Source organism: Janthinobacterium silvisoli, assembly GCF_014200725.1.
GTDB lineage: Bacteria > Pseudomonadota > Gammaproteobacteria > Burkholderiales > Burkholderiaceae_D > Janthinobacterium.
The window spans coordinates 56,682-102,955 of the sequence record NZ_JACHCL010000011.1 but is presented as its reverse complement, the minus strand read 5'-3'; the positions used below and the strand labels follow the sequence as shown (position 1 = coordinate 102,955).

Annotated in this window: 43 protein-coding genes and 3 pseudogenes (1 of these 46 only partly in view); 22 read left to right on the top strand and 24 right to left on the bottom strand. The window is 56.1% G+C overall.

From position 1 onward, the window contains the following. Positions 1-87: 87 nt before the first annotated feature. Positions 88-393 carry a hypothetical protein gene (locus HDE75_RS26225; RefSeq protein WP_183682957.1) on the bottom strand — a complete coding sequence of 102 codons (306 nt, stop codon included), beginning with the start codon at positions 391-393 and terminating at the stop codon, positions 88-90. A 501-nt stretch (positions 394-894) separates the two neighbouring features. Continuing rightward, entirely contained in the window at positions 895-1,410 is a 516-nt protein-coding gene (locus HDE75_RS26220; protein ID WP_183682954.1) for a hypothetical protein, read from the bottom strand. Between the two features lie 78 nt (positions 1,411-1,488). On the opposite strand from HDE75_RS26220, the gene HDE75_RS26215 reads away from it, so the two are divergent. From HDE75_RS26215 to HDE75_RS26900, 5 genes and pseudogenes are all read left to right on the top strand, one after another. Continuing rightward, positions 1,489-1,686, top strand: coding sequence for a hypothetical protein (locus HDE75_RS26215; protein WP_183682951.1), 198 nt, complete (start codon positions 1,489-1,491; stop codon positions 1,684-1,686). A gap of 67 nt (positions 1,687-1,753) precedes the next feature. After that, positions 1,754-3,703 (top strand): lysophospholipid acyltransferase family protein, encoded by a 1,950-nt coding sequence (locus HDE75_RS26210; protein ID WP_183682948.1) that lies wholly within the window; start codon positions 1,754-1,756, stop codon positions 3,701-3,703. A gap of 17 nt (positions 3,704-3,720) precedes the next feature. Next, entirely contained in the window at positions 3,721-4,455 is a 735-nt protein-coding gene (locus HDE75_RS26205) for a hypothetical protein (protein ID WP_183682945.1), read from the top strand. Next, positions 4,452-5,063, top strand: a complete 612-nt coding sequence (locus tag HDE75_RS26200) for a thioredoxin domain-containing protein (protein WP_183682942.1) — start codon at positions 4,452-4,454, stop codon at positions 5,061-5,063. Before HDE75_RS26205 ends, HDE75_RS26200 begins: the two co-directional genes overlap by 4 nt. Positions 5,064-5,223: 160 nt before the next feature. Next, positions 5,224-5,367, top strand: a pseudogene (locus tag HDE75_RS26900) (IS3 family transposase); the annotation flags it as partial. Here HDE75_RS26900 and HDE75_RS26190 read toward each other — a convergent pair. Both HDE75_RS26190 and tnpC read right to left on the bottom strand, forming a co-directional pair. Beyond that, positions 5,362-5,622, bottom strand: a complete 261-nt coding sequence (locus tag HDE75_RS26190; RefSeq protein ID WP_183682936.1) for a HigA family addiction module antitoxin — start codon at positions 5,620-5,622, stop codon at positions 5,362-5,364. The pseudogene HDE75_RS26900 and the gene HDE75_RS26190 sit on opposite strands and share 6 nt — an antisense overlap. A gap of 482 nt (positions 5,623-6,104) precedes the next feature. After that, positions 6,105-7,554: pseudogene (gene tnpC / locus HDE75_RS26185) on the bottom strand (IS66 family transposase). On the opposite strand from tnpC, the gene HDE75_RS27000 reads away from it, so the two are divergent. The 6 genes from HDE75_RS27000 to HDE75_RS26160 all read left to right on the top strand — a co-directional run bounded on the left by HDE75_RS27000 (position 7,459) and on the right by HDE75_RS26160 (position 11,594). Further along, complete coding sequence (locus HDE75_RS27000; protein WP_311735168.1) at positions 7,459-7,659, top strand: hypothetical protein; 201 nt, start codon at positions 7,459-7,461, stop codon at positions 7,657-7,659. The pseudogene tnpC and the gene HDE75_RS27000 sit on opposite strands and share 96 nt — an antisense overlap. A 23-nt stretch (positions 7,660-7,682) precedes the next feature. Beyond that, on the top strand, positions 7,683-9,527 hold the full coding sequence (locus HDE75_RS26180; RefSeq protein ID WP_183682933.1) for an RHS repeat domain-containing protein: 1,845 nt from the start codon (positions 7,683-7,685) through the stop codon (positions 9,525-9,527). Then, positions 9,517-10,254 (top strand): DUF6883 domain-containing protein, encoded by a 738-nt coding sequence (locus HDE75_RS26175; RefSeq protein ID WP_183682930.1) that lies wholly within the window; start codon positions 9,517-9,519, stop codon positions 10,252-10,254. Before HDE75_RS26180 ends, HDE75_RS26175 begins: the two co-directional genes overlap by 11 nt. An 8-nt stretch (positions 10,255-10,262) precedes the next feature. Beyond that, positions 10,263-10,454 carry a DUF4926 domain-containing protein gene (locus HDE75_RS26170; RefSeq protein WP_183682927.1) on the top strand — a complete coding sequence of 64 codons (192 nt, stop codon included), beginning with the start codon at positions 10,263-10,265 and terminating at the stop codon, positions 10,452-10,454. A gap of 373 nt (positions 10,455-10,827) precedes the next feature. Next, positions 10,828-11,247 (top strand): hypothetical protein, encoded by a 420-nt coding sequence (locus tag HDE75_RS26165; RefSeq protein ID WP_183682924.1) that lies wholly within the window; start codon positions 10,828-10,830, stop codon positions 11,245-11,247. After that, the gene (locus tag HDE75_RS26160; RefSeq protein WP_183682921.1) at positions 11,244-11,594 is read left to right on the top strand and encodes a hypothetical protein; all 351 of its coding nucleotides are present in this window, start codon (positions 11,244-11,246) and stop codon (positions 11,592-11,594) included. The genes HDE75_RS26165 and HDE75_RS26160 overlap by 4 nt, the downstream gene beginning before the upstream one ends. Positions 11,595-11,929: 335 nt before the next feature. On the opposite strand, the gene HDE75_RS26155 is transcribed toward HDE75_RS26160, so the two are convergent. Together HDE75_RS26155 and HDE75_RS26150 are read right to left on the bottom strand one after the other, a co-directional pair. Next, entirely contained in the window at positions 11,930-12,151 is a 222-nt protein-coding gene (locus tag HDE75_RS26155; protein ID WP_183682919.1) for a DNA-binding protein, read from the bottom strand. A 268-nt stretch (positions 12,152-12,419) separates the two neighbouring features. Beyond that, entirely contained in the window at positions 12,420-12,695 is a 276-nt protein-coding gene (locus HDE75_RS26150; protein ID WP_183682916.1) for a hypothetical protein, read from the bottom strand. 89 nt (positions 12,696-12,784) lie between these two features. Between HDE75_RS26150 and HDE75_RS27060 the strand changes: the two genes are divergently transcribed. Next, the gene (locus HDE75_RS27060) at positions 12,785-13,357 is read left to right on the top strand and encodes a hypothetical protein (protein ID WP_409254940.1); all 573 of its coding nucleotides are present in this window, start codon (positions 12,785-12,787) and stop codon (positions 13,355-13,357) included. 164 nt (positions 13,358-13,521) lie between these two features. Here HDE75_RS27060 and HDE75_RS27055 read toward each other — a convergent pair. Continuing rightward, a pseudogene (locus HDE75_RS27055) lies at positions 13,522-13,626 on the bottom strand (hypothetical protein); the annotation flags it as partial. A 191-nt stretch (positions 13,627-13,817) separates the two neighbouring features. Between HDE75_RS27055 and HDE75_RS26140 the strand changes: the two are divergent. Next, complete coding sequence (locus tag HDE75_RS26140) at positions 13,818-15,827, top strand: hypothetical protein (protein WP_183682914.1); 2,010 nt, start codon at positions 13,818-13,820, stop codon at positions 15,825-15,827. 225 nt (positions 15,828-16,052) lie between these two features. Here the strand turns inward: HDE75_RS26140 and HDE75_RS26135 are convergent, their stop codons facing one another. Beyond that, the gene (locus tag HDE75_RS26135) at positions 16,053-16,460 is read right to left on the bottom strand and encodes a hypothetical protein (protein ID WP_183682911.1); all 408 of its coding nucleotides are present in this window, start codon (positions 16,458-16,460) and stop codon (positions 16,053-16,055) included. Positions 16,461-16,642: 182 nt separating this feature from the next. Here HDE75_RS26135 and HDE75_RS26130 point away from each other — a divergent pair, with 182 nt between their 5' ends. Continuing rightward, positions 16,643-17,128, top strand: coding sequence for a hypothetical protein (locus tag HDE75_RS26130; RefSeq protein WP_183682908.1), 486 nt, complete (start codon positions 16,643-16,645; stop codon positions 17,126-17,128). A gap of 18 nt (positions 17,129-17,146) precedes the next feature. On the opposite strand, the gene HDE75_RS26125 is transcribed toward HDE75_RS26130, so the two are convergent. Genes HDE75_RS26125 through HDE75_RS26115 form a run of 3 tightly spaced genes read right to left on the bottom strand, consistent with a single transcriptional unit; the run spans position 17,147 to position 19,302 of the window. Continuing rightward, on the bottom strand, positions 17,147-18,388 hold the full coding sequence (locus HDE75_RS26125; RefSeq protein WP_183682904.1) for an MFS transporter: 1,242 nt from the start codon (positions 18,386-18,388) through the stop codon (positions 17,147-17,149). 8 nt (positions 18,389-18,396) lie between these two features. Next, positions 18,397-18,720 carry a hypothetical protein gene (locus HDE75_RS26120; RefSeq protein WP_260174456.1) on the bottom strand — a complete coding sequence of 108 codons (324 nt, stop codon included), beginning with the start codon at positions 18,718-18,720 and terminating at the stop codon, positions 18,397-18,399. Positions 18,721-18,735: 15 nt separating this feature from the next. Next, positions 18,736-19,302: an RNA polymerase sigma factor gene (locus tag HDE75_RS26115; protein ID WP_183682901.1), complete on the bottom strand. Its 567-nt coding sequence runs from the start codon at positions 19,300-19,302 to the stop codon at positions 18,736-18,738. Between the two features lie 241 nt (positions 19,303-19,543). On the opposite strand from HDE75_RS26115, the gene HDE75_RS26110 reads away from it, so the two are divergent. Then, positions 19,544-20,326, top strand: coding sequence for an acetoin reductase (locus tag HDE75_RS26110; RefSeq protein WP_260174455.1), 783 nt, complete (start codon positions 19,544-19,546; stop codon positions 20,324-20,326). 63 nt (positions 20,327-20,389) lie between these two features. Here the strand turns inward: HDE75_RS26110 and HDE75_RS26105 are convergent, their stop codons facing one another. The 3 genes from HDE75_RS26105 to HDE75_RS26095 all read right to left on the bottom strand — a co-directional run bounded on the left by HDE75_RS26105 (position 20,390) and on the right by HDE75_RS26095 (position 26,016). Beyond that, positions 20,390-23,971 (bottom strand): ABC transporter permease/M1 family aminopeptidase, encoded by a 3,582-nt coding sequence (locus tag HDE75_RS26105; protein WP_183682895.1) that lies wholly within the window; start codon positions 23,969-23,971, stop codon positions 20,390-20,392. A gap of 9 nt (positions 23,972-23,980) precedes the next feature. After that, positions 23,981-24,883, bottom strand: a complete 903-nt coding sequence (locus HDE75_RS26100) for an ABC transporter ATP-binding protein (RefSeq protein WP_183682892.1) — start codon at positions 24,881-24,883, stop codon at positions 23,981-23,983. A gap of 278 nt (positions 24,884-25,161) precedes the next feature. Beyond that, a complete protein-coding gene (locus HDE75_RS26095) occupies positions 25,162-26,016 on the bottom strand; it encodes a hypothetical protein (RefSeq protein ID WP_183682889.1) in 855 nt (284 codons plus the stop codon). 158 nt (positions 26,017-26,174) lie between these two features. Between HDE75_RS26095 and HDE75_RS26090 the strand changes: the two genes are divergently transcribed. Next, the gene (locus HDE75_RS26090; RefSeq protein WP_183682886.1) at positions 26,175-26,921 is read left to right on the top strand and encodes a metallophosphoesterase family protein; all 747 of its coding nucleotides are present in this window, start codon (positions 26,175-26,177) and stop codon (positions 26,919-26,921) included. Positions 26,922-26,933: 12 nt separating this feature from the next. Here the strand turns inward: HDE75_RS26090 and HDE75_RS26085 are convergent, their stop codons facing one another. From HDE75_RS26085 to HDE75_RS26065, 5 genes are all read right to left on the bottom strand, one after another. Next, positions 26,934-28,277, bottom strand: coding sequence for a sigma-54-dependent transcriptional regulator (locus tag HDE75_RS26085; protein WP_183682883.1), 1,344 nt, complete (start codon positions 28,275-28,277; stop codon positions 26,934-26,936). Then, positions 28,270-30,174: a sensor histidine kinase gene (locus HDE75_RS26080; RefSeq protein WP_260174453.1), complete on the bottom strand. Its 1,905-nt coding sequence runs from the start codon at positions 30,172-30,174 to the stop codon at positions 28,270-28,272. Before HDE75_RS26080 ends, HDE75_RS26085 begins: the two co-directional genes overlap by 8 nt. Positions 30,175-30,264: 90 nt before the next feature. Next, positions 30,265-31,254: a porin gene (locus HDE75_RS26075; RefSeq protein WP_183682880.1), complete on the bottom strand. Its 990-nt coding sequence runs from the start codon at positions 31,252-31,254 to the stop codon at positions 30,265-30,267. Positions 31,255-31,329: 75 nt separating this feature from the next. Then, the gene (locus HDE75_RS26070) at positions 31,330-32,643 is read right to left on the bottom strand and encodes a dicarboxylate/amino acid:cation symporter (RefSeq protein WP_183682879.1); all 1,314 of its coding nucleotides are present in this window, start codon (positions 32,641-32,643) and stop codon (positions 31,330-31,332) included. A gap of 392 nt (positions 32,644-33,035) precedes the next feature. Further along, a complete protein-coding gene (locus HDE75_RS26065; RefSeq protein ID WP_183682876.1) occupies positions 33,036-35,387 on the bottom strand; it encodes a catecholate siderophore receptor Fiu in 2,352 nt (783 codons plus the stop codon). A gap of 289 nt (positions 35,388-35,676) precedes the next feature. On the opposite strand from HDE75_RS26065, the gene nudC reads away from it, so the two are divergent. Together nudC and folE are read left to right on the top strand one after the other, a co-directional pair. After that, complete coding sequence (nudC, locus tag HDE75_RS26060; RefSeq protein WP_183682973.1) at positions 35,677-36,504, top strand: NAD(+) diphosphatase; 828 nt, start codon at positions 35,677-35,679, stop codon at positions 36,502-36,504. A 78-nt stretch (positions 36,505-36,582) separates the two neighbouring features. Then, a complete protein-coding gene (folE, locus tag HDE75_RS26055) occupies positions 36,583-37,149 on the top strand; it encodes a GTP cyclohydrolase I FolE (RefSeq protein ID WP_183682873.1) in 567 nt (188 codons plus the stop codon). Between the two features lie 55 nt (positions 37,150-37,204). On the opposite strand, the gene HDE75_RS26050 is transcribed toward folE, so the two are convergent. Continuing rightward, positions 37,205-38,050, bottom strand: coding sequence for an AraC family transcriptional regulator (locus HDE75_RS26050; protein WP_260174452.1), 846 nt, complete (start codon positions 38,048-38,050; stop codon positions 37,205-37,207). Positions 38,051-38,230: 180 nt separating this feature from the next. Between HDE75_RS26050 and HDE75_RS26045 the strand changes: the two genes are divergently transcribed. Then, positions 38,231-38,659, top strand: coding sequence for a hypothetical protein (locus tag HDE75_RS26045; RefSeq protein WP_183682870.1), 429 nt, complete (start codon positions 38,231-38,233; stop codon positions 38,657-38,659). 9 nt (positions 38,660-38,668) lie between these two features. Here HDE75_RS26045 and HDE75_RS26040 read toward each other — a convergent pair whose 3' ends face one another. Continuing rightward, positions 38,669-39,034 carry a hypothetical protein gene (locus tag HDE75_RS26040; protein WP_183682867.1) on the bottom strand — a complete coding sequence of 122 codons (366 nt, stop codon included), beginning with the start codon at positions 39,032-39,034 and terminating at the stop codon, positions 38,669-38,671. A 269-nt stretch (positions 39,035-39,303) separates the two neighbouring features. Between HDE75_RS26040 and HDE75_RS26035 the strand changes: the two genes are divergently transcribed. After that, the gene (locus HDE75_RS26035) at positions 39,304-40,944 is read left to right on the top strand and encodes a methyl-accepting chemotaxis protein (RefSeq protein WP_183682865.1); all 1,641 of its coding nucleotides are present in this window, start codon (positions 39,304-39,306) and stop codon (positions 40,942-40,944) included. Positions 40,945-40,947: 3 nt separating this feature from the next. Here the strand turns inward: HDE75_RS26035 and HDE75_RS26030 are convergent, their stop codons facing one another. Beyond that, complete coding sequence (locus HDE75_RS26030; protein WP_183682862.1) at positions 40,948-41,373, bottom strand: hypothetical protein; 426 nt, start codon at positions 41,371-41,373, stop codon at positions 40,948-40,950. A gap of 199 nt (positions 41,374-41,572) precedes the next feature. Here HDE75_RS26030 and HDE75_RS26025 point away from each other — a divergent pair, with 199 nt between their 5' ends. Next, complete coding sequence (locus HDE75_RS26025; RefSeq protein ID WP_183682859.1) at positions 41,573-42,271, top strand: glutathione S-transferase N-terminal domain-containing protein; 699 nt, start codon at positions 41,573-41,575, stop codon at positions 42,269-42,271. Between the two features lie 7 nt (positions 42,272-42,278). Here HDE75_RS26025 and HDE75_RS26020 read toward each other — a convergent pair whose 3' ends face one another. Beyond that, positions 42,279-45,500, bottom strand: coding sequence for a DEAD/DEAH box helicase (locus HDE75_RS26020; RefSeq protein ID WP_311735166.1), 3,222 nt, complete (start codon positions 45,498-45,500; stop codon positions 42,279-42,281). Here HDE75_RS26020 and HDE75_RS26895 point away from each other — a divergent pair. Then, a complete protein-coding gene (locus tag HDE75_RS26895) occupies positions 45,486-45,770 on the top strand; it encodes a hypothetical protein (RefSeq protein ID WP_260174449.1) in 285 nt (94 codons plus the stop codon). The genes HDE75_RS26020 and HDE75_RS26895 overlap by 15 nt on opposite strands. An 18-nt stretch (positions 45,771-45,788) precedes the next feature. Here HDE75_RS26895 and HDE75_RS26015 read toward each other — a convergent pair whose 3' ends face one another. Further along, positions 45,789-46,274, bottom strand: the end of a protein-coding gene (locus tag HDE75_RS26015; protein WP_183682853.1) for a methyl-accepting chemotaxis protein. Its footprint extends 1,194 nt past the window's final position; only the last 486 of its 1,680 coding nucleotides appear in the window; its start codon lies beyond the right edge, outside the window; the stop codon is at positions 45,789-45,791.

The window sequence follows — 46,274 nt, the reverse complement described above, 5'->3', positions numbered from 1 at the left end:
TGGATACGGCCACATCAGTTCAATCACGGATTGGCACCGGCCGTCACCGAAGAAAAACTTAACGTAGTGTCCGGGATGGGTTGACCACTACACTTTCCATACAGCGATTTTTTCCAGCGCCCATGCAAAACTCTGCCGAGACTTCTTCAGCTCGGTCAATTCGTCGTCCGTCCAAGAAAGTATGGTCGCGCGAAGCAGCGCCAATGTCGCTGCTGGGTCAGCCTCAGCCAACACATTGACGAACGCGGAGCCATTCTCCGAAATCAGAAATTCCCGATTGCTGAAAAGGCCGCTGCTCGGATGAAGGACGGATTTCACAACATCGCGCGCCGATTCGGATCCCTGTGCGTATATGAACGAACGCATGAACCACGCGTAGAGGCTTTCTGGCATGCCCTCCATCATCGCGGAGACGCTGGCGCTCGCGCCGTAATTGCTCCACCAATCCGTCCACAAATAGATTCGGAGGGCCGGCGGAACAATTCGAAGTGTTCGATCGCCTTGGAGAATTTTGCGTTGTCGATAGTAGCTGCCACGTTTTGAGGGCCTTGCGACTGGTTGAATTATTGTGTCCATAATCGAGTTTGTGGACACAATCGATTTGTGTCTCAACCTCAAATCATGCCGGCATCGACATGGGCCGTACAGACGGCGCTGGCTTTACGCTTACCACTGAAGATGCCTTCGACCAATACATATCCACTATTGCGGCGAAATGCAGCATGGGCGAGAGGACCGTTCAACTGCTATTTCGCTTCACGCTTAAGTGTGTTTTGGTCTCGGTGCCACTTCACAAAATCCACTTCGGCATGCCGTAGGCCCATTTCTTGAATTTCTGCCTGCGCCGTTTCGATCTTGGCAAAGGCGCGGAGGGGGTAGAAGACTCGTGGCGATTCACTTGCACTTGCCACGTGCCTTTGCCAGAGCCACAAAGGGTAAAGCGTAAACGCCACGAACTTCAACAAATAGTATGGAGGTAGACTGTCTCTTAAGGCCATCGGAGTGAAGGCAGTCGGGAACCTCAGCATCCTTTACGGCTTTCTCGAAGCGGCGGAATGCCTCACTCTGAGGCGATAACGTATACCGCGACGCTAATTCAGGAGGCATAGAGGGGGCAGCTACATCACTCGGATTTTCTTTCAAAACGGACAAATCAAATTCCAATGACAGTGCTGAGTTCTTTATTGCATTGCTAATTATATCACTATTGTTGATGTATTTACCTTGCACCATTGAGTTGTTGCCACAGTTAGTGGGCTCTAGTAAGCATGCAGTCTCCTCAGTGCTCGGGCTAGCTCTTGCCGATCCCCAATACACTAAAAAAAAATAAAAAGCGAATGGAAATATTTTTTTCATAAGTAAACGAAACGTTGTAAAAATAAATTCTTTTTTTGGCAAAAAAATGGACAAAAAATATTGTCTACAGTATATTTATGACGTCAACGTGCACGGCGACACTCTTATTCAATTTTATAAAGGAAAACTACAATGAAAAATAAATTTTCTATTCATGCCGTTGAACTCAGTAGCCGTCTCGAAGAACAAAGCGCACTGGTAGCTGTGGTCGGTGTAGTCGCCACTATTGCTGCTTCGAGTGCATTTGCGGTCGATGGTAGCTGTAGAGAAACTGGCACCGACGGCGGTGCCGACTGCCCCTCTGGCTCATGCAGTATCATAAATTGGTAATTTGTTTTAAGCTAGGAAAATACGGCGCTTCTGCGCCGTTTTCTATTATCAGAGAAAAGTAAGCTCAATGATTAATGACGTTTGCGTATTTAACAACAACCAAAATGGCTACGTTTTAGCACATAAGGGCAAGCACTTTAGCATATCTGAAGAAACAGCAATTTTACTAAATATTCTGAAAATTTATCCAGAACATCCAACAAACTTCATATCTCAAAAATTGACTGAGCAACTCGGATATACCGTCACGCCTGAAGAAATTACGGCAGCAATCGATGAGCTACAAGAAATATTAGTAGCTAAAAAAGAAGTCGATGCCAGGTTTCGGTATTCGCTGGAAATTTTTTCGTCAGCGCTTCTTGAAAAAGTAACTCCTTTTCTTTCTTTTACATTTAAAAAATATTTTTTCATATTTTTCATACTTCTTATTTCAATATCTTTTGCAATAACCTGGACGTTGCCAGTAATTTCAGATATTTCTTTATTAACACCGATCATACTTATGGTCAGTGTCATTTTTCATGAGCTAGGACATGCAACGGCCTGCGCTTCAGCAAAAATACAGCCTGGTCCAATCGGCGTCGGCCTAAAAAATGGAATACCATTTTTTTTCACCGACGTTTCTAAAATTTGGTGTTCCACACGTAATGATAGAGTCAAAGTTGATGTAGGCGGTGTGTACTTCCAAGCAATATTCGGGGCACTAGTCGGTATCGCGGCAATTAAAATTCCTTCACTTACCCTTGCATCACGTCTAGTTTTTATGCTGTCATTAACATCGCTTCTTCCATATTTTAAGTTTGATGGATACTGGTTGCTAAGTGACTACTTAGGAGTTGACGATTTAAAATTATGGATTCGTCAGAACATAAATAGAAATTATGCTGGCTCAGTAAATACTAAAAATTTTATTTTGGCTCGAGCCTACAGTATCGGAGAATTAGTCGTGTTCATATGGCTAGCATTTTCTATGTACACTTTAATTTCCACAATTCTACAACCTATTTTTCAATCCGAAACAACAGCCAAATTTTTCTTTACGCCAAATACTAATTATTTATATATGGCATTGTCGATATTCTTGGTTTTTGTTTTTTTGCCAATAATATATGGCTTCTTACGTGCGATTACAATTGAAATTCTATTAATTTTTTCAAAAAATTTCTTTTTGTTGCTCTCATTTTATACCGCATCCATATTTCTCCGGATGACTATTGGCATACCTCTAAAAACAAAACATTCAAAATATATTAATGATATTTCGATGGCAATGTCACAAGTTACTCCGCGAATTACTGATCTGAATTTAACTGCAAAAATGGCGCTTACCGCTAAGTATAAAGAATTATTATGGCTATGGATTTTAAGTAGGATTGATGTAAAGGCTGGATGGCGTTTAATCAACCGAACTCATTCAAATTTAGATGCAGCGGTTCTTCAGCAGATTGCCCGCCTAGATTCCGGAGCTATATTAGCGGCTCCACATTTTGGATCTTTCTTGACAGGAGCATTTTTTGTTGTCGATTTTCTCCATAAAAATGGAAAAAAAGTTAATTTATTATATCGCGATCCTTTACTAAACCCTGATAACAAGCAATTTGAAGATTTTTATCGCCGGTATCTGCCAGATGTTTCAATAATATTTGATAATAAACGCGGCATATTAAACGCAGCGCGATGCTTAAAGAATGGTGAAATTCTTATAATAATGCCTGACGTTTTTTTAGGCAACAACTTTACTCCAGTAAATTTTCTGGGAAATAAAATCGGCGTAATGCCTGGAATCGAGTTTTTTAGCGCTCGGTATAGAGTACCTGTGTATCCAGCCTTTAGTCATTTTAGCGGTATTTTAAATATAAAAATTCATATAGAGTCAGCACTCCATCATAGCGATAATTTGAGTGAAGGAAGTGATAGATTAATGCAAAGATTTTTTTTCATACTAGAATGTTGGATACGAAACAAACCGTTCGAATGGCATGCTTGGCGGGAGTTTCTTCATGCAAAAAAATATTAAAAAAGGTTTATGAAATTATGACTAAACGTAAAATAATTTTAGCTCTATGCGCAACTCATTTTTTATTTAACAACGCAGGAGCCCAGAACTCCGCCGTTGAAAATTTAATCGAAGATACATCGCAGGTTGTGCAGATTAAAAATTATCGTGATCCAGAATTGAAATCTTATCAAAAAATACTGAAAGCGATTGATGAGTTCGAGAAGTATAAAAACCTAGCACCATCTTCATCGTTAAAATTTAGGTTAATTTTTCCACGAAATGGAAAAATTAGCAAACCAACTTTACGCCTTGTGGATAATGATAAGTCAATAGATATTCCAGTGTCTTCAGATGGCATCTTTGAAGTAAAGCGTATTGACGAATTTAACCACAAGGAAGCGGAACTAATCGTTAACACAAAGAAGGGAGAAGTGCGTTGGCGACCAGAAGTGCGTAGCTCAAATGTAGATGTGGAGAACCGTAGGCTCGGTGATCTGCGTGTCGAATGCCAGATACGTTGGGTGTTAGAAAAAGACGAACTCTCTTTTATCCAGCGCAGCTTTTTTAGTGTGCTCGGCGGACCGTGCGAATCGTCAAAAATAAATACATACTACTTGGTCACTCAACCCATTTCTTCAGTTGTGATAAAAGAAGGTGAAGAAACAAGCGAAGTAAAAGTTTGGCACGGTGGTTACTCTTACCTTCCACCAATTAGTGAAAAAAATTGGTCAAATGATGCTGTTTTGATTTTTGAGAGGAATAAATTTTGAAATCACCGTGTGCTATTTTATCATTACTAATAATTTTATCTATTACGGCGTGTGGTAACGAAAAACCAGGAACCACCCTCATCGCAGGTAAAGTCGTGGATGGTGAGTATAGAATTTTGAAAGAGTCGTTCAATAAAGACAAATCCATTAATGTTTTGCAAATCATCAATTTCTCGTGTGTACATTGTTATAATGCTTGGCAAGAACTAAAAGAAATTAATAAAACTAGAACATCTAAATTTTCGATTGAGACGATACCTATTGCGTTTGCTAAAGATCGGGACGATGTGGTGCGTATTTTTTATTTAGCTATAGCAAAAAATAACGAAAAATTAGTAATTGACGAGATTTTTTCCGCTAAATTTAAAGAAAAATTAGATTTTCAGAAAACTAATGATCTGAAAATATTGGCAAAAAAACTCGGTGTTTTAAATGAATATATTCTAGAATCATCCGAGCATTCAGTTAATTTGATAATGAAGCGTGAAAAAGATTTTGCTCATTCTATTGGGGCAGAAAGTACACCAATCTGGATTGTAAATCAAAAAATTAGCATTAAACCTTCAAAAGAAAATTTAAATAAAATTCTGGCGGATATTAGTTCCTAGTTTTTTATTTTCAACGTTATCGGCTTTGTTGCACAAATCGTACCGTTCAGCCATCGAGCGTGGACGCGGGGTAAACTGACGGCATGACTGCTCCAGCAAAACCAAAGTACCGAACGACCAATTGGAAAGACTACAACACGGCGTTGAAGGCACGCGACTCGCACGCAAGCATGGCGTCGGTGCAAGCCAGTTGTTAAACTGGCGTAAGCTCGAACGGGAAGACGCGCTAACGGCGGTCACTGCTGGCAAATCGGTGGTGCCGGCGAGCGAACTGGCTGCTGCGCGCGCAGATATACGTTCAATTTTTTGGATGCTTAATTTTGCCTACCTGATACAAGTCAAATTGCAGCTGCATTTCGCTCCAAATTTCTGAACTGGTACCAAAAACATCGCCAAGGCGAAGCGCCATATCATGAGAAATTCTTACTGCCCCAGTGATCACCTGTTGAAGCGTAACATGGTCAACACCTAGGCGCGTAGCTGCATCGGGAATTGTCATTTCACCGAGAAACTCTCTAATCACTTCGCCGGGATACGGCGGGTTGTGCTGGCGACTCATAGTAAAAATCCGTAAAAAAAATTTAATAATAGTCGAAATAGCCAAAAATGGGGCTTGCAGCTCAATTCCATTGGATTTAACACAAGCATGCGTATCCTGCCCTCACTCTAAAATCTCGTCCTTTTAGAAAATTTAAGTACATCTCAATGATTTTCTAAAACGCGTCCTAAGCACCCTCAGAACAAGGCCAGAGCACTCGCACAGCAGGCCCAGAGCAAGCTCAAAGTACACTTACAGCAAGTCCGGAGCAAGCCCAGACCAATCTCAAAGCAAGCCCAAGGCAACGTTAGACTTATTCAATTTAGCACGGTAGTGCGAAATTGCAGGAGTGAATGTAGCTACATTCACATATCCTGCCCATTACCTCACCGTTCCTTTTTCGGTTCCACCCGTTGTTGCGTAAGCGTAAAGCCAGCGCCGTCTTGAACCCGGCAATGAATTAGAAGATGATGGCATCACACCGCTGGGAAGCGGCGTGTTGTTTAAGCCGAAGGGAGCTGCGCGGCGCAGTTCCAGGGTAGGAAGTCGTCGACCCGATTGACCGGATGATCGGCGATGTGGGTCAGCACATGGCGCAGCCAGGCCTCGGGGTCAACACCGTTGAACTTGGCCGTGCCGATCAGTGAGTAGACGGCGGCGGCAGGCTCGCCACCGCTGTCGGCGCCAGCGAACAGGTAGTTGCGCCGGCCGATGGCAACGCCACGCAGCGCCCGTTCAGCGGCCGAGTTGTCGATCTCGATGACGCCGTTGTCGCAGTAGCGCAGCAACGCCGGCCACAGATTGAGCGCGTACTGGATCGCGGACGCCGTGTCCGACTTGCGCGACAGCTTTTCAAGCGTAGCGCGTAGCCAGCTGCCGAAGTCGTCGAGCAATGGCCGTGATCGTTGCTGGCGCACCTGCTGTCGTTCATGCGGCGGTTTGCCGCGTATCTCGGACTCGATCACATACAGCTCGGCGATCCGGCGCAGGGCCTCGGTCGTGATGGCCGATGGTCTGGCTGCATGCAGATCGTGGAACTTGCGGCGCGCATGCGCCCAGCACGCCGCTTCCTGTATCGTGCCGTCGACATACAGTGTATTGAAACCGGCATACGCATCGGCCTGCAGCACGCCCTTGAAGTTGGCCAAATGAGTTTGCGGATGGATGCCTTTGCGGTCCGGCGTGTAGGCGAACCAGACCGCTGCCGGCGTGCTGTCGCCGGACGCGCTGTCGTCGCGCACGTAAGTCCACAACCGCGCCGTCTTGGTCTTGCCGTTGCCCGGGGCCAGCACGGGAATCGGGGTATCGTCGGCATGCAGCTTGGCGCCGGCCAGCACGTGACGGCGGATCACATCCACCAGCGGGCGCAGCAGCGCGCTGGCCGCGCCGACCCAGTTCGCCAGCAGCGCGCGTTCCAGTTCGACGCCTTCGCGGGCATAGATCACCGATTGGCGGTACAGGCAGATGGTCGGCGAACTTGGCCACCAGGATGTGTGCCAGCAGGCCCGGTCCGGCAATGCCGCGCGCAATTGGTCGGCTCGGTGCGTGCGCCTGCACGATGGCGTCGCAGCACTTGCACGCCAGTTTCGGACGCACATGACGGATCACGCGGAAGCTGGCGGGCACGAATTCGAGTTGCTCGGCAACGTCCTCGCCCAACTGGCGCAGCCCGCCACCGCAGGCCGGGCAAGCTTCGGCCTCTGGTCGATACACGCGTTCTTCGCGCGCCAGGTGCTCCGGCAGCGGTTTGCGCGCCGACCTGGTGCGCGGCGCCTTGTCTGCCGGCGGGCGCTCGCGCTCGGCCTCACCCTCGGTCGCCTGCAGGTCTTCCAGTTGTAATTCCAGCTGTTCGATCTGGTGGTCCAGCTTCTCGGATTTGCGACCGAACTGCATGCGCCGCAGCTTGGCGATCATCAGCTTCAAGTGCTCAATCTCGACTTCGGTCGTGGTCAGCTGGGCGCGCAAGTCTGCCACCTGGCCTTCGCTCTCGGTGATACGCTGCTCGGCCGCCAGCAGCAACGCCTTCAGGGCATCGATGTCGTTGGGCAGGTCGGCTGAATTGAGCATGCGCCAAGCTTACCGTGCGGACGACCAGCACGACTTACCGCGGACTGCAGATCGAGCAGCAAAACCCCGCTGGACAGGTACGCACAGAAATCCATGACGTGCTGGGCCAGTTGCGTCAGATAATCGACTCCGGCTCGCCACGCGGTACGACCAGCTTTAGTTATGAGCCATTCGGTAGTCTGCAAACTACGCTGGACCCGAACGGGAACAAGATCACGGTAGACTATGACACCTGGGGCCGCAAGACAGGCTTGCGTGATCCCGATCTGGGCTTTATCGAATATGCGCTCAATCCGGTGGGGCAGGTCTACCGGCAGATTAGCCCGGAGCAACGCGCCAGAGGTTGGCGCACCTGGATGTCCTACGACTTGCTGGGACGCATGACCGCGCGCTATGAAAGCGACCTGGAAAGCCATTGGATCTACGATACGGCGGCGAAAGGCGTGGGGCAGCTGGCGCGGGCATATACCGGCCAGCCTGCCACGCCCGACTATATCCGTACGCATACCTATGACAGCCTGGGCCGTCCGGCGCTGACGACACAGAAACTTTACGATGCACTGTACTCTGCCACGCCAACGTACGACGCGTGGGGGCGGCTGGTAAGGCAGGCTTACCAGCGTGGCAACGATGGGATTAAAGCGTTTGATTTTGCGTTCAACAGCTATGGCTACCCGTCGCGCATTGAGCGCGGCCCTCTGGTGCTGTGGCAGGCAACGCAGCAGGATGCCGCCGGACGCGTGCGCAAGGCGCTGCTGGGTAATGGATTGATCCAGAGTCGCGAGTTTAATTACTTTAGTGGCAAGCTATGGCATGGGGACATATCGACCGCAAGCGGCATAGTGCGCCTGCAGGAAGATTATGTCTATGATGTGCTGGGTAATGTGAAGAATCGCAGCCAGTACTGGGATAGCAATGGCTTCCAGGAGAGTTTCGACTACGATAGCCTGAATCGCCTGACGAGCAGCCAGGTGCTGGGTAAAACACAGCGTATCTTTACCTATGACGCCGCAGGCAATATCACCAGCAAGACTGGGGTGGGCACCTACGCGTACAGGGCGCAGGGCGAAACGGCGGTGCAGCCGCATGCGGTGCAAACCATTTCGGGTGTCCCTGGCGTGTATAGCTACGATGCCAATGGCAACTTGTTGAATGGCGGCGGCCGCACGACCACCTGGACCAGCTTTGACATGCCGCTGGCGATCACAAAAGGCACGATCACAGCAGCCTTTAACTACGGTCCAGAACACCAGCGCGTTGGGCAGTTGCGCCGCAATAGCCAGGCGGGAGGCGCCGATGAGCGTGTGGTCTATGCGGGCGCACAGGAGGTGGAGTCCGGCGTCAATGGCGGCCTGAAGGTGAAGACCTACTGGCCGAATGGGATCGGCGTGGAGATCGACCAGGGCGGCACGACGCAGCTGCACTGGATGTATGTCGACCGCCTGGGCAGTCCGATTGCCATGACCGGGGAAGACGGCGCGATTCGCACGGATGGCAGGCTGGAGTACGACGCCTGGGGCAAGCGCCGCAGTGTGGCCGACAACGACAATACTGACGACAGCATCGACGGTAAAATCGACAACCGCGGTTTCACCGGCCATGAAATGCTGGACCAGCTGGATCTGGTGCACATGAATGGAAGGGTGTACGATCCCTTGATCGGCAAGTTCATGTCGGGTGATCCGTTGATTCAGGAACCTCAGAACGGACAAAGCTATAACCGTTACGCTTATGTAGTGAACAACCCGACTAACCTGACAGACCCGACTGGGTTTGCGAGTATGACCCTTATGGGAGGCGGCGACTGGACTCCGATGGGTTCCATGCTGAGCTACGGGGGAGGCCGCCATGTTTGGTAATGCCGGTGCGCTCCCTAACCTAATTTCTGAAATTGCGAGAAGTTACGCAGCAACTAAAGCAACATCGCAGAGTGCTAGTGGAAATGGAACTGCCTCCGGCAGACAGGAGAACCTTGAAAAGGCGTCGGCAAACAGTGGCGGTGTTGGTGGCTGGCTCAGTGAGAAATTGAGCAATGCCGGCCAGATGATAAAGAATGGAGTATTGGGCGGCACTTTCTCGACCGATGCTGAAATGGCAGAGTGGGGAAATGGTTTCAAGGCCGCTCAAGCAAGTGGGGATGTAGCACAGTATTTACGTGACCATCCCATTGGTAACTCTTTGAAAGACGTTGCTTTGTTAGCCGCAACCCCGGCGGCAAGAGCGCTGCAAGGTGCTGTTATCAAAGAGGCGGAGGCGAGGGCTGCGTTGAGTGCAACTCAGCTTAGCGTTGATAGCAAGCTTTCTGGTTACCTGTTGAACGCTGAACATCCGGTAGGGGGCGCGAAGGCGAAGTGGTTTGAGCAAGCGCTAGGGTTCAACAAGTCCAATATGGATGGACTGTCAAAACAAATTGTCTTTGACCCCCGTAGTGCCATTGAAACCGGGGTAACGCAGTATGGGACGAAATTTAACCAAGTAATTCCTATCTCGGGAACAAACGGTCGAGTAATTGATGTGACGTTCGGTTGGATTCGAAATAATGATGGGATCACACGTCTTGTTACCGCGATTCCTACTCCGAGGTGAAATTAATCATGTACAACGAATACGATGTTGTGAAGTTGCGCGAAGATCGAGATGAAGATGGGTTAAAAAAAGGTGCTATCGGTGCGGTTTTAATCGTGCATGAAGCTGACCCTGTTGCCTATGAAGTCGAGTTCTGCGATTCAGAAGGCTTTACATTGGCGCTATTGACGTTGAAGGATGACGACCTGTCGCCAGCATAGAAGGCGACAGGATCGGTGCCGACAAACGGATACGAATTTAAGCCTACTGGGCTAGATTTCTGCTCGCTGAGATACCAAAAACCCGCATTAGGGGGTCTCGCTCTTTTAACTGGATAACGCACCCCACGCATGGCGCGGGAACCCGCATGGATGCTGGGGTTGAGCCGCTGCGGTACGATAGGATGCAGTGGGCTACGCTGATTCGGCAAACAGTGGGGCTGGTGGGAATTACATCGGAGGACTTGCTCCATCAATTCCAGTAGGTGGTGGCGATAAGCCGAAACCCACATGTGCCCCAGGAATACAGTGTGTAGAAATCGTTGGGCATAACCCAGATAAACCTCAGAATTCGGGATGGGGAGCTTCTGTCCGAATGACCTACGATTGGATCACGGGTGGCGGGGCTGCTAATCGCCATTACGACGGTAGTACGTCTTCCGCGCAAAACATGATGTCTGCAAGAAGGGTTAACGAAGCTAGAGCCTTCTTCTACAAGAAAAATGCAGATGCATTGGCAAACGGGAAGCCGTTGGAGGCTGTTACCAATTATCAGGGTAAATTCTGGTTGGATGATATTGTGAGGTCAGGCTTGAATCCCACGCAGCAGTTTATTGGTAGTTATGGTATCGAAATTACCCCTGTGGGCGACAACCAAATTAGATTTGATTTGTCTAATAACTCTAGTTTGAAATCATTCCTGTATGGCATTGGGCCGCAATATGAGCGTGGAACACTTCCGGCCTTCGGTAATATGCGGCAAACGTATTCTTGGACAGAGGATCTAAAAAAATGAAATCGTTACTTTTATTGATCTTTTGTGTTGCGACTATGACGGCATGCTCGCAGAAAATTAACCCTATCGGGACTTATAAACTCCATACCTCCTCAGGTGTTATTGCCTTAAATGTAAAGTCGGATGGAGTTTATAGGCTAGAGGTTCTTGAGTCAGCTTCTAATAAAGAGTTGATTGAAGGGCGATGGGAGCTGAATGAGTCACCAGCTCCAACTCTGTCATTGCACGGCGTGAAATGGCGAGGTACTCAACCGGAGCCTGGGCATAGTATTTGGGCAGCAACTATCGAAGGTGATTCAAGAATTTGCCTCGATGCTGAAGGAATAAATTGCTTCCAGAAAGATTAGGCGACGGGGTCTGTTCCGGCATTCGGGCGCAGCTTCAGTAGTAGGTGCAGCGCGCGAGGCGTCAGGAATTCTCTAGTGAAAAGCGGTTTTGCATGGCGCGGATACTGCCGGCATGGTCTTGACGACAGGGCCGCGCACGAGGCTAACGGTGTGCAACCGCTGCGGTCTACATGGAGGCTAGCGCGCCTCCATACCCGGCCACATTCCCGATGCTGCAACTGCCACGCCAGCAGCGTGGCTCTTAGCTTTCGGTCGTGAGCGAATTATCTCTTCGCTGCAAACCACCCCGCTAGGACTTTCCGGCGCGGGTGGTTTTTTTATGGAAAGTGCGAAAATCAGAGGCCGACGATTTCCGTCAAAAGCTGCTTGTTCTGGTCCAGGATGCCGAGGCGGTTTTTCTGCAATTTCGCTTCAAAGGCGACATCGTAGAGCGCGATGGCTTTGCGCAAAACCTCGCTTTTGGTGCAACTGCCAGCGACGGCCAATTGCTCCAGAAGTGCGTTCAGTTCGGGCGACACCGACAGGCTGAGTCGAACGGGTTGCTGTTCGTTTGCCATAAAAGTGCCTCACTTTTGGTGTGTGGATAATACGTGGATTCTACGTCAATTCTACGCTTCTATTATTGGACAAAGCAAGCGATTCTGCCCCCTCACGAAAGGTCGCGGGAGACCCCGCACCCCGTTTTAAATCTACACACATGACGCACGACTTCGTCGAGCCTCAAAAGCAACTGCAAACCCGCGCCAACACTATGTTTGCGGCGACATTCACTTTCCTTCGTGTGTCCCATTTAGATACCTGTGCATGGCCACCCCTCGTATGAAATCAAGCATCTGGCGCGGTATTTAATGACATTCTGCCAGTGACATTCGGGAGCTGACGCGCTGCGATAGTATTTGCCATATCAACAACTTCCAATTGGGGCGGAAAGTGATACTCGATCAGATCACGGTTAGGCTGGAACAGCACATCATCGAGCATCTGAAGGAGGAGTCGAAGCGGCGTGGACAGACGGTCGCGGCGCTGGCCAGAACCGTCATCCGGGATGGGCTGGCGCGATACGATGCGATCAGCGAGGCAATCGTTATGCTTACGTATCAAACAATCCTACCAATCTGACTGATCCGACTGGGTTTTATGAAACGCCAGCAACGGGTACCTACATTCCTGGGGGCTCGCCAGGAGGGAAGTTGGAGGTTATTCCGGGCGATCCGTTCGGCACACCAGCATATAATGAAGCACGAAAGCAAGGTCTGATAACACCTAATGGATCAGTGACAGCCGCAGGTGCTGCCGCAATGCGTCAAGAAACTGCTAATGGTGCTTCTGTTTCGGCAAACACACCGCCTCCATCTACCGGAAAAGCATTTATCGAACCCGAAGTAAAGGGGCAGCGGAGAAAGGTCGATTTAATGATAAATCTTACCTACAAGGACGAAAAAGGTAATCCGGTGGACAGCAAATTAACCCAAGGTCTGACAAAAAGCGCTGAGAAGAGCTGGTCTGGTAATGTTGGTGGCTTTAAATTGAACGCAGATTTCGATGATCCGAATGCCACGACGGTTAATGTCAATCTCCATCCGGGGGCAGGGATTTCCAACGTCAATCGCGTCGGTGGGAATACGCTCAACTTGTTTTTGGGGGGATATTGTTCGTTTGCTGGCAGGATTGACCCGGTCAGATTGACCCGCCCTCCATACCCTCGCGAACGCCGCGACCCTATCGTAAGACCCCTCGAACCCCAGTCCTTTAGGTCCTCATGAATCTGTTTTAGCGTGCGCCGTTGCTTGCGTGTCCGCGCTGCTTCAGTCTTGAGTAGCGCAGAAAGCTGGAACGCGTATTTGTCGATGGCGCGAGTAGAGCGCCGCTCAGAGTAGGCTGGCTCGATGGTTTCCGATCGCAGATAGCGTCGGACTGTGTTTCTGGAGATGCCCAAACGCCTGGCGATCTCTCTCAATGGGACCTGGTCACGAATGTGCCAGCGTCGAATAATGTCTAGTAGTGCGCCACGTCGATCACTCCAATTCCCCACTCAATGTCGTGAGTAGGATTGTGTCTTAAACGTGTGTGAGTTCGGTTTGCAAATTATGCGGTGAAATGGGTCAGATTTCGCTGCAAATCAACAGAGCGGGTTCCTGTTTGTGCACGCAGCACAAATACTTTCTAGCAACGCGATTCTTCAGATACAGTTGTCGTTCTGATCAATATGACAAGGATGAGGATATGCACAACAATATACAGCGGGATCCTGATACTGCGGCAGCGATGCTAGGCGCACCGAGTTTGCAACTGAGCTCCTTGTCTTGGGCAGCGGCGGGAAATGTGACCAAGTGGGTCGGCAAGAATGCCGCCAGCGGGATTGTCGGGGCCGCCGCTGGCATGCTGTTTCAGGAATTCCTGGGAGCGGTCGGCGCGGGTGGCCCGGACCTGGTTGGCAAGCTGGATGCCATCAGTGACAAGCTGACTGAAGTCCAGCGCTCGCTGGACCGGGTCGAGTCCATGACCTCGGAAATTTTGCTGAAACTGGACGAGTTGCACAATTTCATGGAAAAAAGCCTGAAGGTGGAAACCTTGCTGATTGCGATGGGGCGCATCGATGTCGCCTATGGCTACGCCGACGCCGACGCCAGCCTGCTGAAGGCGGATGTCACTGCTGGCGCCATCTCTTTGCGGCTACTGACCGAAAATATGCCGCACTTTCCAGGCATGACACCGGGGTATCTGACGAAAGCGGCCCATGAGTTTGCGTCGTACGTAGCGGATGTGCCGGATTGTATCGATACCATCCGTCGGGTATTGGTGAAAGCGGCATTTGGGCAGGATTCATTGCTCGATCATTGGGCCAAGGAGCTGGTGCAGCAGGTGCGCAACAAGAAGATCAGCCGCGAATCGGCGTATCTGGTGCTCGAGGGATATTTCCTCCAAGCTGTCTCTGTCCAGTTGAAGGGGCTGTGCGTGCATTGCCTGGCACTCAGTACCGACCAATTCGCTGCCAACCGCATCGAGCAATATCTGCAGCAAAACTTTGGCTTGTTGATGCGCGAGCAGACCGAGGCTTATACCGCAGCCGTTGAGGATTTGATTTTCCTGTCGCTCGATCCCATCATGCGCGCCGGCATGAGGCACATGAGCATGAGCGCACGCGAGTTTCCCGTGCATGTGGACGAGATACTGCTGCGTACCGATTTGCTGTGCGCCGCATTGAATCTGGTGGGCAGAAAGTCGACAGAGCCGTTGGCGGTGTCTCCACAAGCGGCGATCCAGGGCATTTATGCCCGTTCCTTGTTCCGTCCTTCTGATTTGCGCGATGGTAAAGTCCCGCCCATGGACGTGAGTGGCTATGCACAAGCCCAAGCCGGGCAGCAGCGTCAGGCGCCGTTCGGTTGCCTGGATTTGATCGCCGCCGATGGCAGGGCCGTGCTGAGAGATGTAGCGACGACGCAGGTGACGGTCGCGCGCTACAAATGGCACTTCCCGAATACTTTGCCGGTAGTTGACGTATCGATCGATGGCAAGTTCCGTGGCGCCACGCCAGCGCTGTACCCGGTGTTTGGTTCTGACGAGCCGGTGCTAGCTGTTGGCATCCTTGACGGCAGTCCGTTGTTTCGCGGTGTTCCTGCCAGCGTCCCGCAAAGTCGAAAGTACACGCCATTCCCTACAGGGAATCCGCATGTCACGTATTTTAACGAAAAGCACACGCCCGGCAGACACCCGTTGACCAATGGCGAGGGCGAAGTGACCGAGACGTATTTTCAGGTCCAGAATGCCTACAAGGCAGACTCGCGGGAGCACAGTCTGGTAATGCAGCATCTGTTCAGCTACACAGGCAAGGAAATCGATATCAGGATGCATGCGCAAGTCCTTACCAGATTGCAAGTCGGCCCCCGGGCGGATATGCATCTTGGGGCGGGCAGGCATCACTACTCGGTCTATCACAGGTTGCTGGTATTGTTTCCAGACGGCACAGAAAGGGCAATTTACAATTCGGGCATTGATTTTGATCATGCTGTCGATATACAGGAGGTCCAGCATTCCTTCAATAACTTCGTCGACGTTGCGCGCTCGGGCTTATTCTTCATGGACTTCAAGCTGATTCCAGGCGACTATCACCTGAAACTCGACAACGAAACTTACTTTCCAAGCACTTCTAACAAATATAACGGCTGGAATTTAGCCAATCTGGTTTTCAAACTAGGCGGCGTGGCGCTGGAAATGCGCTACCCAACGAGTTAGTTGCCATGGGATAGCGAACTGCAATGTGCGTCCATAGCCAAGGCTGATGTGTATGGACGTTACCCGGCGGCGCAGGTGTGCATGGACGTGAGGCCGGCGTTCGTTTCTTCCTGTCACACATCGCATGCTATCAACCAATTTTGGTGGATATAAGCGTTCTGATACCCAGTCATGTTGGTAGTTTAAAAATTCCTGCAAGTCATTGATTTGCAGGAATTTTTATTATTAATCGCGTAAATGCATCTCCAGGCTATAGCTCGCCACCGCATTCCTGCGCGCCGCATTGCGCATCAGATACACCTGCACCGTGTACTCGCCATCGGCCGGCAGTTTTGCCTGATAGCTGTTGCCGCCGGATGAGCCGATAAACAGCGCTTCGTCCTGGCCAGCCTGGCGCAGGTTGAAATAATTGGATGGCTGATTGGTCTTGAGCTGGACGCTGAGGGTTTGGCCGGCCTTGCCCGTGAGCGTGTATTCAGCCGTACCATAACCCTTGATCTTGCCTTTTACGCTATGCGTGGCCGCGCCTGCCAATTCCACTTTTTCCTTGTGGACAGGATCTGCGCTCCAGGCGGGGCTGGTCAGCAAGAGCGCCGCCACTAGCAGGCTGGCGCGAATAGGTGTCGGTGGCATGTCGTGCTCCCTTGACTGGCGATGAATGGTAGGGGTGTCGGGTAGTGCAAAACTCTAGTATTGCATGAAAGACATGGTGATGCCTTTGGCCGCGATGTGGTGTGCAACAGGTGTTTCTGATATGACTGTCAACATGCTGACGGTAAAATGATGGGATCATCTTTGTCTTATTCGCTCCCGCCATGAAATTCATTCCCGCAGCGCTTGTCCTCCTGCTCGCTTTCCCGGCCGCCGCCAGTGCCGCCAATTATTGCGATTCTCCTGCACAGTCTATCGTCCATAACAAGAGTTATGAGGAGGTCATGCAGATCGCCAAGTCGCGCGACCGCAAGATTATCGATGCGGAGTGCAGCTTTGCCGAGGCCATCGTTAATATCCAGGACGAGCAGGCAGGGATCGAACGTTATCCGGGGCGTTTGCTGATCGCCGATGCGCGCGATGAAAATTTTATCGCCACGCGGCGCGTGGGCGAGTACACGATTTTCAGCTATCGCTACAGCCCGCGCCAGCTGCTGCAGTTTGCCCTGAAGGACACCACCTGGGCGGAAGGGGAAGCGTTCCAGGCTGGTGCCTACAAGATTATCGGCGTCAGGCAATTCAAGACGCCGACCGGTTTTCCCATCCAATTGCTGGTGGCGCAGGGCTTCCAGTTTTATGGTCCGCCGTAAGGCAAGGCCGTCATCTGCCTATTTGGTCACCGGCACGCGGGCCGTATTGCGCTGCAATACCCACAGCAAGGCCAGGGCCAATAGTGCCGTGCCGACCATCACGTCGCCGATCAGGTCGAAATGCTGCAGCTTGCCATCGGCGCCGAAGGTGACGATGTGGCCGGCGATGACGGAGGCGACGCCGCCGGCCAGTTGCTGGATCGATGCGCTGATGGCGTTGAAGGAGCCGCGCTGGTTGGCCGCTGGCACGGATGACACCAGCGCCTGGTAGGGAATCATGCGTGAAAAGATGCCAACGAACATCAGTGCGTTGATGATGATCAATGCCGGCAGGCTGATGGCATCGAGGCGGGTGTAGACCAGCACCATCACGATCGATACCACGGTGCCAAAGGTGAAGACGCGGAACTTGCCGTAGGCATCGGCCGCCTTGCCGATCAGGGGGCCGAAGAAGATGGTGCACACGCCCGTGACCAGGTAGACGGTGGGCAACTGGTGCATGTCGATGCCGAGGTTGTTGACGATGTAGGCGCTGCTGAATGGCATCAGCATGAAGCCGCCCGTGGTCAGCACGGCCGTGATGGCAAACGCCAGCAGGTAGCGCCGTTCGGTGACGGTGTGGTACAGGTGCATCCACGGGCTGTGTTCTTGCGGCAGCGCCAGGTGGGCGTTGACTGGCTGCATTTTTCGCAGCATCAGCAAGCCGCCGACCAGACCGAAGCCGGCCATGGCCAAAAAGGGCATATGCCAGTCCCAGCGGTTGGCCAGATACAGGCCGATAGGGATGCCCAGCACCTGGCTGGCGGCAAACGCCGTCTGGATCAGGCCCATCACACGGCCCCGCATGTGGGGTGGAAACAGATCGGTTGCGATGGCCAGCACGATGGAGCCGATCACGCCGCCAAACAGGCCGGTGACGATACGCGCCAGCAGCAGCATTTCATAGCTGCTGGCCAGGCCGCACCACAAGGTGCCGAGCAGGAAACCGGTATAGAAAAACAGCAGCAGTTTCTTGCGGTCGTAGCGGTCGGCCAGGCCGGCCGTCAGCAAGCCCGCGATACCGGCGCTGAAGGCGTAGGCCGACACTACCAGGCCGAACTGCGCGGTATCGATCTCCAGTTCGGGAATGATCATCGCCCCCAGCGGCGACATCAGCATGAAGTCGACGATGACGGCAAACTGCAAGAAGGCCAGTATCGTGACGACGATTTTCTGGTAAGGGGAGAATTTCCCTGGTGTTTCCTGGACGGTGGAAGTCATGTGTTGTTTCAGATGTTGGGTTGTGCCGGACGGCCACGCTGTGCGCACTGCTGCAGGAACTGTTCGCGCTCTTCCGGCGTCATTTTTTGCCAGCGCTGCCACTGGCCATGGTCGTGCCTGTGGCCACGGCCACGGAAGCCGCCAAACAGGATGCGGCTCAGCACCAGCAAGCCCAGCGCGCGCCAGTAATCGATGGCCGCCACGCCTTCAACCAGGCCAGGCATGACCCAGTTCCACAGCAGCATGACCACGCCGCCCAGGATTGCCGCACCGGCCAATAGCAGGCCCAGCTTGGCCAGCTTTCTTGTTCTCGTCTTTGTTTTCAAATCCATGATATTCCTCCATCGTTAATCGTTGTAAAAATCTTGTAGCTGCGTGCGCAGAGACAAGACTGCATAGCGCTTGCGCGCCAGTAAGGTGTTCACGGGCACGCCACTGTGTGCCGCCATTTGCTTGAAACTGATCCCTTCCAGCTCATGCGCGATAAACACGTCGCGCTGATTGGCTGGCAGCGCTTCCAGGGCGCTGTGCAAGGCCTGCAGCAGCATTGCCCGGGTATAGGCCGTTTCCGGCCCGGCATCGCCCGAGGGCAGCAGCAAGTCGAGGCGGTCAGCCTCGTTGTCGTCGCCGTCATCGATATCGTCCAGCGAGGTTTCCTTCTTCTTGCGGAAGCGGTCGATGATGCGGTTGCGCGCCACCCGGAACAGCCAGGCGCTGGCTTGTTCGATCGGCGCCGGCAGCCGGCATGCCTCGATGAATTCCTGGAACACGTCTTGCAGGATGTCATCGGCATCGGTGGGATCGCGCACGCGGCGGCGGATGAAATTGCCCAGTTTCAACTGCTCGCGCTCGACGGTATCGGCGATGTGCTGCTCTTGCGCTGCGCTGGGGGAAGGAGTCTTGGGCGGGTTCATGTCATTGAAGACGTTTCAGAATCGCAAATATTGTGGTGCGTTGTGACGATATTTTCGGCTGGCAGTGCGGGCCGCTTTTTTACGCTTTCTTGACCTGGATCTTTTTTATGGCAAACCACCTTGCATACTGGCGCGTAGATGTGACTTTTCAGCAACTGACAGTGTATCGTCAAACCAGGGGGAATCAGGGCGGCCCTCGATGCCAGTCCTGTTCCCGGCATTTTTTACATTGAAAGGAACGATGATGAGTATTTCCGGAAAAGTCGCACTGGTCACGGGAGCCGCGCAGGGCATAGGCAAGGCGATTGCCTTGCGTCTGGCCAGGGATGGCGCCGATATCGCGCTGGTTGATCTCAATCAAGAAAAGCTGGACCTTGCCGCCGCCGAAGTGCGCGCGCTGGGCCGCAAGGCCATCACCTTTATCGCCGACGTATCGCAACTGGACCAGGTGACCGAAGCGGTGGCGTTTGCCGAGAAGGCATTGGGCGGCTTCGACATCATCGTCAATAACGCCGGTATCTCCCAGGTAGCGCCCTTGCTGGACGTTACGCCAGCCGAAGTCGACCGCATCATGCGCATCAATGTACAAGGCACTTTGTGGGGTATCCAGGCAGCCGCCAAAACGTTTAAAGCACGCAAGCAGAAGGGCAAGATCATCAATGCCTGTTCGATTGCAGGCCATGACGGCTTTGCCTTGCTGGGCGTGTATTCATCGACCAAGTTTGCCGTGCGCGCACTGACGCAGGCGGCGGCAAAAGAGCTGGCAGCCGACGGCATCACCGTCAATGCGTATTGCCCTGGCGTCGTCGGCACCGATATGTGGGTCGAGATCGACAAGCGCATGGCCGAGGTGACGGGCGCCGCTCTGGGTGCGACGTATAAAAAATACGTGGAAGGCATCGCGCTGGGACGCGCCGAGACGCCGGAAGACGTAGCCGGCCTGGTGTCTTTCCTGGCGGGACCAGATTCCGACTACATGACGGGACAGGCGCCGCTGATCGATGGCGGGCTGGTGTATCGCTAACTATGCAAAAAGAAAAGGCCGCGTAATCGATGATTGCGCGGCCTTTTTACTTTGTTTCAGCGTCTAGTTAAAACTGACTTCCTTGCGGTTATCGCTAGACACCCGGTCGATCATCTTGTTGTAAGGATCGACGCCCACTTCGAACGGTTTTTCCTTGACGGTAATCGTCACCACCGGATCGCTGCCCTGCAAGACGCGCTTGTCGGTGAACAAGACTTTCTCATCTTTTTCCTTGCCGCCCGGTGGGCGCGAGAAGATGGCGATTTCCACCGGCTCGTCGTAGACACGCGGGCTTTCCTTGCCCTTGCCGTCGGACTCCAGCTTGGCCAGGTGCAGCTTCATGGTGACATCCCACTGGCCATCGGCCCGCTTGACGGCAGTCGCTTCCGTGACGCGGTTGTCGTAGAACACAATCTTCTCGAACAGGTCCGTGATCAGCGCCTGCTTGTCTTGCGGCGCTTCGGCACGTATGTAGCTCAGCAATTCCAAGGTATTGGTGAAGGGTGCTTGCTGGAAACCTTTGTCTTGCAGATAGCGTTTCAGGGCACGGTTCAAGGCTGCTTCGCCAATTTCATCGCGCAGGCGGTAAAACACCAGGCTGCCCTTGTTGTAGTGGATGTATTGCTGGCCTTCCACACGCGCCAAGGGTAGTTCTTCGATGGCTTCGCCACCACGGCCGCTCAGATAACGGTCCAGTTCATAGCGCAGGAAGCGGCGCATTTTTTCGCGGCCGTATTCCTTTTCCATCACCATCAGGGCCGAGTATTGCGCCAGGGACTCCATCAGCATGGTGGCGCCCTGCACGTTGGCGCCGATCACCTGGTGGCCCCACCACTGGTGCGCCATTTCATGCGCGGTAACGTAAAACACGTAGTCGATGTCGTCCTTCTTGCGCAGGTCGGCGATAAAGCCGATGCCTTCCGAATAGGGAATGGTGTTGGCGAAGGACTGGGCAAAGCTTTGATAGCCCGGGAACTCCAGGATACGCACCTGCTTGTGCTGATAAGGCGTGAACTGGGTGGTGTAATAGTCGAGCGACTTTTGCACGGAGGTGATCATGCGATCCGTGTTGTAGCCATGCTTTTTATCGTAGTAAATCTCGATCGGCACACCATGCCAGTCGCCTTTCCTGATGTCCCAGCGCGCCGACAGATAGGCGAAGAAAGGCATCATCGGTTGGTCCATCTTGTAGTGGAAATAGCGGCGGCCATCCTTTTTCCAGCTTTTTTGCAGATAGCCGGGCGCCACGGCGATCTGGTCGCCGCTGGTCGATACCGTGGTGTCGAAATTGATCCAGTCCGCTTCGTTGCCAAACACTGTATTGCCGTAGGCCGACTTGTCTTCCAGCTTGGCCATGCGCTGCGGTTCGCCCAGACCCCGCTTGCGGCGCTCGTTGCGGTCGGTCAGCTCGAAGCTTTTTGCATAGCCGAAATGCGGGAAGAAAACCTGGTTGTTGAAAAAGCTGCCGTTCAGGTTAACCTGGTCCGGCGTGCCATCGTTGGTAAAGCCTTCATGGGTGACGGCGACCGTGAAGTCCAGCGGCAAGGTCGCGCCGGGCGCCAAGGGCTGGGCCAGCTTGAGGATACTGAATCCCAGGTCCTTGTCGTCCAGTTCGACCTTGTGTGCTGGCAAGTTCAGCCAATGTGTTTCAAAGTCGGGATTGAGCTGGATGCGCAGGGTATCGAGCGCTTGCTGGGTCTTGTTCTGCAGCAGGTAGTGGCCCTTGATCAGCACCTTGCGCTGTTCCGGATAGATGTCCACATTGGCCTGGATGTCGGTAATCTTTGGCTGCGGCAAGTCCTTGTACTGCTTGTACATTTTCTCGTAGCGGGCCTGCTTGTCCATGGCGATGTTCGACGGCTCGTACTTGTTGAGCACATTGGTGTTGTAGAAGATCCAGCCACCCGTGCCGATCCAGGCCAGCAGCACCACGGCCAGGGCGCCGCCGGTGCTGCTTTTCAGACGCTGGCCGGCCAGGCGCACGCGCGAGCGCCAGCCGGTCGACAAGCCACGCACCCAGAATGCTTGCGCCACGATCAGCAGTGCCACGGTAAACAAGCTCCAGTACAAGGCAAACCAGCTCCAGCCCGTCAGGAAGTGGCCATAGCCATTCATGTCCGAGTATTTGATGGCAGGCGTGGCGCCGAAGTTGTACAGATTGTGTTCGAAGTGCAGCATGCCCAGCACGCCTTGCACGATCATCAGCACGATCACCAGGAAATAGCCGATGAATTTATTGTTGGACAGCACTTGCAAGGTGAGTGCACATAAAGCCATCAGCACGAAGAAGAATGCTCCCAGCAAAGTGCCTTTCAGGTACAGCGCCAGTTCCACCGTTGCGCCGCCCTTGTACAGCTGGAAGCCGATGGCCGCGATCACGCCGACCAGCAGGTAGCCGGCGATCACGCCGATCAGGGCCGTGCATTTGGCCAGCAGTGGCACCCAGTTGGGCACCGGCATGGCGTCGCTGACATCTGCGATCTTGACTTGCCTTTCCTTGAAGATCAGTTCACCCGCGTAAAAGGCGACGATGATGATCAGCAGGAAGCTGAAGCTGCTGCTGATATTTTGCAGCATCAGATGCGTCATCGGATACACGGCCGTGCCGTACATATTCTTGGCGACGCTGGAACCGGCGATCAGGTTGATCACGCCGAACAGCAGCATGACCATGAACGGTACGCTCCTGAACACGCCTACGGCGTCGAAGCGCAGGATTTGCCACCACTGGCGCCAACCCGTCGCGCTCGTAAAACGCGGTACGGTGCGCGGCAGGTGCAGCGGGGCCGACACGGCGGGGCCGGCGGCCAGGACCTTGTTCTTGCCGAACCAGCGCTTGCCGGTACCCGCGCGCTGCGGCTTGAACAGCAGTACGGTAGCGATGAACAGCACGGCCGTGATACCCAGCCATAGCAGGCGGTTGGCCAGCAGGAAGCCGGACAACGGCGGCAGGATGGTGTTTGCTTCGGCGGACGTGAAATAGCGGGTCATGCGGCCAAAAGCGCGTACGCCAAACGGGTCGAGCAGCACCGACACCCATTCATTGTTGATGTCGCGCGTAAAGGAACCCGCCATCGCCCACAGCACGAAAAAGCCCAGCACGCCCACGTAGACCAGCATCATCGAACGCGTGGTCGCTGCCAGCAGCATCAGCAGCGCGCCGATGAACAGCAGGTTGGGGATCACCATGATGGCGAAGCTCCAGACATAGGTGTGCAGCGAGAATGCGCCTACCCGTTGTGGATCGACCCAGGGCATCAGCGGCCCGAGCATGGTGGCCAGGGCGATTGCGATAAAGATCATCAGGCAGGCGGCAAAGCCGGCGGCGAAGCGGCCGAACAGATAATCCCACTTACGCATGGGCGTGGCGAACAGCATGTCCGCCATGCCCACTTCGCTGTCGCGCAGCACGGCGCCGGCGATGAAGACGGTGACGAGAAACATTGCCAGCAGGCTGAACATGCCCATGATCTGCGCGATCACGGTGGGGGCGTTGCGGTTGATATTGCCGATGGCGCCGCCGATCTGCACGGAATCGCTGGTGGTGACGCCAAAGGCCATCAAGGCCATGATGGCCGCAAATACCCATAGCAGAGGTTGTTTCAGCTGGTAGCCGAGGTCAAACTTGAAAAATTCCTTCCACATGGCGGCCCCTTACGCTGCTGCGGCTTGTACTGCGGCGCCTTGGCGGGCGGCACTGCGGACATGCAGGAAGTACACGTCTTCCAGGTCGGGCGCGACGGAGACGAAGCCGCTGTCGGGCTGGCTGTCGGCAAACACATTGATTTGCGGTTTTCCACCCACCAGGCGCGTCGACAGCACGTTAAAGCGCTGCTGGTATTGCGGCAGCTCATCGCTGGTGACGCTGCGGCGCCAGACCTTGTGTTGCAAGGTATCGATGGCGGCTTGCGGCTCGCCCTGCACCAGCACTTCACCCTTGACGATCATGGCCATGCGCGGGCACAAATCCGTCACGTCTTCCACGATATGGGTCGACAGGATCACTACCACCTGTTCGCCGATCTTGGCCAGCAGGTTCAGGAAACGGTTGCGTTCATCCGGGTCCAGGCCGGCCGTCGGTTCATCGACGATCACCAGGCGTGGCGCACCGAGCAGCGCCTGGGCGATGCCGAAGCGCTGGCGCATGCCGCCCGAATACGTGCCCAGGTTGCGCTTGCGTGCTTCCCACAGATTGGTTTGCTGCAGCAAGGCTTCCACCGCTTCCTTGCGCGGGCCTTTTTCCGTCAAGCCTTTCAGCACGGCAAAGTGATTCAATAAGGTTTCCGCGCTGACTTTCGGATACACGCCGAAGTCCTGCGGCAGATAACCGAGCTGGCGGCGCAAGCCTTCCTTGTCCCTGAGCACGTCGAGGCCATCGAAAGTAATGCTGCCGCTATCGGGGTCTTGCAAGGTCGCAATGGTGCGCATCAGCGAGGACTTGCCCGCTCCGTTGGGGCCCAGCAAGCCGAACATGCCGTTCGGTATTTCAAGACTGACGTTGTTGATGGCTTTGACGCCATTGTCATAGGTTTTGTTCAGCTGTTTGATCGATAGCATGTGCAGCACTCTCCTGGGCTTTAGATAGGGTAATGGAGTCCGCGCGGTCTGCGTCATGCGCAGACTGCCGACGGTTCCTGCCGTTGCATGGATATTTATTTCTCGGCAACAATACTGTACATCGTTCGCTTAGGAAATAATTACTTTTGCGACAGGCTGTCGCAATTCGGTAACGAACGACGAAAATGCGGGTTTGGAAGACGGCGAAACAGGAAGGGAGGGGAAGGAGGGGGGCAGAACTGGCCCCGCAGGGCTTGCAGGGCCAGTCAGTGACGATGTCAGAAGCGCATCTTCAGATAGGCCGACGGCCCCGTCAGGCGCACATTCAAATTTGCCTCGCGCGCATTATCGCTATCACGGTCCAGCTTGATTTTCGAGATGCCATAGTCGGCCACAAAGCCGATGTTCTTGAACGGAAACCACTCGAGACCGATATTGCCGCCATAAATATGGCCATTGATACGCCCGCCGTTTTTCTTGATGCCCGACGCTTCCGCATACATGCGCAAGTCTGGCGTGAAGGCGTGGCGCCAGCCCACTTCCAGCAGCGGTGCAAACGCATGTTCACTGATGGAATCGCTGGCGCTCGCTGTTTGACCATTCACAATGCCCGATGCCGTGCCGTCCAGGTGGGCGCGGTAATAGGCGGCGCCCAGGCCGATGCCGAAGGTATCGTTGCCTTCGCCCAACCACCATTTATAGGCCAGCTTGGCCAGGTCCAGTTCCAGGTCCGCATTGGCGGTAGCCGTGCCCGACACTGGCTGGCCATTGATGGTGGTCTGGCCCGTCAGGGTAGGCGTGTAGGATTTGTCGTAGCGGTAGTAGTCGAAGGCCAGGCCGTGCCGATCGCCGATCAGCAAATCGGCTTTCACCCTCGGTATGGTGGTATGGTTAGGATTCGATTCCGGTGCATCGATACGGCCAAATTGCGTGTCGGCCCCGATATTGATGCGCGGTTCTGCATAAAACGCACCCAGTGAAATGCTGGCGCGATCCAGGGTGACCGATGGGTCGGCGCGGACAGTGGTACTGGCGGCGCCCATACTCAGTATCCCCAGCATCATGACGCTGCGCAAGCCAAGGTGGCGCAAGCGTGGTGGAGAAAGACGGGCGGGCACGGACGTGGCAAACATGTAAACTCCTTTGCGATAGGGATGGCGTGGCCGCAAGGTTGGGGCGGCAATGCAATAGAAAAATAATAGCAATTCAGTTAAGTTGCTGGCGTAGCCGCACGGCGCAAGTCGCCGTCGGAATTGTCCTACTGCAGCGTGACATAACAAGGGGAGAACGTATGAGAATCGCCGCCATTTCTGATATTCATGGCAACCTGGCGGCGCTGGACGCCGTGCTGGCCGACATCGCGCGCCGCGGCGTAGACTTGATCGTCAACCTGGGCGACATCGTCTCGGGCAATCTGCAGCCACGCGCCACGGCGGCACGCCTGATGGCGTTGGATTTCCCCACCATTGCCGGTAATCATGAACGCCAGTTGCTGGGCGACCCGGCGCGCATGGGCGAGTCGGACCGTTATGCGCGTGAGCAGCTATTGCCGCAGCAATTGGCGTGGATAGAGACGCTGCCAGCCACCTTGCGTTTGACGGAGGATGCGCAGGATGTATTGCTGGTGCACGGCACGCCGACCAGCGATCTCGTGTATTTTCTCGATACGGTCACGCCGCAAGGCAGCCGCGCCGCCACTTTGGGCGAGGTGGTCCAGCGCGCAGGTACGGCGGACGCGGCGCTGATACTGTGCGGCCACACGCATATGCCGCGCAAGGTAGTCTTGCCCGACTGGCGGCTGGTCGTTAATCCCGGCAGCGTGGGCTTGCCGGCCTATGGCGACGACCATGGTTATCCGCACGTGATGGAAAACGGCACGCCGCACGCGCGCTACGCCATCGTTGAACGCGATGCCCGCGGACGCTGGTCGGCGCAGTTTCATGTGGTGGAGTATGACTGGGAAGGGGCGGCGCAGTTGGCGCTGGCCAACGGCCGGCCCGACTGGGCCGTGGCCTTGCGTACGGGCAGGGTTGCCTGACGGTTTTATTGCTTATCTGAATTCTTCAGCCACCAGATTGTATTTCTGCATCTTGTGGTACAGGGTCTGTTTCGGCAGCCCTAATACCGCGCTCACTTCACTGACGTTGCCCGCATAAGCGCGCAGTTCCTGCTCGATCAGGGCACGTTCGAAGCCATTGACCTGTTCGGCCAGCGACAAGGGACTGGCCAGTGTCCCCGCCAGCAGGCTCGAGCCGCCGCTGGCGATGCCCAGCACGAAGCGGTCTGCAATATTACGCAGTTCGCGTACGTTGCCAGGCCAGTTGTGCGCCATCAAGTTGCGCATTTGTGCGCTGGATACCACCGGTGCGGCACGGTTATAGCGGGCAGCGGCAGCCAGCACGAAGTGTTCGAATAGCATCGGGATATCTTCGCGCCTGTCGCGCAGCGGTGGCAAATGCAGCACGATCAAATTCAAACGGTAATACAGGTCGCTGCGAAATTTCTGTTGCTGCGACAATTCTTCCAGATCCAGCTTGGCGGCCGCGATGACCCGTACATCGACCGCCGTGGGCAGGTTGGAACCCAGGCGTTCGATATAGCGTTCCTGCAGCACGCGCAGCAATTTGACTTGCAGCGACAGCGGCAGGCTTTCTATTTCATCGAGAAAGAAGCTGCCATGGTCGGCATGCTCGATCTTGCCCACTTGCCGCTTGGCTGCGCCCGTGAAGGCGCCCGGTTCGTGGCCAAAGACTTCGCTTTCAAAGATGCTTTCAGGAATCGCTCCGCAATTGACGGCGACAAAGTTGTGCTTGCGGCGGTGGCTGAAGTCGTGCAGGCAGCGGGCCACCATTTCCTTGCCGGTGCCGGTGTCGCCATAGATCAGCACATCGGCCGGTTCGTCGGCTACGTCGAGTATCAAGCGCCGTATGTCGCGCATCGCCACCGAATTGCCCAGCAGGCGCGCTTCGATACCGCCACCATCTTCCAGCTGGCGGCGCAGGCTGTGTACTTCCAGCATCAAACGCCGCGTTTCCAGCGCGCGCAGGATGACGTCTACCAGCTGTTCCGACGAATACGGTTTTTCAATGAAGTCGTAGGCGCCCGTGCGCATGGCGTGTACAGCCATGGTGATGTCGCCGTGGCCCGTGACGAGAATCACGGGCAGGTTGGCGTCCAAGGTCTTGACGGCTTGCAACAGTTCCAGTCCGCTCATGCCGGGCAGGCGCACATCGCTGACGACGATGCCGGGAAAGTCTGGTCTCAGCAATTTATACGCCAGCTCGGCCGAATGAAAAGCCAGCACGTCCAGGCCGGCCAGCTGCAGCGCCTGCTCGCTGCCTTCACGCACCGTGGGATCGTCTTCGACCAGCAAGACCTTCAAGCCTTCAAACATGTTTTTCCTCCTGCCTTGCAATCTGTAATTCGATGGTGAAGATGGCGCCGCCGCCGGGGGCGTTTTCGGCGCGCAATATGCCACCGAACTGGCGCGTGATCTGTTCGGAAATGGCCAGCCCCAGGCCCAGTCCCTGGCCTTGCGGCTTGGTAGTAAAGAAGGGTTCGAACAAATGTTCATACACTTCCGGCGATAAGCCCGGTCCCGTGTCGGCCACATGGATCAGGACTTGCTCCGGTGTGCATTCTACCGACACGCGCAAGCTGCGCACTTCGCTGCCATGCATGGCGTCGAGCGCATTCGCAAACAGGTTGACCAGCACCTGCTCCAGGCGGTTGCTTTCGCACATGGCGAAGATATCGTCGGGCGGCAAATGCAAGGTAAAGCGTACGTTTTCCACCTGCAGACGGCGCTCGACCAGAAATAGCGCATTGCTGATCGCGGTAGGGATCGAGACAGATGTCAGGCTGGTGGTCGACTTGCGCGCAAACACTTTCAATTGACCCGTGATGGCGCCCATCCTGGCGGCAATCTGCGATATTTTAGTGAGGTTGCGCCGCGCATCGTCGAGCCGGCCCCGCTCCAGCAGGATCACGGCATTATCGGACATGGTGCGCAGGGCCGTAAGCGGCTGGTTCAGTTCATGCGTGATGCTGGCCGACATCTGGCCCAGCACCGCCATCTTGCCTGCCTGGAATAATTCGTTTTGCGTGATGTGCAGTTTTTGCTCTGCCTTGCTGCGCACCTCGATTTCCTGGCTCAGGCTTTGCGTCATGGCATTCAATTCCGAGGTGCGCTCCTCGACCATGGTTTCCAGGTTGTCGTAGGCGTGCTGCAAATCTTCGCGTGCGCGCAGTTTTTGCGCCACGGCTGCGCGCCGCTGGCGCAAATAAAAGAATAGCAGCATGAAAAAGCCCAGCAGCACGCAAGAAAAGGCGGCGGCCGCGCGGGCGCTGGCTTTCGCCTGCGACAGATCGGACAGGTAAATAAAAGTCCAGTCGCGCGGCGACTTGAGCTTGATCTGCGTCATCACGCTGGACGTGGTCTTGGGTGGTCCATCGGCACGATCCTGCTCGCGTATGGAGATCACGCGTGCGCCATTGCCCAGTTGGCGGTCGGAAATAAAGGGGATCGGTTCCAGCTGCTTCGAGTAATACTGGCGCGTGCGGTTAAGTTCTTCGACGACATCGGCCGACAAGGATGCCAGGGTCTTGTATTTCCAGTCCGGCATGGAGCTGAGAAAAATCACGCCATGTTCATCGGCCAGCATCACTTTATCTGCCCCTTGCACCCAGCGTTTTTCCAGGTTTTCCAGGTTCAGCTTGACGGTCGCCAGGCCCAGCATGCGGCCATTTTGATAAATGCCATGGGCAAAGAAATAACCTGGTTCCAGCCGCGTCGTGCCCACGCCATAAAAGCGTCCCGGCGTGCCGCGCAAGGCATCCTTGGCATAGGGGCGGAAGGCGATATTGTCGCCGATAAAGCTGTCCGGCAAACGCCAGTTGCTGGCGGCGCGCGTATTGCCATCGAGATTGCTGATAAAAATCGTCGACGACTTGGCCTGGGCGTTCATTTGCTCCAGATAATGGTTGACCGTATCGACCAAGACGGGATCTTCCGGATGCTGCAGCAAACGGATCACATCGCGGTTCAGCTCCAGCGTCTTGGGCAGGAAATCGTATTTTTCCAGCGCGTTTTCCAGGCTGCTGATATACACCTCCAGCCGCTGCGCACCGCTGGCCTGCAGCTTGCCGATGGCGATGCGTTCAGTCCAGAAATACACCAGCCAGACGATCGCCAGGCAGGCGGCCAGCACCATGCCCCAGGCCAGTGCCTTGCGGCCTGAGCGCTGCATCAGGCGCTGGCGCCAGGAAAGAGGTGGTTTGCTGCTATTCATAGACCGACAGTATCGCATCAAGGTGCTGTAAAGATAAAAAAGCCGCCGGATCTGACTCCGGCGGCCTGGGTATTGCACAAGCAGGCGTTATCAGAAAGTATGACGTATGCCGAGGTTAAAACCTGTATTGCCGGTGCCATTATCGGTCGCGTTGCCGACCGTAAACGTGGCGCCATTCTTGTTGCTGATATGGCCGTAACCGGTGTACAGGTCGCTGCGCTTGGACAGCGAATAAAACGCGCCGATGGCCCATTGCTGGGCGTCACGGTTCAGTACGCTCTTGTCGTTGTGGCGGATGTAGGAGGCGACCAGCTTGGTGCGGCCAAACGGTGCACTGAAACCCAGCAGCAAATCGTTGCTCTTGCTCAGGTCAAGTGCGCGGTTGTCTGCATAGCCGAAGTTGGCTTGCAGCATCTTAAAATCGTAGCGCACGGCCAGCAGGGTATTGCGGGTTTGCTGGGTCGCCAAGGCGTTGTCTTTGCGGTGATGCGCGAGGGTCAGGTTCAGCGGACCATCGATGTAGTGCACGGCGCCGCCAATGCTGCGGTTTTTCGCATTGTTATCGGCCGCTTCGCCAAAGCCATAGGCCAGGTCGGCCGACAGCTTGTTGTAGGTCGGCGTGGTGTATTGCAGCATATTGTCGACACGCATATTGCTCACCATCAGGTTCGCCGCAGTGCCGGCCAGGCCGATGGCGAAAGGATCGGCCACGTCGCGCAAGGCCAGGTAATACGGTGAATACTGGTGGCCGGCGGTCAGGGCGCCGGCGCTGCCGGACAGGCCCACATACGCCTGGCGGCCAAATAGCAAGCCACCCTGGCCCGCCGTGCCGGTGTCGATGTTGTAGCCGTTTTCCAGCACGAAACTGGCGGCCAGGCCGCCGCCCAAGTCTTCCCTGCCCTTGAAACCGATGCGCGAGCCCGAGGCGACACCGCTGGCGATGCGGTTCAGGCGCTCGCCGGCGGCATCCTTGTCCAGCACCAGGCCGGCGTCGGCAACGCCGTAGATGGTAACGTTGGACTGCGCCAGGGCGCCGCTGCAGGCGCCAAGGGCCAGCAGCGTAAACAGTGCTTTTTTCATAAGTACCTCAGGAGTGACGAGCGGCTGGTGCTTGAACATATCCTGGTCCGCGCATGGCGGACCAGGATGCCGGGATCAAGCCTTGCTGGTGTGATCGGCTGCGCCCCAGTGGCTTTCCGTGTTCTGGTTGGCGGCGTTGGCGGCGGCGACTTCTTCTTCCGTGGCCAGGCCACCTTCCCATTTGGCGACGACGGCGGTGGCAACGGCATTGCCAACCGCGTTGGTAGCCGAACGGCCCATGTCGAGGAACTGGTCCACGCCCATCAGCAGCAACAGGCCCGCTTCTGGAATGTTGAACTGGGTTAAGGTCGCAGCGATCACCACCAGCGAGGCGCGTGGCACGCCGGCGATACCTTTCGAGGTCAGCATCAGCAACAGCAGCATGGTGATCTGGGTACCGATCGACAGGTCAATGCCGTAGGCTTGCGCGATGAACAGCACGGCAAAGGTGCAATACATCATCGAGCCATCGAGGTTGAAGGAATAACCCAAAGGCATCACGAAGCTGGAAATCTTGCGGTCCACGCCGAACTGGTCGAGCGCTATCAGCAGTTTCGGGTAGGCCGCTTCCGAACTGGCGGTCGAAAAGGCCAGCAGGAATGGTTCGCGGATCAGGCTGACCAGCTTGAAGATGCGCGGGCCGATGACGAAGAAGCCGGCAGCGATCAGCAGCGCCCACAGGCAGATCAGGCCCAGGTAGAAGCCGCCCATGAATTTGGCGAACGTGAGCAGCACGCCCAGGCCATGGGTGGTGACAACCGAAGCCATGGCAGCGAACACGGCCAGCGGCGCCATGTTCATGATGGTGCCGGTGATGCGCAGCATGACTTGCGCCAGCTGGTCGATCACGTTGGTGAGCGCCTTGCCCGATTCGCCCAGGCCAGCCAGTGCGCCGCCGAAGAAGATGGAGAACACCAGTACTTGCAGGATTTCATTGTTGGCCATCGCCTCGATCGGCGATTTCGGTACCAGATGCGTGAAAAAGTCTTTCATGGTGAAAGCGGCGGTCTTCAGATTGGTGCTGGCGTGTACGTCCGGCAATGGCAAGCCCAGGTTGGTACCCAGTTGCATCAGGTTGGACAACACCATGCCCAGCGCCAGCGACACCAGCGAGGCCACCATGAACCAGCACATGGCTTTCAAGCCGATGCGGCCAGCTGTCTTGCCGTCGCCCATGTGGGCGATGCCGACCGTCAGGGTCGAGAACACCAGCAGCGCGATGATCATCTTGATCAGGCGCAGGAAGACGTCGGTGACGATCGAGATATTGCCAGCGATTTCAGCGCTGGCCTTGGCATCCGGGAATGCCGTGTTGCATGCGTAACCCACGCCTATGCCCAGTATCATCGCAATCAGGATGTACAGGGTTAATGGCCGTTTCTTTTTCATGTTGACTCCTCCAGATGAAGCGCCGCTGCGAGCGGATTATGTATTAATGTTGAATATTGAGCAACTCAGGTCTGGTGTTGCTCATAAGCTATTTCTTGTGTATTTGCGTGCTGTCAGGTTCTTACATAGCAAAGGATATGCCTGAAATCGCTTTTTGCCACGCAGATATGCAAGTGAATGATTTCATGCGGTTTTTTTATTGCAGCCGCATTGTAATCGCATCGCAGGCGCTCTGGCATGCGCAAATTATTGGACGGTGATGGGGCAGTCTGTATGACTTTTCATACAGAGGGGCAGAACATGCACCATGAATGACAATGTTTATAAAATAAAAAAAGCCCCTCCGGTAGGGAGGGGCTTGCTGAAGCGCCGCATGGCGGCTACATGCCAGATCAGAACTTGATATTGGCCGTCAGGCTGAACGAGCGCGGCTGGCCTGGCGTGTAGCGGTAGCCGCTCTTGTTGATGGCCGCCACGTAGACTTTGTCGGCCAGGTTGTAGGCATTCAACTGCAAGTCCAGGTTCTTGTTGACGGTATACGTGGCCATGGCGTCGAAGACCCAGTAGCCATCGATGCGCGCCGGGGTGCCGATGGCGCCATCGGTGCCGCGCAACATGTCGCCCACATAGCGGGCGCCGCCTCCCAGCTTCAGGCCGAAGGGCAAGGTGTACGAAGTCCAGCTGGTGAACGCCTGTTTCGGTGTGTAGCTGAGGTTATTGATGCCCGACGCCGTCACCACCTTGCCCGATTCCACTTCGGTATTCATGCGGGTATAGCCGGCGCTGACCAGCCAGTCGCGCATGATTTCGCCGACCACGCCGATTTCCACGCCTTGCACGCGTTTCTTGCCGGTCTGGTAGTACAGGGTAGGGATGACGGGGTCTTGTTCCACGTCATTCCTGACCGTGGTCTGGTACAGGGCGGCCGTCAGCGACAGTTTTTGTTTCAGCAAGTCCCATTTGCCGCCGAGTTCCTTGGTGGTGGTTTCTTGCGGATCATAGGTGGGATTCTGGGCACTGCTGGCCGCGGCGCTCAGCGCAAAGTTCACGCCCGGTGGCGCTTTCGAGCTGGCCCACAGGGCGTATACGCTGCTGTCCGCCGTTGGTTTGTATGACACGGCAAGCTTGCCGTTGGCCAAGGTGTTGCCCAAGGTCAGGTGGGTAGGGATAGGCGTGCCCACGGGCAAAGGCTGGACCTGGCCAGCCGCCACTGCCGTTTGCAGGGTCACGGCGTCATAGGTGGTGTTGAAATGGTCAAAGCGCATGCCGCCATTAAAACTCCATTTGTCGCCCAGCTTGATGGTGTCAAACGCATACACGCTCTGCGTGTTGACTTCGCCTTCCGTATAGGCGCCGCTGCGCACCGGGTTGAAACCCGTGACCGGGTCGTTGGGATTCGGGTGATACAGATTGGCTGGCGCCAGGGTGCCCAGGCTGGCGGGCACATAGCTGTAGTTGGTCTGCTTTTCGCTGGTGAACTCGACGCCGGTCACCAGCGAGTGTTTCAACGTACCCGTGTCGAATTGCGCAGTCACCACCGTCTGGTTGGTCAAAATCGTGTTTTCCTGATCCTTGACCGTGCGCAGTGAGCGCGCCAGGGTCCAGGTCGATGGATCGGCGGCCACCGGTGTCGCCAGGTTGGCCGTGCTGCCCATGAAGGATGTCAGCAGATAGTCTTCCTTGGTCTTGCCGTAGCGGGTGGTGTTTTGCAATTGCAGCGTGGGCGAAAAATCATGCTCGATGCGCACGGTCGCCATGTCGGCCTTGACCTTGTCATAGTCCGACGTGGAACCATAGAAATTATTAGGGTCGACCTTGGCGGCGCTGTTCAGGAAAGTGCGGACGACTTTATTGGTGGCTGTAATGGTATCGGGCGTGGTGTAGCCGGGCAAGCCGATGGTAGGCACGCCGCCGTCGGGCACGTTGTTCTGGTCCACGTGCAGGTAGCTGGCCGTGACGCGGGTCGGTTTGCCGATGCCGAAGGTGATGGTGGGCGCCACCGCCCAGCGCTTGTTCTTGACTTCATCGCGGGCCGGGTTGCCGCTGTTCTGGTCCAGCAGGTTCAGGCGGAAGGCGGTGCCGCTGTCGGCGTCGATCACCCGGTTCCAGTCGGCCGTGGCGCGTTTCTGGCTGCCGCTGCCTGCCGTCAACAATGAATTGAAATTGTTTTCCAGGGTTGCTGTCTTGCTGACCAGATTGATCGAACCGGTTGGCGAGCCGCGCCCGCTGTCGGTACCGGCCGGGCCCTTGAGCACATCGATCTGCTCGATATTGAAGACATCGCGCGAGATGGAACCCACGTCGCGCACGCCATCGACATAGATATTGCCCGAGGCATCGAAGCCGCGCATGTAGACGGCGTCGCCCGTATTGGTGCTGCCGTTTTCGCCGAGGAAGAAGGTACCCACGCCAGGCGTGTTGCGCAGCGCATCGGTCAAGGTCACGGCGCCTTGCTGCTCGATTAATTCCTTTTTGATCACGACGATGGTTTGCGGCGTATCGACCAGTTTTTCCGTGTATTTCGGTGACGAAGCTTTTTCTGCCTTGAAGTCATTTTCCTTGGCGCCAACGACCTTGACTTCGTTCAGGGTTTGCTGCGAAGCGGGCGCAGCCTGGCCGGCCGGATCGGCGGCGTTGGCAGCGTCGGCTGCGTGAGCGGCGACGGGCAGCAGCATCACCGCTAGCGCGGCGCCGATCTGCTGGTTGAAACGGGATGACAGATGTTTGCGGCTCTTGATTGCCATTTTTTTGCTTTCAATGATCTTGAGAAGTCCTGGCTGGCGCTGCAAGACCATGCCGGAGCATGAGGGGCAGATGGCTGGCGATGGAAAGAATGGGAGACATTGTAATAATCGGTAGCTGATTCGTAAATGAGAATCGTTATCAGTCTCGTTTACGCAACGAATCGTCGTGACAGGAAAAAAACACTGTGATATCCCATCAGTGCTTGTGTTGCCGGTCACTTTGCTGCTATGCGCGCAAGCGTTCTGGAGCGGGAGTATGATGAGCAACCTTTACAAATTTCCTCTTAGCATGCTGCAGACTCCCGACGCGTTTTTGCCCCTCATCGATGTTCCCACGCCCTTGCCTGATCATCCGCTGACCTTTGTATTTCACCGTGGCCGTTTGCTATTGGATACCTTGAACCATGCCTTGCCCGAGTTTGAGCGCGTCAAGGCGCTGGGCCTTGATCTGGCGCAGGCGCAGTCGGTTGGTATGTGGCAAGGCCGTTATTGCCAGACGGTCTGGACTGATGACGAAGCCTTGCCTGACAGCAGCCTGGCCTATCACAGCCTGCGCTCGCTGTTCAATGTGGTGGACGATGGTTTCCTGGGCTTGATCAGTCGCGCGGCCCAGCTGGCCGAGTGGGCGCGCACCCACCGTTATTGCGGCGTGTGCGCCACGCCCATGCAGCGCCATCCGGGCGAGCGCAGCTTCAAGTGCGGCGCTTGCGGCATGCTGGCCTACCCGCGCATTTCGCCGGCGATGATGGTACTGATACGCAAGGGTGAAAAAGTGTTGCTGGCGATGCACAAACATTCGCCGTCGCAGCGCTTCAGTCCCTTGGCTGGTTTCCTGGAAGCGGGCGAATCGATCGAAGAAGCGGTGCACCGCGAAGTGATGGAAGAGGTGGGTTTGCGCGTGCACAATCTGCGCTATTTCATGAGCCAGTCCTGGCCCTTCCCCCATTCGCTGATGATCGCGTTTACAGCCGATTATCTCGATGGCGAAATTCGCCTGGACCAGAATGAAATTGCCGAGGCGCGCTGGTTCGGTGCGGACGATGTGTGGCCCGAAGCGAGCTCCAGCGTGTCGATTTCTTCGATGCTGGTGCAGGCGCACCGTCCGCCCGCTAAATAGGAAAAGCGTGGTCGGCTCAGGCAGATTGCCCACTTTTCTATATACTGGCGGCAATTGTAACTATTTGGGTGTTTTAGTATGTCTCAAGAAGAATTCTCCGAAAACGACTGGCGCCGTTTGATCAGCAGCCTGGGTGAAGACCCACAGCGTCCTGGTCTGCTGGAAACGCCGGCACGCGTGGCGAAAGCCTGGAAACACTGGACCTCGGGCTACGGTCAAAACCCGGTCGACCTGTTGAAAGCGTTTGAAGATGGCGCCGAACAGTACAACGAATTGATCGTCGTGCGCGGCATTCCCGTGTACAGCCATTGCGAACATCATCTGGCGCCCTTCTTTGGCAAGGCCACCATCGGCTACGTGCCGAATGGAAAAATCGTCGGCTTGTCGAAACTGACGCGCCTGGTCGATTGCTTCTCCAAGCGCCTGCAAGTACAGGAACGCATGACCATGCAGATCGCGAATGCCTTGATGGAAGTGCTGGAACCGAAATCGGTGGGGGTGGTCGTGCGCTGCCGTCATTTGTGCATGGAAAGCCGCGGCATCCGTACGCCAGGCGAAGAAACCATTACCTCAGCCATGCTGGGCGAGATGCAGCCGAACCTGGCGCTGCGCACGGAATTTTTGGCGCTGGCCCGCGAAAGCTGATTTTCGCGGTAGATGCAAGCAGAAGGCGGCGCGATGCCGCCTTTTTTTTATGACTTCAAGCGTTGGCGGCAGCCTTGCGCTCGGCCAGATAGCGCGCCGGTGGCTGGCCAACCGCCTTGCGGAACATGGTGACGAAGCCGCTGGTGTTTTCATAGCCAAGTTCCATCCCCACCGTTTTCACGCTATGCCCTTTCGCCAGCCGCTGCAGGGCGATGATCACATGCAATTGCCGGCGCCAGCGGCCCACGCTCATGCCGATTTCCTCCAGTAATTGCCGCGTCATGCTGCGCTCGCTCATGCCGATGCGGCTCGCCCATTGCGTCAAGGTACTCTTATCTGCTGGCTGTGCCAGCAGCAAGTCCGCCAGCTGGCGCAAGCGGGCATCGCGTGGCAGCGGCAAGTGCAAGTCTTCCACCGGGGCGGTCGCCAGTTCATCGAGCAGGGTGGCCACCAGGCGCTCTTCGGCGCCATTCAGTGCATACAAGGTGGGGAAGCTGGCTGCCTTGATGATCAGTTCGCGCAGCAAGGGTGAGACGGCGAGGGTGCAGCAACTGTCGGGCAAGGCAGGGGACGAGACCTGGACCATATCGGCATCGACAAACAGGCAATAACATTGCGCCTCGCCCACACCGCGCGCCGCGTGCAACAAGCCGCCCGGTATCCAGATGGCGCACTGGGGCGGCACGATCCAGACCCCGCTTTCCACCTCACAATGAATCACGCCACGCACGGCGTATAGCAACTGCCCCTTGCGGTGGCGGTGCGGCGCCTGTTCCCATTCACGGCTGACACAAGCGACACCCACGGCCAGCACGGGGCGCAGCACGTCATCAATCTGTTCCATGGAAGAGGGTATGTCAGACCGTAATGGCGGCATGGTGGGGAATACGGGTAGGGACATGGCAAGTTTGTTTGGCTGAATTGAATAATATTGTGGCCAATTTGTGCAATGACGTCCAGCGCTACCTTCGGTATCGTGTGCTTATCCGCAGCCTCACTTCAACGGCAACAGCCGCCGCCAGTGCTCTGATGAAGGTCTGGACGGATGGGCAAAAGCACTATTGATGAGGGAGGTAATACCATGCTGCTCGACATTTCCAATTTTCCACTGGTCTGGATGCGTCACGACGCCGTATCCGGCGGCAATACCGAGGCGCTGTTTGCGCAATTCGATGCCTTGCTGACGCGCCGGCAAGCATTCGTCATTCTCACCGACGAGGGTTACGCCGATAGCGGACATGAACACACGCAGGAAGAGCGCAAGCGCACGACCTTGTGGATGAAGCAGAACAAGGCGGTGATCCGCGCGTATATCCAGGGCTTGGTGATGGTGGAGCCCGATTGCGCCAAGCGCCTGGCGGGCAAGGCGTTTGCCGTGATGTTTGGCAAGTTCTGGGGCTACCCCCTGCATTTCGGCAGCAGCCGCGACGACGCGCTCGATATCGCCCACAGCCTGTTGCAGGCTTGGCTGCCGCCGCAGTCAGCACTCGATCAAGCGGTACTTTCCTGACGAACAGCTTTAGTAGCGGTACTCGCTCACCAGATGTTTGGTGAAGTTGTACTTGCTGCCGCCATCGAGCAAGTCGATCAGGCGTTTTGGGGTCGAGGCCGACATGAAGGCGTCGGCCGCGCCGCCCGTGCTGCGAAACTTCATGCCGGGGCTGAGGATCTGGTTGGCGCCGATTTTCAAGTGCTGGAAGCTCTTGGTTTTCTCATTGTTGAGGATAAAGTGCAATTCCTGCTTGAAGGTCAGGAACGGTATCTTCAGCCACCAGCCTTCGTCCGTGCCATAGCTGGCCACGCTGGCAAAATGCGTGTTTTTGTCTGTCAGCGTGGGTTTGCCCAGGCGGTCGTTGATGCGCTTCATGGCTTCGATCTTGGTCATGCTGTTCTTTCTGTTGGATGCAAGGTATTTGCAACGTTGTTAGCCGCGCATTCTGCCACAGTTCCTTCTTCCTCCTGCCAGTCCCTTGGACGACATGGCGTTCTTAAAAAAACATTTCTTATAAGCATTGTCAGTTTCGTTACTTCAAGCGTATGCTGGTGTTGTCTGAATGATGCCGCTAGAGCATCTGCGCCGCCCGCATTCCGGCCGTCCGGGCGGAAGCGGGGCATGTCCTTATCGCTGCCACACCACACAAGTTGGAGACACGCATGAAGAAACTGACCTTCCAGCAAAAGTTATGGATACCCCTGATTTGCAGCCTCTTGTGCATTACGATCATCTTTGTGTACAACGCGCTGGAAATCCGCAAGATACGCATCGAAGAACGTAGCGCCGACCTGGCCAATGCAGCCGACCTGGGCCTGGGCGCCGTCAAGATGTTCGGTGACCTGGCAGCCAGCGGCGCCTTGAGCACGCCCGAGGCGCAAAAGCAGGCGCTTGCCGTGATCAACAGCATGCGTTTTGGCGCGACTGGCTATCTGTCCATCATCGGTTTTGACTCGTCGGTCGTGATGAATCCGGGCGCGCCGCAAACCAATGGCAAGAACATGTTCGATTTCAAGGATGCCAACGGCACTTATCTGTACCGCGACATTGCCGCTGTGGGCAAGAGCGATGCGGGCAAGGGCTTTGTCTACTATCACTTCCCCCGTCCCGGCCAGCAAAAGGCCGAACCCAAGATGAGTCGCGTGGTGGCTTACAAGCCATGGAACTGGACCGTCGTGGTCGGTGTCTATATCGACGATATCGATGCCGCCTTCCGCCAGTCCCTGTGGACGGCGCTGGGTCTGCTGGTGCTGGTCTGCGCCGTGCTGTCGGCCATCGTGGTGGTCATCAACCGCAGTTTGCGCCATGCGCTGGGCGGCGACCCTGAATATGCGGCGCAAGTGGCCGAACGCATCGCCAATAACGACTTGAGTGCTGTCGTGCGCACCAATCCCAAAGACCGCCAAAGCGTGCTGTTCGCCATGAAGACCATGCAGGCCAACCTGGTCGACGCCATCAGCGAGATCCGCCACAGCGCCGACACCATCGCCACGGCGTCCAGTGAAATTGCCAGCGGCAATATGGACTTGTCGGCACGCACGGAAATGCAAGCCAGCTCCCTGGAAGAAACGGCCGCGTCGATGGAAGAACTGACCTCGACCGTGACGCAAAACACGGGCAACGCCGTGCAAGCGAATGAACTGGCCAAGTCGGCTTCGGCCGTAGCGCGCCAGGGCGGCGCCGTGGTGGCGCAGGTGATCGGCACCATGGAAACCATCAATGCATCGTCGCGCAAGATTGTCGACATCATCGGCGTGATCGATGGCATCGCCTTCCAGACCAATATCCTGGCCTTGAACGCGGCAGTGGAAGCAGCGCGTGCCGGCGAACAAGGGCGCGGCTTTGCCGTGGTGGCCTCGGAAGTGCGCAACCTGGCGCAACGTTCGGCCGCCGCGGCCAAGGAAATCAAGGGCTTGATCGGCGCCTCGGTCGACAGCATCGCGGCCGGCAGCAGCCTGGTGGCGCAGGCGGGCACGACGATGGATGAGGTGGTGGCCAGCGTCTCGCGCGTGACCGACATCATGGCCGACATCACGGCTGCCTCGCACGAACAAAGCACGGGCATCGGCCATGTCAATCAGGCGATTACGGAAATGGATAGCGTGACGCAGCAAAATGCGGCGCTGGTGGAACAGGCGGCAGCGGCGGCGGGCAGCATGCAGGACCAGGCCGCCGTACTGGCGCAGCTGGTGTCGCGCTTTACCTTGTCGGCTCAGGAAAACGGCGCCGTGCGGGTGAGGGCTGCCGCGCCATCGGCCTTGCGCGCATCGTCCAGGAAGCCGCTGCGCAGCCTGGCTGCATAATCTTTATTGGGGCGGCGCTGCCGGCTGTGGCGCCGCTTCAAACACCAGCTTGTCATCGACGACCTCGAATTTGCCGACTGGCTGGCCCAGATCTGCTTTCGGGTCGTTTTCCATTTCGGTCAGGCTATTGCAGGTATTCGTCTCCGCCTGCCACAGTTGCTTGCCCATCCGGATATTCCATACGTCATCGCCCGCCGCAAACACTTCCACCGTGATATCGGCGGGCGCCTCGGTGGAAAGGATATGCAGGCGCTGGCATTGCGGCAAGTGCGTCGCCATCAGTTGCACTTCCACCGTGTCTTGCCAAAAGTAATTTTGCTGGCGGCGCACGGTCAGCGCGTGGTCCTGGCCATCGATCGTATAAATGGCGAAATCCTTGACACAGCCTGACAGCAGGATAGGCAACATGAGAATCAGAATTTTGCGCATGGTCGGCTTTCTTCGTTGGTTCTCGGCATGGTTGCTGAGAGTGGGTACTTGCATCGATGGGAAATCGAGCAAGCGCCGTCTTGTTTTCCGCTTACGTGGCATTATAACTATGCACACCGCCATGCGCACCAGTTGCGGCGTGACAATACACATGGGCGCGCCGCCAGCCAGCTATCCTCTATTTGACTGAAAGACCACGATGATCGACCTGTACTATTGGACTACGCCCAACGGGCACAAAGTGACGATGTTCCTGGAAGAAGCGGGCATCCCCTACAACATCATTCCCGTGCATATCGGCAAGGGCGAGCAGTTCAAGCCCGAATTCCTGGCTATCGCACCGAACAACCGTATTCCCGCCATCGTCGACCAGGCGCCTGCCGATGGCGGCGCTCCGCTGTCGCTGTTTGAATCGGGGGCGATTTTGCAATACCTGGCCGAGAAAAGCGGCCAATTCCTGCCAGCCGACGTGCGCTTGCGCGCCGAAGTGTCGCAATGGCTGTTCTGGCAAATGGGCGGCCTGGGCCCCATGGCTGGCCAGAACCACCATTTTGTGCAATATGCACCGGAGCAGATCGAGTATGCGATTACCCGTTACGTCAATGAAACCAACCGCCTGTATGGCGTGCTGAACAAGCGCCTGGCCGACCGCGCCTTCGTTGCCGGCGACGACTATTCCATCGCCGACATGGCCATCTACCCATGGATCGTGCCGCATGAGCGCCAGCGCCAAAACCTGGCCGACTTCCCGTACCTGGCGCGCTGGTTTGCCGCCATCGCCGCCCGCCCGGCCACCATCCGCGCCTACGCTCGCGCCGCTGAAATCAACCAGCAGCCGACCGTCAGCGCCGATGCCAAAAACGTGCTGTTCGGGCAGACGGCAAAGTCGGTCAGTTGATCCTGTTCTAGCCCATTTCCACCAGGAATTCGTGCATATCGGTATGCGCCAGCTGCGCGCATGCCGGGGCGAAGTGGGGCAGTTGTCCCCACAGCAGCGGGTTGCCGAGGATGTAGATATGGTGTTTGGCGCGCGTCAGCGCCACGTTCAGCAAGTTCGGCGTAGACGCCGCCCACTGGGCGGCGCCAGCCGTGCTGTTGTCGGCGCCCAGCACCAGCATCACCACACTTTGTTCCTTGCCCTGGAAGGTGTGCACGGTGCCCACCATCTTGCCGCACCACAAGCCCAATTCGCGGGCCGTAGGCGCCTTGCCATAGCCCAGGCGGCGATCCCAGTCCAGGTCCATGATGCGCGAACGCAATTCATTGCGCACGGCTTTGAAGGGCGTGATCAAGTACATCTCGGGCAGCTTGCCATCGCGGCGATATAGCTTGAGCAATACTTCCAGCACGAAATCGAGTTGCAGCGGCACTACCTGCTTGTAGCTGACGGGGCCGGCTACGTCGATCCAGCGGCTGGGGCCACGGCTCAGGCCGCGCGCGTGCGCTGGCGGCGTGGTGTCAGGCAAGCCGTACACCATCTTGCCTTCATAGGCGATGGTATTGGCCAGCGAGAACATCGGTTCCACGCAACGGCGGTGCACGCGCAGCGGGCTGCCTATCCACAGCGGTTGTCCGCTGGCCACGCCCACTTGCGCGCCATAGCGGTTGGCCCGGTCGGCCAGGGTCTGCACGGAAACAGATGTGGGCGCATAGCTACCGTTCTGCGTATGCGGCGACAGGGTGGACAAGGCTTGCACTAGACGGCCCGGCACCGTGAACACGGGTTCGATTTGCAGCGGATCACCGACCACTACCGCGCGCTTGGTACGCCACAGGCTGCCGATAGCCGCTTGCGGCACGGCCTGGCCCGCTTCATCGATGAACAGCCAGCCCAGCGATTCCGGACCCATGCCCTGGAACTGGCGTGCAAACGAGGCAAACGTGGTCGAGACGACAGGCACCACCATGAACAGGCTGTGCCAGACCATGGCGATATGCGACTGGTCGTAGGCGCGCTTGTTTTTCAACAGCTTGGACACCGCTAGTAAGTTGCCGCCAAAGCCGGGGCCGCCTTTTTTTGCTACTTCGGCCAGCCATGCTTCGTGCAGGGCCAGCGCCTTGGCGAACAAACGCGAGCGCAAACGGGCCAGCGCCGGTTCATGCCACAGGCCGCCAATCTGCAAGGCATCGCCATCGAGTTCTTCCAGCGCCGCCGGCGCGATCAGGGTGTGGAAACGCAGGCGCGCGCGGCGCAGCATTTCCGTGCTGTCATCCCATTCGCGCTGGCGCGATTGCGCCGTGCGCAGGGCAACATGCAAGCTGAGGCGCGCGCGTTCGCAGCGCGGTTCCAACTCGCCCTTGAGCAGCAGCTTGATGTTGGACACGTCCTTGGCCGCCTGGCGCTGCGCTTCGGCATTTTCCACCACGGCGTTCTGATAAGTACGCGCCGTTGCCGTGCGGAACAAGCGGGCAAAGAAGCCCGGTTCCGTCAAGCTCACCAAGCGCTCTTCTTCCTGCAATTCCTTCTTCTTGACCAGCAAGATATCCTGCTGCGCCAGCGCTGTCTCCAGCGCGCCATTGGCGCCGTCCATTTCCGCTTCCGCGGCGATCAGCGCCTGCTGGCTGCTGGCCAGGAATTCTTCCTGGCTGCACGTACCCACCGCTTGCCACAGGGCTGCATACTGGGCTTGCTCAGCCAGTGCCTTTTCCACCACGTGTTCCGTTTCGCGGAATTCACGCGATGCCTGGGCGAAACTGATGCCCTGGTGACTGGATAACCATTGGCGGATATTTTGCGCTTGCGGCGTCTTGCGCTGCGTGCTGGTGTCCCAGTCGTCATCGTAGAAATTGCTGATGAAGCGGCGGCGGTTGTTGTTATTGCCGAGCGCACAGGAAATCAGCCCCCATGGCGCTTCATCTTCGCTCAACTGGCGATTGGCGCCATTGCCGTCGGCCACCACGCGGCGGGCCACGCTTTCAAAATAGCGCGTGCGCGCCCATTCCTTGCCCAGCTGCGTGGGTTTCAGCAAGTCGGCCGAGATGTTTTCCACGGCGGCATTGTTTGACGAGGCCACCACCATTTCAAAGCCTGTCAGTTCCGGGCGCAAACGGGCAATCGTGATCGGGTCGCGCACGCCCTCGAAGGCGACCGCCACCTTGCCGATAAAGGCGTCGGCGGCGCGGTCCAGGTTGGACAGCACGGCTGCGCGGCGCACGATGTTGTCGGCGAACAATTCGCGCAGCAAGGTGGTCTTGCCCGTGCCTGGCGGGCCATTGACGGAGAAAATACCCCGTTCAGCCAGGCCCGTGCGGGCGCCATGGATGGCGAACTGCTGCATCAGGCTCATGGCGTAGCTGGAGTCTTCCAGCCAGTGGCCACGGTTCATATTGGCCGGATTGAGCATGGCCGCCAGCGCCTGGCGTCCGGCCGGGCTGTACAGGTCGATACGCTCTTCCTGGGCCAGCGGCGTCAGGTAGGCGGCCAGGGTGGCGGGCAACTTTCCGCCACGCAAGGCGCGGATAATCTGCTCCAGGTCATCGAGGTAAAAGCTGTTGAGGATATCGATGGTGGGTTCGACCGTGTCGCCAAAGTCCAAGGTGCGGTTGCCGCTGCCTTCAAGACCCGCTTCCATATCCTTGACGGGGCGCTTCTTGCGCGTGCGGATTTCCAGCACGGCCAGCGGCTGGCCCGGCGATGGCCGGAAACCGGCCCAGTCAGCCAGCAAGTCGGCCAGTGCGCCGATTTCCAACCCCGACAAGGGCGCCGAGACATTGCCAGCATCATCGGTCACTTGCGCCTGCTTGCTGCGCGCGGCGGCGAAATTGCGCAGGCTGTCTTGCAAGGCGAGCTGGCTATCGCTGAAGGCGTCCAGGCTCAAGCCGGACCAGTTCGGCGTGCGTGCGCGGCCCAATGCCCATGGCAAGGTGGAGACCGAAACAGGATCGAACTGCGGTTCGCCCAGCGAATTCAAACTGATGCGGGCAAAGCAGGAACGGCCAGCCAGTTCCGTTTTTTCAATTTCGGAAATGTTTTCCGCACCGGCAGGCAAGACCTTGCCGATCTCTGCCTTGTCGAACACGTTCAGGAATAGCTGGAAGCCGTCGACCTCGCGGTCGGCGCCGACTTGCAATTGGGTATAAAACTGCGGCGGCAATTGCGCCAGGTGTTCACGATGAAGGAGACGCACGGTGGACGGGTCTTCAACTTCCGTGATTTGATTCAGGTCAAACGGTATAAAGAATTCAATCTTGTGCCAATACTCCAGGATAGCCAGGAGGCGCTGCTGTTCTGCCTGATTCATGATGACCAATATTTTGTAAAGCGAGCGAGGATTGTAAAGCGTATGCGCCTCATCTGTTTTGCAGTTTCGCCTATCGCGCGGCCTTTGCTGCAAAAAAAGTGCAACGGTGCAATGAAAAAAAGCCAGGTGGCAACTTCCCACCTGGCTTTCTTGTAAGAATGCATTTGCAGTCTGTTAAAACTCTTCCCATTCGCTGTTGTTCGTGCGGGCTGGCGCGGCGGAAACGGCCTTGCGTACGGGCGCTGGTGTTGCCTTGATTGCTGGCGCTGCACTGTTGCGTACGGCTTTCAGTTTTGCTGCCGTCACGGTATTGCTGGTTTTAAAGAAACCCACCACGTGGGCCAGTTCGCCAGCCTGTTCCTGCATGCTGTGCGAGGCGGCCGCCGCTTCTTCCACCAGGGCGGCGTTTTGCTGCGTGACTTCGTCCATCTGGGCAATCGCCATATTGATTTGCTCGATGCCGACGGTTTGCTCGTGCGTGGCCGAAGTGATCTCGCCCATGATGTCGGTCACGCGCACGATGCTGTCGACGATGTCGCCCATGGTCTGGCCCGCTTCATTGACGAGGCGCGAACCGGTGTCCACGTTGCTGACCGAGGCGGCGATCAATTCCTTGATTTCCTTGGCGGCCGAGGCCGAGCGGTGGGCCAGGTTGCGCAC

Bases quoted from the DNA above. Each gene is read 5' to 3' on its own strand.
- HDE75_RS26225 (WP_183682957.1), bottom strand. From the start codon at position 393: ATGCCAGAAAGCCTCTACGCGTGGTTCATGCGTTCGTTCATATACGCA.
- HDE75_RS26215 (WP_183682951.1), top strand. From the start codon at position 1,489: ATGAAAAATAAATTTTCTATTCATGCCGTTGAACTCAGTAGCCGTCTC.
- HDE75_RS26210 (WP_183682948.1), top strand. From the start codon at position 1,754: ATGATTAATGACGTTTGCGTATTTAACAACAACCAAAATGGCTACGTT.
- HDE75_RS26205 (WP_183682945.1), top strand. From the start codon at position 3,721: ATGACTAAACGTAAAATAATTTTAGCTCTATGCGCAACTCATTTTTTA.
- HDE75_RS26190 (WP_183682936.1), bottom strand. From the start codon at position 5,622: ATGAGTCGCCAGCACAACCCGCCGTATCCCGGCGAAGTGATTAGAGAG.
- HDE75_RS26175 (WP_183682930.1), top strand. From the start codon at position 9,517: ATGTTTGGTAATGCCGGTGCGCTCCCTAACCTAATTTCTGAAATTGCG.
- HDE75_RS26170 (WP_183682927.1), top strand. From the start codon at position 10,263: ATGTACAACGAATACGATGTTGTGAAGTTGCGCGAAGATCGAGATGAA.
- HDE75_RS26165 (WP_183682924.1), top strand. From the start codon at position 10,828: ATGACCTACGATTGGATCACGGGTGGCGGGGCTGCTAATCGCCATTAC.
- HDE75_RS26160 (WP_183682921.1), top strand. From the start codon at position 11,244: ATGAAATCGTTACTTTTATTGATCTTTTGTGTTGCGACTATGACGGCA.
- HDE75_RS26155 (WP_183682919.1), bottom strand. From the start codon at position 12,151: ATGGCAAACGAACAGCAACCCGTTCGACTCAGCCTGTCGGTGTCGCCC.
- HDE75_RS26140 (WP_183682914.1), top strand. From the start codon at position 13,818: ATGCACAACAATATACAGCGGGATCCTGATACTGCGGCAGCGATGCTA.
- HDE75_RS26135 (WP_183682911.1), bottom strand. From the start codon at position 16,460: ATGCCACCGACACCTATTCGCGCCAGCCTGCTAGTGGCGGCGCTCTTG.
- HDE75_RS26130 (WP_183682908.1), top strand. From the start codon at position 16,643: ATGAAATTCATTCCCGCAGCGCTTGTCCTCCTGCTCGCTTTCCCGGCC.
- HDE75_RS26125 (WP_183682904.1), bottom strand. From the start codon at position 18,388: ATGACTTCCACCGTCCAGGAAACACCAGGGAAATTCTCCCCTTACCAG.
- HDE75_RS26120 (WP_260174456.1), bottom strand. From the start codon at position 18,720: ATGGATTTGAAAACAAAGACGAGAACAAGAAAGCTGGCCAAGCTGGGC.
- HDE75_RS26115 (WP_183682901.1), bottom strand. From the start codon at position 19,302: ATGAACCCGCCCAAGACTCCTTCCCCCAGCGCAGCGCAAGAGCAGCAC.
- HDE75_RS26110 (WP_260174455.1), top strand. From the start codon at position 19,544: ATGATGAGTATTTCCGGAAAAGTCGCACTGGTCACGGGAGCCGCGCAG.
- HDE75_RS26105 (WP_183682895.1), bottom strand. From the start codon at position 23,971: ATGTGGAAGGAATTTTTCAAGTTTGACCTCGGCTACCAGCTGAAACAA.
- HDE75_RS26100 (WP_183682892.1), bottom strand. From the start codon at position 24,883: ATGCTATCGATCAAACAGCTGAACAAAACCTATGACAATGGCGTCAAA.
- HDE75_RS26095 (WP_183682889.1), bottom strand. From the start codon at position 26,016: ATGTTTGCCACGTCCGTGCCCGCCCGTCTTTCTCCACCACGCTTGCGC.
- HDE75_RS26090 (WP_183682886.1), top strand. From the start codon at position 26,175: ATGAGAATCGCCGCCATTTCTGATATTCATGGCAACCTGGCGGCGCTG.
- HDE75_RS26085 (WP_183682883.1), bottom strand. From the start codon at position 28,277: ATGTTTGAAGGCTTGAAGGTCTTGCTGGTCGAAGACGATCCCACGGTG.
- HDE75_RS26080 (WP_260174453.1), bottom strand. From the start codon at position 30,174: ATGAATAGCAGCAAACCACCTCTTTCCTGGCGCCAGCGCCTGATGCAG.
- HDE75_RS26075 (WP_183682880.1), bottom strand. From the start codon at position 31,254: ATGAAAAAAGCACTGTTTACGCTGCTGGCCCTTGGCGCCTGCAGCGGC.
- HDE75_RS26070 (WP_183682879.1), bottom strand. From the start codon at position 32,643: ATGAAAAAGAAACGGCCATTAACCCTGTACATCCTGATTGCGATGATA.
- HDE75_RS26065 (WP_183682876.1), bottom strand. From the start codon at position 35,387: ATGGCAATCAAGAGCCGCAAACATCTGTCATCCCGTTTCAACCAGCAG.
- nudC (WP_183682973.1), top strand. From the start codon at position 35,677: ATGCTGCAGACTCCCGACGCGTTTTTGCCCCTCATCGATGTTCCCACG.
- folE (WP_183682873.1), top strand. From the start codon at position 36,583: ATGTCTCAAGAAGAATTCTCCGAAAACGACTGGCGCCGTTTGATCAGC.
- HDE75_RS26050 (WP_260174452.1), bottom strand. From the start codon at position 38,050: ATGTCCCTACCCGTATTCCCCACCATGCCGCCATTACGGTCTGACATA.
- HDE75_RS26045 (WP_183682870.1), top strand. From the start codon at position 38,231: ATGCTGCTCGACATTTCCAATTTTCCACTGGTCTGGATGCGTCACGAC.
- HDE75_RS26040 (WP_183682867.1), bottom strand. From the start codon at position 39,034: ATGACCAAGATCGAAGCCATGAAGCGCATCAACGACCGCCTGGGCAAA.
- HDE75_RS26035 (WP_183682865.1), top strand. From the start codon at position 39,304: ATGAAGAAACTGACCTTCCAGCAAAAGTTATGGATACCCCTGATTTGC.
- HDE75_RS26030 (WP_183682862.1), bottom strand. From the start codon at position 41,373: ATGCGCAAAATTCTGATTCTCATGTTGCCTATCCTGCTGTCAGGCTGT.
- HDE75_RS26025 (WP_183682859.1), top strand. From the start codon at position 41,573: ATGATCGACCTGTACTATTGGACTACGCCCAACGGGCACAAAGTGACG.
- HDE75_RS26895 (WP_260174449.1), top strand. From the start codon at position 45,486: ATGAAGGAGACGCACGGTGGACGGGTCTTCAACTTCCGTGATTTGATT.